The 57671-nt window shown below is 44.7% G+C and carries 51 protein-coding genes and 1 pseudogene (1 of these 52 running past the window's edge); 22 read left to right on the top strand and 30 right to left on the bottom strand.

All coding sequences use genetic code 11. The features are described 5' to 3' along the window. The 3 genes from EZE20_RS22395 to EZE20_RS22385 all read right to left on the bottom strand — a co-directional run. Positions 1–1766, bottom strand: partial view of a TonB-dependent receptor gene (locus EZE20_RS22395; RefSeq protein ID WP_165933548.1) — the 5' portion only. 604 nt of this gene lie to the left of the window's left edge; the window shows 1766 of its 2370 coding nt (coding positions 1–1766); its start codon is at positions 1764–1766; its stop codon lies beyond the left edge, outside the window. A gap of 24 nt (positions 1767–1790) precedes the next feature. Further along, complete coding sequence (locus EZE20_RS22390) at positions 1791–2420, bottom strand: hypothetical protein (RefSeq protein WP_132121967.1); 630 nt, start codon at positions 2418–2420, stop codon at positions 1791–1793. A gap of 298 nt (positions 2421–2718) precedes the next feature. Continuing rightward, positions 2719–3309, bottom strand: a complete 591-nt coding sequence (locus EZE20_RS22385; RefSeq protein WP_132121965.1) for a Crp/Fnr family transcriptional regulator — start codon at positions 3307–3309, stop codon at positions 2719–2721. 709 nt (positions 3310–4018) lie between these two features. On the opposite strand from EZE20_RS22385, the gene EZE20_RS22380 reads away from it, so the two are divergent. Next, positions 4019–4465 (top strand): MarR family winged helix-turn-helix transcriptional regulator, encoded by a 447-nt coding sequence (locus EZE20_RS22380; RefSeq protein WP_132121963.1) that lies wholly within the window; start codon positions 4019–4021, stop codon positions 4463–4465. Between the two features lie 33 nt (positions 4466–4498). After that, positions 4499–4915, top strand: a complete 417-nt coding sequence (gene arr / locus EZE20_RS22375) for an NAD(+)--rifampin ADP-ribosyltransferase (RefSeq protein ID WP_394345666.1) — start codon at positions 4499–4501, stop codon at positions 4913–4915. 334 nt (positions 4916–5249) lie between these two features. Here arr and EZE20_RS22370 read toward each other — a convergent pair whose 3' ends face one another. The 3 genes from EZE20_RS22370 to EZE20_RS22355 form a co-directional block, all read right to left on the bottom strand. Continuing rightward, positions 5250–5741, bottom strand: coding sequence for a hypothetical protein (locus tag EZE20_RS22370; RefSeq protein WP_132121959.1), 492 nt, complete (start codon positions 5739–5741; stop codon positions 5250–5252). Positions 5742–6426: 685 nt separating this feature from the next. Next, positions 6427–7143: a LytR/AlgR family response regulator transcription factor gene (locus tag EZE20_RS22360; RefSeq protein WP_132121957.1), complete on the bottom strand. Its 717-nt coding sequence runs from the start codon at positions 7141–7143 to the stop codon at positions 6427–6429. Continuing rightward, positions 7112–8152: a sensor histidine kinase gene (locus EZE20_RS22355; protein ID WP_132121955.1), complete on the bottom strand. Its 1041-nt coding sequence runs from the start codon at positions 8150–8152 to the stop codon at positions 7112–7114. Before EZE20_RS22355 ends, EZE20_RS22360 begins: the two co-directional genes overlap by 32 nt. 256 nt (positions 8153–8408) lie before the next feature. Here EZE20_RS22355 and EZE20_RS22350 point away from each other — a divergent pair, with 256 nt between their 5' ends. Both EZE20_RS22350 and EZE20_RS22345 read left to right on the top strand, forming a co-directional pair. Beyond that, entirely contained in the window at positions 8409–9326 is a 918-nt protein-coding gene (locus tag EZE20_RS22350; protein WP_228713963.1) for an ABC transporter ATP-binding protein, read from the top strand. After that, entirely contained in the window at positions 9323–12901 is a 3579-nt protein-coding gene (locus tag EZE20_RS22345; protein ID WP_132121953.1) for an ABC transporter permease/M1 family aminopeptidase, read from the top strand. The genes EZE20_RS22350 and EZE20_RS22345 overlap by 4 nt, the downstream gene beginning before the upstream one ends. 141 nt (positions 12902–13042) lie before the next feature. Here the strand turns inward: EZE20_RS22345 and EZE20_RS22340 are convergent, their stop codons facing one another. From EZE20_RS22340 to EZE20_RS22305, 8 genes are all read right to left on the bottom strand, one after another. Beyond that, positions 13043–14791 carry a hypothetical protein gene (locus EZE20_RS22340; protein ID WP_132121951.1) on the bottom strand — a complete coding sequence of 583 codons (1749 nt, stop codon included), beginning with the start codon at positions 14789–14791 and terminating at the stop codon, positions 13043–13045. 10 nt (positions 14792–14801) lie between these two features. After that, complete coding sequence (locus tag EZE20_RS22335; protein ID WP_132121949.1) at positions 14802–15812, bottom strand: substrate-binding domain-containing protein; 1011 nt, start codon at positions 15810–15812, stop codon at positions 14802–14804. A gap of 15 nt (positions 15813–15827) precedes the next feature. Beyond that, positions 15828–16790 carry an ABC transporter permease gene (locus EZE20_RS22330; protein WP_132121947.1) on the bottom strand — a complete coding sequence of 321 codons (963 nt, stop codon included), beginning with the start codon at positions 16788–16790 and terminating at the stop codon, positions 15828–15830. A 14-nt stretch (positions 16791–16804) separates the two neighbouring features. Next, positions 16805–18286 (bottom strand): sugar ABC transporter ATP-binding protein, encoded by a 1482-nt coding sequence (locus tag EZE20_RS22325; RefSeq protein ID WP_132121945.1) that lies wholly within the window; start codon positions 18284–18286, stop codon positions 16805–16807. Positions 18287–18307: 21 nt separating this feature from the next. Continuing rightward, a complete protein-coding gene (locus EZE20_RS22320; RefSeq protein ID WP_132121943.1) occupies positions 18308–19327 on the bottom strand; it encodes a Gfo/Idh/MocA family protein in 1020 nt (339 codons plus the stop codon). A gap of 210 nt (positions 19328–19537) precedes the next feature. Further along, the gene (locus EZE20_RS22315; RefSeq protein ID WP_228713961.1) at positions 19538–20944 is read right to left on the bottom strand and encodes a glycoside hydrolase family 140 protein; all 1407 of its coding nucleotides are present in this window, start codon (positions 20942–20944) and stop codon (positions 19538–19540) included. 44 nt (positions 20945–20988) lie between these two features. Next, a complete protein-coding gene (locus EZE20_RS22310; protein ID WP_132121941.1) occupies positions 20989–21822 on the bottom strand; it encodes a phosphogluconate dehydrogenase C-terminal domain-containing protein in 834 nt (277 codons plus the stop codon). Then, on the bottom strand, positions 21819–22646 hold the full coding sequence (locus EZE20_RS22305) for a sugar phosphate isomerase/epimerase family protein (RefSeq protein ID WP_132121939.1): 828 nt from the start codon (positions 22644–22646) through the stop codon (positions 21819–21821). The genes EZE20_RS22310 and EZE20_RS22305 overlap by 4 nt, the downstream gene beginning before the upstream one ends. Before the next feature lie 165 nt (positions 22647–22811). Here EZE20_RS22305 and EZE20_RS22300 point away from each other — a divergent pair, with 165 nt between their 5' ends. Further along, positions 22812–23690 (top strand): AraC family transcriptional regulator, encoded by an 879-nt coding sequence (locus EZE20_RS22300; protein WP_132121937.1) that lies wholly within the window; start codon positions 22812–22814, stop codon positions 23688–23690. A gap of 549 nt (positions 23691–24239) precedes the next feature. On the opposite strand, the gene EZE20_RS22295 is transcribed toward EZE20_RS22300, so the two are convergent. Both EZE20_RS22295 and EZE20_RS22285 read right to left on the bottom strand, forming a co-directional pair. Next, positions 24240–26384, bottom strand: coding sequence for an ABC transporter permease (locus tag EZE20_RS22295; protein WP_262709671.1), 2145 nt, complete (start codon positions 26382–26384; stop codon positions 24240–24242). Between the two features lie 349 nt (positions 26385–26733). Continuing rightward, the gene (locus EZE20_RS22285; RefSeq protein WP_132121935.1) at positions 26734–27423 is read right to left on the bottom strand and encodes a hypothetical protein; all 690 of its coding nucleotides are present in this window, start codon (positions 27421–27423) and stop codon (positions 26734–26736) included. A 607-nt stretch (positions 27424–28030) separates the two neighbouring features. On the opposite strand from EZE20_RS22285, the gene EZE20_RS22280 reads away from it, so the two are divergent. From EZE20_RS22280 to EZE20_RS24305, 4 genes are all read left to right on the top strand, one after another. Next, positions 28031–28603: a hypothetical protein gene (locus tag EZE20_RS22280; RefSeq protein WP_132121933.1), complete on the top strand. Its 573-nt coding sequence runs from the start codon at positions 28031–28033 to the stop codon at positions 28601–28603. A 328-nt stretch (positions 28604–28931) separates the two neighbouring features. After that, the gene (locus EZE20_RS22275) at positions 28932–29726 is read left to right on the top strand and encodes a hypothetical protein (RefSeq protein ID WP_132121931.1); all 795 of its coding nucleotides are present in this window, start codon (positions 28932–28934) and stop codon (positions 29724–29726) included. A 227-nt stretch (positions 29727–29953) separates the two neighbouring features. Continuing rightward, on the top strand, positions 29954–32506 hold the full coding sequence (locus EZE20_RS22270; RefSeq protein ID WP_132121929.1) for a hypothetical protein: 2553 nt from the start codon (positions 29954–29956) through the stop codon (positions 32504–32506). A 74-nt stretch (positions 32507–32580) separates the two neighbouring features. Further along, positions 32581–33519, top strand: a complete 939-nt coding sequence (locus tag EZE20_RS24305) for a hypothetical protein (RefSeq protein ID WP_199879942.1) — start codon at positions 32581–32583, stop codon at positions 33517–33519. 117 nt (positions 33520–33636) lie between these two features. On the opposite strand, the gene EZE20_RS22260 is transcribed toward EZE20_RS24305, so the two are convergent. After that, on the bottom strand, positions 33637–34017 hold the full coding sequence (locus tag EZE20_RS22260; RefSeq protein ID WP_228713965.1) for an outer membrane beta-barrel protein: 381 nt from the start codon (positions 34015–34017) through the stop codon (positions 33637–33639). A gap of 21 nt (positions 34018–34038) precedes the next feature. Continuing rightward, a complete protein-coding gene (locus tag EZE20_RS22255) occupies positions 34039–34449 on the bottom strand; it encodes a porin family protein (RefSeq protein ID WP_132121925.1) in 411 nt (136 codons plus the stop codon). Between the two features lie 368 nt (positions 34450–34817). On the opposite strand from EZE20_RS22255, the gene EZE20_RS22250 reads away from it, so the two are divergent. The 4 genes and pseudogenes from EZE20_RS22250 to EZE20_RS24685 form a co-directional block, all read left to right on the top strand. Beyond that, positions 34818–35039 (top strand): antibiotic biosynthesis monooxygenase family protein, encoded by a 222-nt coding sequence (locus EZE20_RS22250; protein ID WP_132121923.1) that lies wholly within the window; start codon positions 34818–34820, stop codon positions 35037–35039. Positions 35040–35056: 17 nt separating this feature from the next. Further along, on the top strand, positions 35057–36298 hold the full coding sequence (locus EZE20_RS22245) for a Tm-1-like ATP-binding domain-containing protein (RefSeq protein ID WP_132121921.1): 1242 nt from the start codon (positions 35057–35059) through the stop codon (positions 36296–36298). A gap of 19 nt (positions 36299–36317) precedes the next feature. Continuing rightward, the gene (locus EZE20_RS22240) at positions 36318–37184 is read left to right on the top strand and encodes a phosphoenolpyruvate hydrolase family protein (protein ID WP_132121919.1); all 867 of its coding nucleotides are present in this window, start codon (positions 36318–36320) and stop codon (positions 37182–37184) included. A 291-nt stretch (positions 37185–37475) separates the two neighbouring features. Beyond that, positions 37476–37793: pseudogene (locus tag EZE20_RS24685) on the top strand (DUF1016 N-terminal domain-containing protein); the annotation flags it as partial. 191 nt (positions 37794–37984) lie between these two features. Here the strand turns inward: EZE20_RS24685 and EZE20_RS22230 are convergent. Beyond that, complete coding sequence (locus EZE20_RS22230; protein ID WP_132121917.1) at positions 37985–39364, bottom strand: replication initiation protein; 1380 nt, start codon at positions 39362–39364, stop codon at positions 37985–37987. Positions 39365–40885: 1521 nt separating this feature from the next. Here EZE20_RS22230 and EZE20_RS22225 point away from each other — a divergent pair. Further along, positions 40886–41134 (top strand): AbrB/MazE/SpoVT family DNA-binding domain-containing protein, encoded by a 249-nt coding sequence (locus tag EZE20_RS22225; RefSeq protein ID WP_132121915.1) that lies wholly within the window; start codon positions 40886–40888, stop codon positions 41132–41134. Continuing rightward, complete coding sequence (locus EZE20_RS22220; RefSeq protein ID WP_317129194.1) at positions 41122–41448, top strand: type II toxin-antitoxin system PemK/MazF family toxin; 327 nt, start codon at positions 41122–41124, stop codon at positions 41446–41448. The genes EZE20_RS22225 and EZE20_RS22220 overlap by 13 nt, the downstream gene beginning before the upstream one ends. 444 nt (positions 41449–41892) lie before the next feature. Here EZE20_RS22220 and EZE20_RS22215 read toward each other — a convergent pair whose 3' ends face one another. Both EZE20_RS22215 and EZE20_RS22210 read right to left on the bottom strand, forming a co-directional pair. Then, on the bottom strand, positions 41893–42759 hold the full coding sequence (locus tag EZE20_RS22215) for a pirin family protein (protein WP_132121911.1): 867 nt from the start codon (positions 42757–42759) through the stop codon (positions 41893–41895). 4 nt (positions 42760–42763) lie between these two features. Continuing rightward, a complete protein-coding gene (locus tag EZE20_RS22210; RefSeq protein ID WP_132121909.1) occupies positions 42764–43138 on the bottom strand; it encodes a DoxX family protein in 375 nt (124 codons plus the stop codon). A gap of 95 nt (positions 43139–43233) precedes the next feature. Here EZE20_RS22210 and EZE20_RS22205 point away from each other — a divergent pair, with 95 nt between their 5' ends. Beyond that, positions 43234–43569: a winged helix-turn-helix transcriptional regulator gene (locus tag EZE20_RS22205; RefSeq protein ID WP_132121907.1), complete on the top strand. Its 336-nt coding sequence runs from the start codon at positions 43234–43236 to the stop codon at positions 43567–43569. 38 nt (positions 43570–43607) lie between these two features. Continuing rightward, on the top strand, positions 43608–43742 hold the full coding sequence (locus EZE20_RS24570; protein ID WP_262709669.1) for a hypothetical protein: 135 nt from the start codon (positions 43608–43610) through the stop codon (positions 43740–43742). Between the two features lie 963 nt (positions 43743–44705). On the opposite strand, the gene EZE20_RS22200 is transcribed toward EZE20_RS24570, so the two are convergent. Beyond that, complete coding sequence (locus EZE20_RS22200; protein ID WP_132121905.1) at positions 44706–45119, bottom strand: plasmid mobilization protein; 414 nt, start codon at positions 45117–45119, stop codon at positions 44706–44708. Between the two features lie 570 nt (positions 45120–45689). On the opposite strand from EZE20_RS22200, the gene EZE20_RS22195 reads away from it, so the two are divergent. From EZE20_RS22195 to EZE20_RS22180, 4 genes are all read left to right on the top strand, one after another. Next, on the top strand, positions 45690–46460 hold the full coding sequence (locus tag EZE20_RS22195) for a ParA family protein (protein ID WP_132121903.1): 771 nt from the start codon (positions 45690–45692) through the stop codon (positions 46458–46460). Next, positions 46441–46914 (top strand): hypothetical protein, encoded by a 474-nt coding sequence (locus tag EZE20_RS22190; protein WP_132121901.1) that lies wholly within the window; start codon positions 46441–46443, stop codon positions 46912–46914. The genes EZE20_RS22195 and EZE20_RS22190 overlap by 20 nt, the downstream gene beginning before the upstream one ends. A gap of 1006 nt (positions 46915–47920) precedes the next feature. Further along, entirely contained in the window at positions 47921–48877 is a 957-nt protein-coding gene (locus tag EZE20_RS22185) for a ParA family protein (RefSeq protein ID WP_132121899.1), read from the top strand. A 3-nt stretch (positions 48878–48880) separates the two neighbouring features. Next, positions 48881–49894, top strand: a complete 1014-nt coding sequence (locus EZE20_RS22180; protein WP_132121897.1) for a hypothetical protein — start codon at positions 48881–48883, stop codon at positions 49892–49894. A gap of 84 nt (positions 49895–49978) precedes the next feature. On the opposite strand, the gene EZE20_RS24175 is transcribed toward EZE20_RS22180, so the two are convergent. From EZE20_RS24175 to EZE20_RS22165, 4 genes are all read right to left on the bottom strand, one after another. Continuing rightward, the gene (locus EZE20_RS24175) at positions 49979–50134 is read right to left on the bottom strand and encodes a hypothetical protein (protein WP_165933546.1); all 156 of its coding nucleotides are present in this window, start codon (positions 50132–50134) and stop codon (positions 49979–49981) included. 321 nt (positions 50135–50455) lie between these two features. Then, positions 50456–51478 carry a nucleoside hydrolase-like domain-containing protein gene (locus EZE20_RS22175; protein WP_132121895.1) on the bottom strand — a complete coding sequence of 341 codons (1023 nt, stop codon included), beginning with the start codon at positions 51476–51478 and terminating at the stop codon, positions 50456–50458. A gap of 168 nt (positions 51479–51646) precedes the next feature. Beyond that, positions 51647–51904 (bottom strand): hypothetical protein, encoded by a 258-nt coding sequence (locus EZE20_RS22170; RefSeq protein ID WP_132121893.1) that lies wholly within the window; start codon positions 51902–51904, stop codon positions 51647–51649. A 169-nt stretch (positions 51905–52073) separates the two neighbouring features. After that, positions 52074–52628 carry a hypothetical protein gene (locus EZE20_RS22165; RefSeq protein WP_132121891.1) on the bottom strand — a complete coding sequence of 185 codons (555 nt, stop codon included), beginning with the start codon at positions 52626–52628 and terminating at the stop codon, positions 52074–52076. Positions 52629–52941: 313 nt separating this feature from the next. Here EZE20_RS22165 and EZE20_RS22160 point away from each other — a divergent pair, with 313 nt between their 5' ends. Then, entirely contained in the window at positions 52942–53364 is a 423-nt protein-coding gene (locus EZE20_RS22160) for a carboxypeptidase-like regulatory domain-containing protein (protein WP_132121889.1), read from the top strand. A 288-nt stretch (positions 53365–53652) separates the two neighbouring features. Here EZE20_RS22160 and EZE20_RS22155 read toward each other — a convergent pair whose 3' ends face one another. From EZE20_RS22155 to EZE20_RS22140, 4 genes are all read right to left on the bottom strand, one after another. After that, positions 53653–54117 carry a recombinase family protein gene (locus EZE20_RS22155; protein ID WP_228713956.1) on the bottom strand — a complete coding sequence of 155 codons (465 nt, stop codon included), beginning with the start codon at positions 54115–54117 and terminating at the stop codon, positions 53653–53655. A gap of 64 nt (positions 54118–54181) precedes the next feature. Continuing rightward, the gene (locus tag EZE20_RS22150; RefSeq protein ID WP_199879941.1) at positions 54182–54559 is read right to left on the bottom strand and encodes a hypothetical protein; all 378 of its coding nucleotides are present in this window, start codon (positions 54557–54559) and stop codon (positions 54182–54184) included. A 607-nt stretch (positions 54560–55166) separates the two neighbouring features. Then, positions 55167–57293 carry a DEAD/DEAH box helicase gene (locus EZE20_RS22145; RefSeq protein ID WP_132121887.1) on the bottom strand — a complete coding sequence of 709 codons (2127 nt, stop codon included), beginning with the start codon at positions 57291–57293 and terminating at the stop codon, positions 55167–55169. Between the two features lie 2 nt (positions 57294–57295). After that, positions 57296–57671, bottom strand: a 376-nt coding sequence (locus EZE20_RS22140; RefSeq protein ID WP_132121885.1) for a Hachiman antiphage defense system protein HamA, incomplete at its 5' end; no start/stop codon positions are given.

The following is a 57671-nucleotide window of genomic DNA, read 5'->3' as shown; positions in this document are numbered from 1 at the left end:
ACGCCGATGATGTACTGATACTGACTCAGGTTGTGCATTTGCTTGTAAAATATCCCCAGATTGTAGCGAAATCCCTTCAGGATCTGCGACCACCCAACTGCGTACTGCCAGGCAGACTGCGGCAGGATGCGGGCCGTGGAAGGTACCCACATGGTTTTGTCCACCAGCTCGCCCTCCTGCACCAGCGCGTGGTTGTACTGCATGGTGCGCGACGCGCTCAGTTGCAGGTGCGATTCCCCGTCCCGAAAACTCAATGAGGTGCGGGGCTCAAAGCCTGCGTAGCGAACCCCCGCCGACTGAAAGCCGGAGTAGCGCCCGCCCATCGTCCACTGCCAGCGGGGCGACAGGTCCAGGGAGAGACTACCGAAGTACGCACTTTCAAAAGCCATGCGGGTGGGCTCCTGCAAGATCAGCGAGTCGCCCAGAGTACCTTGCAGGCGGTAATTGATGGGCTGGTAGCGATGACGGATCAGCTCGACTCCGGCTTTGGCCCGGAGCCGGGCACTAACCAGCCACTCGGCCAGCAGGTTGGCCGAAAGGTCAGATATAGCCCCGCGGCTTCGGTTGAGCGCTTCATCCGTTTTAGTGTAGATCAGCTCGGGAATCAGCCAGGGTTGCGCCTGCTGCGACTCTACCTGAAACTGCGTGTTCCCCTCAATGTACCTAAACGAATAGTGCGTGGCGTGTAGACCCGTTTGCAGAAACAGCCTCGGCCCCAGCACGTGGTACGACCGGGCCGAGAGCAGTTGGTTGGTCAGTCGGCGGTAGTTCTGGTCACGGGATCGGCCCGTAGGGTTGTTTTGCAGGATGCGGTAGTCGTCAACACCCCGGTAGTAGCTCAGAAAAACCTTATGATTTTTATTGAAAGCATGGTTAAGCTTGACGTTCAGGTCGTAGAAGTTATAGCCGAAAAAGTTATCCGCCTTATGGTTGCGAACGGCTTTTTCCTTGCCCAGATTGAACAAATTGAGGTAGGCCGACCGGGCCGCCACCAGTACGGAGGTTTTGTTGGGTACCAGCGGCCCTTCTACGGTGATCTTCGAGCTGATCACCCCCAGCTCAGCCTGCCCTTCCCAGCAATTTTTATTGCCTTCCCGAAACGCCACATCGGTCACCGACGACAGGCGTCCGCCAAACTCTACCGGAAAATCTCCCTTGTAGAAATCAACTTTCTGTATGGCATCGGGGTTGAACAGCGAGAGAAAATTGAATAAGTGTCCGGTGCTGTAAATCGGTGCCCCGTCAAGGTAGAAGAGGTTTTGGTCATTGCCCCCGCCGCGCACCTGAAAGCCCGACGCCAGCTCGCTGCCTGGTACCACGCCCGAAAACAGCGAGATAGCTTTGATCAGGTCACGCTCCCCGCCAATGCTGGGTAGATTACTAAGCAGGCTGGGCGTGATGGTCAGATGATTGATATTGAGAAGCTGCTGATTGCTGCCCTTGATCTCTACGGTTTGTAAAGTTAGCGGGCTCAATGCCACCGAAAGCACGGTATCACCTGCCAACACTATCCGCCGGGGCTCGTAGCCGACAGCAGAAAAAACCACAGACCGGGCTGAACCATCCAGAATCAGGCTAAAATACCCGTAGCGGTTGGTGATGCCCAGGGCCCGCCGGCTGCTGTCCGAAATAGCCACAGAGGCCAGTGGCTCCCCGGAACCTACCTCAATAACAACCCCCTTGACGATTTTTTGGGGCTGCGCCCAGCCCTCCCCGGAGCTCCATGCCAGCAGGCAGGCCAGTATAGTTATTTGAATAATGCGCATCGAAAAAATCATCATCTCTACTACCTACCTACTGTCTTTTTTTCCGCCCAGCAACTGCCAGCCCAGAGAGAAACCTACTGTTTTTCCAAAAAACAGAATTTTACGACCAAGTTCTTTATTTTCCGTATTCACATCGTAATGGCTCAAGCCTTTGGTATAAAATACTTCAGCCCTGATTTGGCGATATTGATAGCCCATCCGGGCATTCAGCCCCCAGAAAACAGGCACAGGCTCTGATATAAAGGTATTCCTGTTCAGTTGAAGGTTTATTTGAGGCCCCAGGCTTACAAAAGCCCCCCGGTAGGTGGCTCCCAGGCGGGTACTTAGCCCCAGATAGTGGTAACGATTGCGACCGACTACTGTATCTGTACGGGGAATGTAGCGTTCCTGACCCAGATTTGAAAATTCCAGATCCGTATCCAGGAAGATCCACTTGCGTATGGGTAAACTTGCCCATACCCCTGCCTGATACCCATCCGAGCCACGCACTCCCGTCAGGTACAAAATTTGATTTTTCGGGCGTTGGGCCAGACGGGTATCCATGTAGTTTAGACCAGCTTTGATACCGAAAGCGAATTTGTCAGGGATTTGGGCGTGGGAGTATGTGTGGCATATTACCAGAATGACGAAGGTAGTGATACAGGCTTTTTTCATAAGTGGTGGTTTGAAAACTTCAAATTGTTGCATAATTCCTTCACCTCCATAAAAATACTTTTGACCCCTTACAGGTAAGGTAATTCCTTTCCATATAAGGAGTCAAAGCCTGCCTTGAAAGTTGGAATAGAACTATTTTTCCTATACGGGGCTTTCTTTATTGCAAAAGAGTGACATATTTTTGAGAAAACAAATTAACCCAGGTTAACTTCGTACCGGATAATGTTAATTTTTTAGTGATTTTATCCATTTTTCTATACTGAGTTTCTTAAAACCGACGCAAAAAGTAACTTTTCGGTCACTTCTTCTTAGCCCGGAGGCGGCTCAGGCTTTCAGGGGCAAGGCCCACGAAAGAGGCGAGGTGTTTGTTGGCAATGCGGTCCTTTAAACAAGGATACTCCCGCTGAAACCACATCAGTAGCTCCCCGCTGCTGTACAACCGGAAGGCCCGGAGCCACATTTCTTGGCGAACCAACTGCCGTTGGGCTACGAGGTAGGGCAATTGAGACAGGCCCGGATGCTGTCGGTACAGCTCTGCGAGATCTTCGGCTGTTAGGGTCATTACCGTTGTTTCTTCCAGAAATTCGAGGGTAAGCGCCCCACCGGTAGCATCAGGTGCCCCGGTAGTAAGTGGTAGAAACTGCGTTTCACAAACAAAGCAGGCCGTGGTCTTGCGGCCTTTGGCATCCTGGTAGTAGCACCGGGCCAAGCCCTCGTAGATTAGATGCAGGCCTTGTTGGAACGGGTCGAGGGTGGCAAAAATTTCTTTGCGGGAAAAAGTGCGGACGCGCAGCCGTTTTAGAATGGTCGTGTGGACAGCCGGTGAGCACTCCATCAGCGACTCTACCGCTTTCTGAAATGCCTTTTCAGGTTGAGTTGTGTGGTTCATGCAGTTGAAGGGTGGAAAATGCTGGCAATATAGAAAAATATAGTTACATCCATAAATTTTTCACCACTAACCACCCCACTCTCCTACTAAATCGGTCGAAGGTCTTGCTAATTAATAGCCTGAGCAGGGTAAACAATCGGTTTTGAAACAGCTAACAACATGAGGGGGAAACATCACGGCAGCTGATTCTTTGAAATATAGACGCCCCCTCTTCCTTCCCTGCTGTTACAAAAAGAAAAGGGTCTTTTCCCGGACTCCCCATAACCCCTCAATCACCTGGTCAATTGGTGACTTTATTGTATACCAGTTCTGGTTCTCGGGTTTTACCGTGTCTGTTTCTTTCCTATTGCAGGCTAATACTCCGAGCAGAATCAGAAGGGAAAGCACATTTTTTCATGGAGATAAAATTAAGTTAATTAAAGTTATAAAAGTCTATCTAAAATACAAAGGAAGGAGCCGAGGATACAATCTGGTCAGTCAGCCGGCTAAATACCAGACTTGGAGCCGGATAAATGTTTTTCTACTTGATGGTCAGGCCTTTGAAAGTAACGATCAACTTTTCAGGAAACGGTCTGTTCTGACTCGTGAAGGACAGCCGTCAGCTGCTGGCAGTTGTCAGCTTGGCTGGCTCGCAAAGAACTGACGGGATTGAAATTTTAAATTATTTATTTATCTTTGTGATCAAGATAATTGATAAACAAGATAATTTATGAGAAGTGAACAAGTCCAGGCGATCAGAAAACTTGGTCAGAAGTACGCCTACACTTCGGTTCAAATGCACGAGGCAATTGCCAGAAAAATGGGCTTTGCCAGCACGGACCACAAATATTTGGGCTTTTTTCTGAAAGGTAAGCTGACTGCCGGAGAGCTGGCAGTAGTAACCGGACTGACAACAGGGTCTGTAACCGCACTGATTGATAGATTTGAAAAAAAGGGTTTGTTGAAAAGGGAGCCCGATTCGGCTGATAGAAGGAAGGTGTATATCGTCCCAGAGAGCGAGAAAATAATCGCGCTTTTGAAACCTTTTTATGATGAATTTCAAAATGAAACGGAAAAGATTATCGCCTCATTTTCAGATAATGAAAGAGAGGTAATAGAATCTTATCTGAACAAATCTTTGCAATTGGCCAATCAAACCATTGAAAAACTTAATTAAGCATACAACATGTCTAACAAAAATGAACCCCAAATGGCCCACACAGCCCATACCCCTTTCATTCAGACGTACTTACATGGAACAAAGGCTGATTTGAAACTGGGGCAACTATTGGAGGCTGGATACAACTCGAACTTTGGGAAACAAAATAAAGCCAGATACATCTATTTCACGGCTACCTTAGATCCCGCCGTTTGGGGAGCTGAATTGGCCAAAGGCGATGGACGGGAGAGAATCTACCTGATTGAGCCGACGGGTCCCATCGAAGATGATCCAAATCTAACCAACCAAAAATTCAACGGGAATCCATCGATGTCCTATCGTTCGCAGCATCCTCTCAGAGTAGTTGGTGAAGTAACTGTCTGGCATAGCCATTCCCCTGACCAAATTGAAGCAATGAAACAAGCAATAGCACAACTTGAAGCTCAGGGAATTGGGGCAATCGAATAAGCCTGGACAAATTACCTCTACTCTTTACAAACCCGAAAGAACCAGGCTGATCATTAGAGACGGGATGAAATTCATGGTTCTAAATTGCACTTTCTGAGGTCAACAAATCTAATTTCCGAGTCCAACCACAACTGCCTGTTTGTTGATAGCAAAAAAATCCGGCCTGAACTTTCCATTTGGCCGGAGAAGTAATCTGGTGTGTGACACTTTTAATGAACTGGCTGCCTTTAATTTTGTGTGACTTTCAATTGATTCAATTCTGAAAATTGAAATGTATTTTTGGTGAAAGAAGCATCAGCAACCAAATGCCTGCATTCTTCGCTTCAACTAGCCATTATTTTTCCACGAGATCACAATCCGTAACCAGGCTGTCAGTGGTCAGATGGACGAGTATATAGGTGTCCGGCAGATTGGACTTCAATTGGTAGGTTACTATTTCGCTTACGTCGCTTTCATGGCCTTGAATTCCCCGGCCGGTGACGTTTTCGGAATGAATAAACGTTAATGAATTCAACAGTTGCGGCTCTGGTATTCCTCCGGCAAAATCACGCTTTGCTCCCAAGGTGAGGCCTGATGCTTCTTCCAGTTGTTTACCCCCCTGTATCATAGCCTGCAAAGCCAACAGGATTTTTGGTGTGCGTGATGGATCCGGGTCGGCATAGGTTTTAGTGGCATCAACAAGCGGCCCGATACGTGGTACAGCCCGCTCATAGCCCTGGTCTTTATCTTTAAGCGTGAAGCCAGTCACATGTCCATTAGCGTCAACAGTGAAGGTCACAGAAACATTGCGGTCATTGGATGTAAAGGTATTAGTAGCGACGGGCACAAATTCTTCATCAACAAATCCATCTTCCAGGGTAAAAAGGCGCTGATTGTCTGCTTCAAACGTGATAATTCGATTATTAAATAATTATATCGACCTTTAACAAGAAGATAAGTCGTTACAAGCAAACGAAATTAAGAAAAGGATTTTCAAGAAGAGCAGCCATTTAACCTGTAATTGGCCATTTGAAAGCCAATTACAGGTTATCAAGAAATTTTTATAAAGGGATAAAAGGAGATGTAATCAATGTCATGTTAGCAGCCGCACCGATGAACTTCAAAAGAATGATCAACATTTGGAAGGAGGTTTTTGTCGCAATTTTTCGAAGTATGGATCAATTTGCTTGCCGGGCAAGATATCAACAACACTTTTTAAGGCTTGACTAATTATATTAAAAAAAGTCAAGCTGAATGGATCAGTCAGCAGAAGTTTTCGAAGTGCTACGTGTGGGGCGCAAAAGCGGCGTAAGTATAAGAGAATTTGGATGGGGGCACTTTTTTACCTGTGATCCTTCATGGCCTTCGAGATCTTGGATCAATCGCAAATTAAGTACAAGCAGTTTTCAATTTAGCTCTAGGGCTCTCTAAAATTTCGCTTGCCAATGCCAGGGCCTAAATGCCATAATGAAAACTACTACCGACCTGGGTAAAAATTCCGAACTCTGTAAAAAGATTGGCGCATACTACACTCATCCCACCCCTTTTAATTTCTTAAAAAAACCATCGCCGTAGGTATCGCTGATGGGAATGGTGTGCCCCGCTATCTGTATTCTGTTTTTCTCTATATGATCAATCTTGTTGATGGCCACCAGAAAAGACCGGTGTACACGCGCAAAATCCTGCGCAGGCAAAAGTTCTTCCAGTTGGGCAAAGCTCAACAGAGTCATGATCTTTTCCTTGATGGTGTGAATCCTGAGGTAATCCTTCATCCCTTCAATAAACAAAATATCGACCGTTGAAATTCTTTGAATCCGGTGGCCTACTTTCAGGAAAATATACCTGGGCTCCGCCAAAGTCATCTGTATATGCGGTGGCTGTTTAAACCCTGTCTCCTGATAAAGGCGCAGGACTCCCTGGTAAAACCGCTCAAAAGAAAAAGGCTTCAGCAGATAATCCTTTACTTCCAGATCAAACGCTTTCAGCGCATATTGGTCGTAGGCAGTAGTAAGGATAATCATGGGCCGGGGTTTTAGCATCGGAATAAAGCTCAGACCATCCAGGTCGGGCATATTGATGTCCAGGAAAAGAAGCGCAGGTTTGTCCTGATCCAGTTGCGCGGCTGCGTCCAGGGGACTCACAAAGCTGCCCATCAGTTCCAAAAAGGGAACCTTGGCTATATATTCTTCCAGTATTTCCTGAGCCAAAGGCTCATCGTCAATGATGTAGCAGGTAAGTTTTCGTATCATGAGACTGCATTTTTAGACCCTGGATATGTAGAACAATCGTAAACAATTCGTCCGAATGACTGACTTCCAGACTATGCTGCTGAGGGTACAACAAAGCCAGCCTTTTTCGGACATTGGGAAGACCGATACCTCCGGGTTCTTCCAAGGAATTTCCTGGGTTTTTTGCTGACGGATTTTGGATGCTAAAAATAAGGGTATTGTCATTTACTTCCACCTTCACCTTTACCTGGCCGGCTTCCAGACGGGCCGGACTATGTTTGTAAGCGTTTTCCAACAGGTGAATGAAAAGCAGCGGAGCAATGTGGCAGGAAGCGAATTCTCCCTGCACTTTCAAATCCACGACCGGACTATTCTTGTACCGCAGCTGCTGAAGTCCGATATAGTCCCGCAGGTAGTCAATTTCCCGTACAAGTGGAACCAAAGCAGCGTTTGATTCATAGATCATATAACGCATCAGGGAGGAAAGGCGTTGCACAGCTTCGGGCGCAGCCGGAGCCTGTTTGTACACCAGCGTATGAATGTTGTTGAGGGTATTAAACAGAAAGTGTGGATTGATCTGAGATTTCAGGTAGTACAACTCTGCCTCGACTGCCTGTTTTTCAAGCTGTTCTTTCCGGATCGTATTCAATACCAGATTCTCTGTAATCCTGGCCAGCCAGCTAAGAAAGAGAAAGAGCGGCACAGCCGAGGCCAGGGTCATGGCGTAGTAATCCGAGAAATTACCCCACGATGCAAAAGCCCGCGGATGGAAGAGCACAAAGGGCAAAGGTCCAGTCAAAATCACGAAAAGCAGCCTGAAATAATAGCTTACTTTTCTTGCTTTCCCCTGGTAGTGGGTCAGAATATAGAAATGACTATAAAAAACATACAAACACGTCAAAAGGGTGCTCACCGTCAATGCCCGCCAGTTGGGATCACCCTCCGTCCACAGCTGTAGGCCTATTAACAACGCGAGCAGCTTCCAAACGACCAGGTGAATGAGTGTGAAAACTTTTTTTATTCTTTTCATAGATCAAAGGTAGTATTCCGGGCTCTTCCCTTATTAGTTACTCTGCCAGAAACCACTTCCAATCTACCAACCTGCCAATTGAACCTGTAAGTGTTTTGGCGGAAGAAAAGCCGCCACTGGTCGATCAATTGGCAACAGTAGCCTATCGGTTTTTGTATTCTGCTTTGGTTGCTGCTGCTTTGTTGATGAGTTAAAAGATTTCTGAGTACATCTTCTTACTGCCTTCACAATCCAGGATCAACCAAAAAGTAAAGCCATGAAAAATCTTCAAATCAGCCTTTCTATCCGCAATGTTACCAAAACCTACGCGAATGGTGCGGTGCGGGCACTCGACAATGTTTCCCTTCACATACCACCGGGCATGTACGGCTTGCTTGGCCCGAATGGTGCTGGCAAATCTACGCTCATGCGCACCCTGGCTACGTTGCAGGAGCCCGACGAAGGTAGCATATACCTGGGAGAATTAGATGTACTTGGCCACAAGGAGCAGGTGCGCCAGACACTGGGGTATTTGCCGCAGGAGTTTGGGCTCTATCCGAAGGCAAAGGCTGAGGACCTGCTTGATTACTTCGCCGTGCTCAAAGGTATTACCAATCGGGCTTCCCGCAAAGAAGTGGTAGAGGCCCTGCTGAAACAAACAAACCTTTGGCAGGTACGAAGGCAAAAACTGGGCGGATTCTCCGGGGGGATGAAACAGCGGTTCGGGGTGGCCGTGGCACTGTTGGGAAATCCGAAACTTATGATCGTCGATGAGCCGACGACGGGCCTGGACCCGGCCGAACGGGTACGCTTTCTCAACCTTTTGAGTGAGCTGGGTGAAAATAGTGTCGTCATTTTATCCACCCACATTGTAGAAGATGTGAGCGAGCTTTGCACCCAAATGGCCATCATCAACCGAGGTAAAATACTGTTGGAAGACGCGCCTTTAAAAGCCGTAAAGCAACTGCATGGAAGGGTGTGGTGCCGCGTGGTGGAGAAAAGTGGATTACCAGCCTTGGCGCGGGAGCAAAACGTAATCTCCACCAAACTTCTGGGAGGTCGAACGGTGGTCCATATTTACAGCGAAGTAGATCCCGGCAACGGATTTGAAATGCTGATGCCTGATTTGGAAGATGTATACTTCGCCACCATGGCAGGACATTTAGGAAACAATAAACCGCAAGCAGCCCAATGATTCTCTGGAAAATCTTCCGATACGAGCTGGTTTACCTGAAAGGGCGCATTTCTACCTGGCTCTACCTGGCAACCCTTCTGGCCTTCACAATTTTAATGAATGTCGTTACCACACCTGGCGACGGGGTATACCCTAACAATACTTTCCACATCACGGCCATTACGGTCATTGGCGGCTTGATCTGGCTAGTTATAGGCGCGGCCGTTGCCGGTCAGGCGGCAGCGCGGGACGTTCAGATGCGTATGCATCCGCTAATTTACTCTACTCCGGTTAGGAAACTTGACTATTTGGGCGGACGATTTCTGGCCGCCTTTGTACTGAATGCGGGACTGGTACTTGCTTTGCCGGCCGGACTGCTTCTTTCCTTCTACGTTCCGGGTATGAATCAGGAAGAATTACAGCCATTCAGGCCATTAGTCTATCTGAGTGTCTATTCCCTGATTTCCCTACCGACGGTTTTTGTTGCCACAGCGATCCAATTCTCTTTTGCGGCGCTGAGCCGGCAGGTACATTCTGGCTATCTGGCCAGCCTGCTATTGGCAGTTTTTCCTCAACTGATTGCTTTGGCGGTAGTAAAATTGCCTGGAAACTGGGACTTGCTGAAAGTACTGGATCCAATTGGAGTTGCCGGGATCGTAGGCAGCGAACTGCAAACCTGGACGCCCACCCAGAAAAATACGAGACTCATTTCACTGGAAGGAATATTTCTGTGGAACCGGCTTTTGTGGGTTGCGGTTGCTGTGGGATCGTTGTGGCTTACCTACCACCGTTTCAGCTTTGCACAGCCTGTATCCAGCCGCTGGGGGAGTGGCTTCAAAAAGTGTCCAAACGTACAGGACAAAATTGCAGCTCAAACTCCGCCATTTGCATCGAAAGTAAACTTTATTCCGCAAACACAGCGAAATTTTGGTACTGAAACCCATATCCATCAGACCCTGATGATTGCCAGGGCATCTTTTGCAACACTAGCCCGACACCCTCTTGGACTTACCCTGGTGGGGGCAATGGCCCTGGGATCAGCGCTATTTGGCAGTAAGATCATGAATGAATTAGGAATTCCGCTGCACCCTACCACCCAGCAGGTACTAGGTTACCTGACCGCCCCGGTCAGCAGTATCAATACCCCGTGGGTGGTCATTCCGCTTCTGATGATGTACCTGACTGGGTTACTTGTCTGGCAGGAACGGGATGCCGGCCTCAGTGATCTGGCTGATGCTGCACCGATACCCGAGTGGGCGCTGTTTACCGGTAAATTTCTGGGATTGGGACTCCTTCTCTTTTTCTGGATGGCCCTACTGATGACAGGAGGCATCGGGATGCAGCTGGGCCTGGGCTACCAGAAATTGGAGATTCCTCTGTACGTAAAAACGCTGTTTGGAATCCAGCTTGTTGATTATCTGCTTTTCACGATGCTGGTCTATGTGGTACAGCTCTTGGTGAATCAAAAAGAGATCGGGTACCTGGTGGGGGTATTGGCTTTTTGCTTTATGGCCTTCCCTTCCCATTTTGGCATCGAGCATCCAATGCTCATTTTTGGAGCCGATCCGGGATGGTGGTACACCGATATGCGAGGTTTTGGACAAACACCAGGGCCCTGGCTGTGGTTTAAGGTGTATTGGTTAGCCTGGGCTTTTCTGCTGGCAATAGTCGCGAGATTGCTTTGGCCTCGTGGAAGAGAACAGAGTCTGAAAAACCGCCTTCGATTCGCTAAGTACCGTTTCAGGGGCTCCACCGGGCGGCTTGCCATACTCGGTGGCGGGCTTCTGCTTACCGTAGGAAGCTTCATTTTTTATAACACCAACCTTTTGAACGAATACCTGTCTAGCTCTGATAACATGGAGCGGAAGGCTGAATACGAACGGCGTTACGGCAGGTACCTCCATAGGCCACAACCCCAATTAACGGCTACCCGGCTGCATGTTGAGCTCTACCCCGAATGGCAGCAAGCCCAGATACGGGCCACCTATACTCTGGTGAATAAGGGTTCGGTTTCAATTGACTCCATCCATATAGGCGGTGCTGTGGGAATAGCGTTCAGCGAGGTAAAATTTAATCGACCAGCTGTGGCTGTTCTGATTGACAAAAAACTAAACCACCACATATATGCACTGGAGCAACCCCTGAGGCCAGCAGATTCCTTACATGTAAACTTTGTAGTAAGGTATAAAGAGCAAGGTTTTCGGCCCAGGGGCATTGAAGCACTAGTGGTGGATAATGGCACCTACTTCACAAATTACGACCTGCTCCCCACGATTGGCTACCAGCGCTATCGGGAAATTAACGATGCGGTGCTGCGGAAAAAGTACCAGCTTACAAAGCGTCCTTCTTTGCCTTCCCTCGATGACCAGGATGCGCGCAAAAGGCCATTCATTACCGATCAGACGACCTTTGAGGCCATCATTGGTACCGCAAAAGATGAAGTAGCCATAGCACCTGGAAAGTTGCACCAAAGCTGGTCCAAAGGGAACCGGCGCTATTTCCACTACAAAACCGATGCATCCATTGGAAGCGAGTACTCCATCCTGTCAGGGAAATATCAGGTGCGGGAAAGCAAGTACAAGGGAGTCGCAATCAGGATCTACCATCACCCCAGCCATGCGCATCACATTGAGAAGATACTTCAAAGCGCAGTAGCATCGCTGGGGTATTATACCGAACAGTTTGGAGCTTACCCATACGAGTATTTAACCATCGCCGAACGCGCTGGATTGGGAGGTGGAGCAACGGCGGATGCAGGCATCATATACTACGGAGAACAGTATTCACTGATGAACCCCGACCAAAGGCCGGGTGGTTTTGATCTTCCCTACTACATTATGGTCCACGAAATGGCGCATCAGTGGTGGGGAATGGCCCGGTTAACACCCGCTTATCTCGAAGGTGCCGGTGTGCTGATTGAAGGTCTTGCTGTTTACTCGGGCATGCAGGTACTGGAAAAGAACTATGGGGATGGCCATTTGCGGCAATACGTGAACTTTCTGCATTCCTCCTACGAAATGCCCCGCTCACTCGCATCGGCTTCCCTGCTTCGGGCAAATGAAGATTTTCTATACTATAGAAAGGGTGGGATCGCCATGCATGCGCTGGCTAAGTACATGGGGAAACAAAAGGTCAATGGGGCACTGCGGCGTTTGCTCCATAAACGCACGTCAGGAGTACTTCCTTTGCCAAATACCCTGGATCTTTATCGGGAACTACAAAACGTTACCCCTGACTCTTTGAATTACCTGCTTGACGACCTGTTCAAAACCAACACCTACTGGCGGCTTAAAACGAATCATTTTTCATCCCAGCCAACCAAAACTGGTCAATGGCTGGTAACCATGCAGGTGCAGGCTCAAAAGGTGATCGTCGATGGTACGGGTCGCCAAAAGGAAGTACCCATGAATGACTGGCTGGAAATTGGCATGTACGAAGAAGGAAAAGGATTGAACCAACCAATCTACCTGCAAATGCACCGCATCCGGTCGGGTGAGCAGACCATACGAGTGACCCTGCCACGAAAGCCGGAACGCGGTGGAATCGACCCAAACCACCTGATGATTGATCTCAGGCCTGACGATAATATTCGGTAAGGAACAAGGAATTCAGAGGTATTGTAAAGGGTGATGAAACTTTCGAGGCAGTGCGTAATGTTCAGAATGTGGCTAACCAAGGCATGGGCCAGCCACATATATTACTAATTCATTCATTGGACGGTGAATTTAAATTCCACATTAACAGACACGATGCTCCTTTCCATCCCAAAGCGATATGCTTTCGGGCAAAAGTTGCAGGATTCTATCACTTTCGTTTAATCGAATTTTGCATTTTTGAGTAGAAAAATTAATGACATAATATCGCTTTTCGCCAGCTTCATTTTGAAGAAGAAGACAATCGCAACACCTGGGATTTGAAGAGTGGGTAAGACCCAGTAAAGTAGGTTTAAACAGTTTTATCTGTTTCAAATAGTCAAAGACTGGGAAGGTTTTTCTCCTTGATTCATCCCCTGCGGCAGGCATCAGACCATTCTCCCCATGGGTTTCAAATAGTGTCAGCTGACTGACTCCTGCCAAATAGCGGAGGCTAAGCAGCATATAGGCTGCGGCAAAGTCGGTATGCAACCGAGGATCGTGGGCGTAAGCCGAATCTCGCACCCGAAATGTAAGAGGCGAGCAATGAATCGATTTGGTCGAATCTACAAAAGATTGAGCCGTATGAATGGTGTATGCCTGCGCCTCACAATTCTCAATAATTGTCCGAAAATCAAAGGCATGGACCTGGGGATTGACCGAAAAACTTACAAAATCAAAGGCTTCATGCGTGGGCCGATTGCGGTTTAGTTCCGCAAAAAACTGCTGGGTCCCGTATCCCACAGGTATAGCCGGAAAGTATTTTTTCAGAACATCGTACACCATTTCAAACTGACCTGAATTTTTTCCATCCCACAACGGAACTACCAGAATACTACTAATTTGTGTGCTCTTTGCCGTTAATTCCGTGACTAGTTCCACCAGTTCCTGCCAGACGTTATGTCCAAACTCAACCACTAGTTCAAGCGAAGTGAAAAGTAAACGGGCATCGGCATACACCCTGCGAAAATCCTGGATCCAGTCAACCTCAGCAAGATTTATAGTGTAGCGATAGTGATCAAAAGGCACCTGATGGAGTCTGCTAATGTCCTGGGGAGTAAGAGTAAGAGCATTTCGCGCCAGTCCGAGTGCTGGAAATGGAACAGTTCCGTGTTCTGTAATGTCAATGCACTGGATTTTTACCTGGCTTACAAAAGGCAGATTAGATACTGGTTGGAAAACCACCTTTTGCCAGATCTGATCGCCTTTTTTGATCGCCACCGGTTTGACAAGACGCAAAGGGGTACTATACGTTTTGAAGGAATGGTCCGTCCAGTTGCGCTGATCTTCGGTTTCAAATTCGTCGCCTTCAAAACGGAGTTGGGCCTCGAACCCGGTGCGAGTGTGCCATCCCAGGGCAGCTATTTTAAGAAATGGCTGGTGGGGGCTGATTAAGTCGGGAAAAGTACCTGCATACGTTTTCCCATCCGGCTGCGTAATTTCGACAGGTTGCCCCACGCAGGAGTCTATTGGGTGCAACACGCAAAAGCCGATGCGATTGCGAAGAAAGTCACTCTCGGCTGTTCCCTGTAAACTACAACTAATTTCCCCATCCGAATTACCAATCAGTTCAACTTCTGCCCGGTAGCTTACCTCTTTCTGTTTAAAAAGTGCTGTATAGCGAATGGAAAAAGAATTCTGAGTATTAACTATGTTCTCCTTTTCAATCGAATAGGGTATGGTATTCCACTCCTGATCCCGAACCGCCACGTAAACCATACGTAAAAGCTCTTCATCCTGGTGGTAAATATACCGTAGTTTACCCAGCTCGTAAGTACACACCACCGGGCCTGCCCGCAGGGAAATCAGGGGTGGTAATTTATCTTTGGTTCCAAAATATCCTGATGAATTCATAGCGTAGGTGTTAAAACCCAAATACATTGGTACTGTCAATTTCGATCGAACCCGTTGTGACCGAACGCGGGATCGGAATGATCCCGGTGGCGGCATCGTTGCTCGACAATGGAAGGGTTTTATGGCGCATGTCAAACAAAAACTGGGCTCCTAAATAGGTGAACAACTTTCTTTTTTGTCCAACAAGATACTGCACCACGCCATCCCTGATGAGTTGAATATGTTCAGGTTCGGCATCAACGGTGGTTAGTTTAACCTTTCCGACCTTTCGGGCTTCTTTGACGGCAAGGGCCATACCGGGTCCGGAATTGGAATCAAATCCCGCCATCCCTGCCAAATCCGGATGGGCGGACAGCAGATCCGAGGCCACGCGGGCGGCGACTTCTACGTTGGCTTTGTCATCATATTTGCCAATGAATACAATGCCTGGAAATTTTTTAATGGCATCCTGGAAGCCAGAGAAACCAGCTTCCATATTTTCCATACCCAAAATACCCATGACGGCAACCTTCCCCTTCCCACCGATGAGTTTGGCCATGCGCTCGCCCTGCAAACGGCCCATTTCGTACCAATCACTTCCAATAAAGCTGTGACGATTAGAATTTGGAATTTCAGAATCGTAAACCACCGTTGGTATTCCGGCCTCAACGGCTTTTCGAATTGCCTGGGCAATCCCAGGGTCAGTACCGTTGATCAGCAGGCCGGCAGGTTTGGATGGAATTACCTGTTCAATAGTAGCAATCTGGGCTGGCACGTCCCATTCGGAAGGCCCAAGGATGGTCGTTTTTACCCCCATTTTTTCTCCCCATGATTTAAAGGCAGCCTGATCGTGATTGACATATAAGGGCAAATTCACGGCGGTGGTCACCATCACATACTCTTCGTTTGGATCAACGGTTTCGGAAGTGATAAATGTCTCTTTACCTGCTGTTTGTGTAGCAGACACTTGGCCTGAGCGCGGAGGGGGTTCACAGGCCAAGAAAATAAACAGACTAACCCAGTATAGTTTTTGATAGTTCATACAATTCATAGCTGCTTATGATTTGAGTTTTACCCGCTGACTTCGGCGAATGAGCCATTGATCCAGACCGACGGCAGTAATCAGGATACTTCCCAGAATAACCTCCTGCCAGTAGCCCGATATTCGGCCAATAATAAGCGCGTTGTTCACAATGGCCATAAAAAGAGCTCCCAGGAAGGCTCCGCCAATTTTGCCATAGCCTCCCGAAAGACTGGCCCCTCCCAAAATTACCGCGGTAATCACCCGTAGTTCCAGACCTCGACCAGAGGTGGATAGGGCGGCTCCGAGGCGGGAAGAAAGCAGGATTCCGGCAATACCTGCCAGCAAAGCAGAAATAACAAAGGCCCATATCTTCATTTTTTCAACTTCAATGCCCGATAGCCGGGCCGCTTTTTCATTGCCACCAATAAAATAATAGCGCCGAAAAAACACGGTTTTATTGACCAGCCATGCCATGACCAGCACAGTGCCAATCATATACCAGACTGGTGCCTGTAATTTTAGAAGCCGCGACTGACCGATGTAAATAAACTCGTAGGGGAAATTCTGGATTCCTGCACCGCTCAGCATGAGGGCAAAGCCCCTGACGATGCCCATCATGGCCAGGGTTTGGATCATCGGATTAATTCCCCCTTTGGCAATAAACCATCCGTTTACAAACCCAATCACCAGCGAGCCGAGTAGTCCGGCAAGAATTGCCAGAAAAACGGGGGTTTGGTGATAGTACATCAGATAGCCCGCCATACCTCCCGAAAAAGCAACCGTGGATCCCACCGAGAGGTCAAACATTCCGGCAATCATCAGGATCATCATTCCAACCGCGACGATGGTGTCAATGGAGAGATTCAGCAAAATTTGAGAAAAATTATCAACCGTCGCAAATTGCGTAGGAAAGACAATTGTCATAAGTACACAAAGCAGCAGCGTAGTAAAACCGAGGGTCAGAACGCGGTCCTGTAAGTGTTTGGTCAGGTTCATGGGCATCAAGTTTTTTAGGGTGAGGAAATGGAATCGGTACGGCCCGAAGCATAGTGCAGAAGGTTTTCTTCGGTAGCCTGCTCTCGTGTTATTTCTTTTACAATTTGCCCCTGATACATCACCAGCACCCGATCCGACAGGGCGAGCAATTCGGGTAATTCGCTGGAAATCAGCATAACACTTTTTCCGGCCTTGGTTTGTTCTTTCAGCAATTCGTAAATTTCAGCTTTCGCCCCAACGTCAACCCCATGCGTTGGCTCATCGACTATAAGCAATTCGGGCCTGGTATTCAGCCATTTGGCAAGGACCACCTTTTGTTGATTTCCCCCGCTTAATTTCCGAACCTGCTGCCAGACAGAAGGGGTACGGATGGCCCGATTCCGGCAAAGCTCCTGCGCGTTCTTTTCATGAATATGTTTTCGATACCAGCCTTTTTCAAGCTGAGAGGAAGCAATATTCTCAACAATTGATTTTTCCATAAAAAGTCCTAGCCACTTGCGTTCCTGGGGTACATAGGCAATTCCTTTCTGAATAGCCTCTCGGGGCGATTGAGGTAGAAAAGGTTGACCCTCGAGCTCAATTGTTCCGCTTAGGGCGGGAGTTTCCCCGAAAATTGCCAGAGCTAATTCGGTACGTCCGGCGCCAACAAGCCCGGCAAAGCCTACAATTTCTCCTTTTTTTATCTCAAAACTCACATTCTGGAACCCTTTACCCGATAGGTTTTGCACATGAAGCACTACCTCTGAGGTGGCGTGGGACTTTGCCTGAAAGGTGGTAAGGGCCCGGCCAACCATCTTTTGAATGAGCTGATCAACCGTGATTTCGTTTGTAGGAAACGTACCCTGATAGCTTCCATCTTTGAGAACCGTAATACGGTCAGAAATCTGCATAATTTCCGGCATTCGGTGAGAAATATACACCACCGCCGTGCCCTGCTGGCTTATCTCCCGAATTATTGAAAAAAGAACCTTGCTTTCTTTGTCAGTCAGCGAGGCGGTTGGTTCATCCAGTATAAGCAGCCGGGGCCGAACGATCAATGCTTTTCCAAGCTCAATCATCTGCCGGGCGGCTACCGAAAGAAGTCCGGTTTTTTGCCCGGGATCAAGAGCTGCCATTCCAAGGCGCACAAGCATTTTTCTTACCTGATGATTTTGTTCGGCAAAATCGATCATCCCAAAGCGTGTAAGGGGTGGATGTCCGGCAAAAATATTTTCGCCCACGCTTAGACTATCGATTATACTAAGTTCCTGATAAACAATTGAAATGCCCAATCGAGCCGCCTGCTGAAACGAACGAATGCTCACCGGTTCATTTTCCCAATACAATTGTCCTTCGTCCGGTTGAACAGCACCCACCAGACAATTCATCAGGGTACTTTTGCCGGCTCCGTTTTCCCCACAAATGGCGTGTACCTGGCCGGCATGCACTTCCAGAGATACCTTGTTAAGGGCTTTTACACCAGGAAATGTTTTGGAAACATGTTCAATTCGGAGCATAGACAGGCCTTGCTTTGGTATTCAGGATAAATAAATAACTCTTCCCTCTGCTGCTGATGCATAGCTGGCCCACACCAGCGCCACAGTTTTGAGATTGTCCGAACCCGTGGTTTCGGCATTTCCACCGTTTAGTCCGAGCAGGATATTTCGGTTACATTCTACTATACTTGCGTGCACTACCGCATAGTCGGGATCGAGCCAGGGGTACATCACGGGACGACTTATTTCGCAGGTCGTACCTTGCCTGGTAGTCATTTTCAGTTCAAAGTCATGACCTAATGCGACCGAGCCTTTATCGCCTTCCACCAGTACGAGTGTCTGAGGAAAGCTTTCTTTTTCAAGTATAGATGCATAGGACATTTCTACGAAGCAATGTAGACCACCTTGCATTTCCAGAAAGACATTGGCTACATCTTCACCCCGAATGTTGGGATTTACCCGCCGGGTTTGGCAGTAAACCGAACGAGCTTCCCCAAACAAAAACCGACTGACATCCAGTACGTGCGAGCCGACGTCAGTCAATATAAAATGCTCTAATTCGGCCAAAAATGGCTGATTTTCAAATACCGGAAAGCCCGAGCAAAAAGAAATCCGGGCTTTGAAGGGCGTTCCGATGCGGCCAGAATCCAGGATTTTTTTGAGTGCCCGAATCGGCGCCTGCCAACGAAAGTTCTCGTGAATAAATAGCTTAACCTGCTGCTGCTCACAAAATTGCAACATTTCGCTGGCCTGGTGATACGAAGGTGCCATCGGTTTTTGGCAAATGACATCCGCCCGGTGCGTCGCAGCCAGTTTTGTAAACGCGGCATGCGTGTCCACGTCGGTAATAATGTCCACAAAGTCAGGTTTGTGCTCCTGCAGCATACGGGCTGCGTCATCGTAAGCAGGTCCGATGCCGAATTTTTTGGCTACCTGCTGCCCTCGCGAAAGCGTGCGATTATACACCGCCACGATTTCAACCCCGTCCAGTTCCTGCCAGGCGGGAATCTGATAGTTGGCCCAAAAGCCGGTTCCGATGATCGCACAGGTTCGTTTTTTCATTGGTTCGGATTATTCAGCTAATGCCTCCCTGGAAATTCATTTGAGTAAATAATACCTGGCCCGGAATGAGGCATGCCGCAGGGATTGATGTCATGAGCATCATTACACAGGGTTTTTTCTATGGCGTTTTACATCATTCCAGGCTCTTGACTAAAAAGCAAAAGGCCGCCACGCCCTAATGCCTGCTTTTCGTTCCAACCTGGCTTTCGCTTAGGGATTTGGATAATTTTTGGCCGAATCGTCCAGCATCAACACCCAATCCTGTCCGTAACCGCGCGTTGGAGGGACAAACGTCTTTTGTCCCGTATTTTCCACCGGACTCTGGGTTTTTATTTCTCCATTTTTAGGATTGTACCAGCGGACCTGCAGATTTTTGCCAGCTATTTTTCCCAGATTTACCGTAATGTCATTCCCCTGCGCGCTGTACACAAAAATGTAGTCCTTTCCGCGCGTCGCCTGAATCCGGTTGTGCGTTTGGCCAGCATCCGTTATCAGACTCTGATCGGGCACACGATCAAAAATGGGTCGGGATTCGATCAATTTCCGGACAAATTTCAGTTGATTTGCCCCCGGCAAATCCAGGGCATCGTACCAAAAATGGTGCGGCCCATTGACAGCTTCCCGACCGGGAGCATACATTTGCCACACGCCGTGGCACCCGTAGGTGTGTCCAAAGGCGCCTGCAAAAAAATCCAGATATGCATGCTTGCGGATGTCATATGCGCTGGATGTTCCTAAATCTTTGGCATTGAAACAAACCGGATGATCCTCATAAATCGGTTCCCCGTCCAACACGGGCTTTATTGGGGTTTTGTTGTAAGCCACCTGAATTCGGTCCCACACATTGATTTCACGACAATGCCCGGTCTGAAACATATTGAAATCCAGCCATTTGTCCGCATGAAACCATTTCGAAGACCCCGCATCTTCCAGACTATTGGGTTGAGGATGGTAGGTCATCAGGGCATTTTCCAAACCACCGCAGCCTTCGGCAACACCCCGGGCCATGGCCCGCCAAACGGCTACGTCTGCTTCATTCCGGGGATTACGGTCACCACCCAAAACCCAAATAATATTTTTTCTGGTTTTGTAACGTCTTCCCAAATACGCACCGTAGACTTGTGCGTTTGACTCGTTAAATATCTCCGGTCCTTTGCCCCAGTTGTCCTTAAAAAGTTTATCACCCCAGGTGGGCAGAAGGGCTATATAAATCCCCAGAGAAGCCGCTTTGTCGATAATATAATCAACATGCTTAAAATACGCTTCGCGCGGTTTGGTTGGGTCATTATTTTCCAGCGGAACCTCCCCGTAAGGATTGGGCGTATGCAGCCCGTCAAGTTCTGCCAGTACCACTGCCTGCACCACTGTGAAACCTTGCTGGGCACGTTTGGTCAGATAGCGATCCGCTTCCTCACGGTTAAGCCGGTGGAAAAGTTCCCAGGCCGTATCGCCCAGCCACACAAAGGGCTGGCCATCGGCCGTTTGCAGATACCGCTGATTGGCACTAACCTTTAATGGGCCCTTTTCTGCCAGATTTTGCGCCAGCAGAGGGCAAACTGCCAGACAATAGGATAAAAACCAAAGGGCACTACGTTTCATGGAAAGGGTTCTGTTCATAGGAAGTATAATTTATAATACGAGGCAGCGGAAAGACATCCGGTTCACTTTTGGGTGATGTCCCGGACCTGTTGACGAATGTCGTCCATTTCAAAAATTCGCTCCCAGCCTTCTTTGAATAAAATAGGCCTGGCACGTTTGGAGATTTTGTAGGCAGCGTCAGAAAAAGTACCATTGACCTCCTTAAAAAGTACCGCAATCTGAATCCGTAAATGTCCCAGGACAAAATCCCGGGCGGCAGCCTCGGGAACGCCAAGATCTACGATACGGTCGAATCCTTCCTTAACAACTTCCATACAGGTTTGGGCAAGTGTCTCGACCATGGCAGGTTCAAGAATCGCCATTTGTTCGAGGGTAATCCGGTGCGTTTCCAAAATCGGTGCATACATATCCTGTGCCACTTTTTCGCCCAGACTATAATGTTCTTCTGTGCCGTGCATGAGCGCCACCACGATGGATTGCCGGGCCGAAATTCCCCCGTAAAAGTCGCGGAAAGCCTCCTGGGTTGGCTCCCAGTTGAACACAGACGGGTGACAAGGGTGAGCGATGACATAGCCCAGATCATCGCGGTGGGCAATAACTCCATCCAATGGCGCCGCAGGATCCAGCGTCAGCACGAGTGCACCAGGCTTCATTTGCGGGATAATTGACTCCGATAAAGCCCCGATAGCGACATCCGGCAAGGCAAGAATTACCACATCGGCCTGGTGAATGCTGCTTTCGGGTGAACTAACCGTTACGCCCCGCTGGGCCAGTAGCTGCATTCCATTTTCACTGATTTCCAGATATTTTACTTCATAATCAGTTGATTTAAGAAAATTATCCGTCAGGCGGCAGCCCATTTTCCCGCCGGCACCTACCAAAGCTACATTTGTCATATGTGTTGTGAATAAAAGTTTAACGTATGTCTCAAAAAATGGACTCCTTTCAAGGCCCAGTCTCTTTCCTGCTGAATTGTATGATCAAGGTTTTCCACAAAGGGCGGCCACTGTTCCAGCGTTACGGATTGACAGCGGTCTGATTTGCCAAGGGTTTGAATCAGACTATCCAGGGAGATGATTCCGGTGCCCGGCTCGCACCCCTGAACCATAAAGCCCATTTTGTGGCCGACACGCTCTATTTGAATGTCTTTGTAGTGCAGGTTTAGGATGAATGGCAGCAGCGTGTGAAGGACCTGTTCCACTCCTTCTCCCGCCCGCAGAGAATTGCTCGTATCCAGGCATATACCTACCCACTCAGGATCAGTTTCCAAAATTATATTCAATAAGGAACTGGATGAAAAACGGTCATGGTTTTCCAGACTGAGCATGACATTTTCCGACCTGAAATGCGGCAGGACTTCCCCTATAATTTCAATTACAGATTCTTCATCGGGTTCATAGTCCGTGTCATCTATAACAACCCGCAAAAATGGTGAACGGGCCTGACGGGCAATTGACAGATAGTTTAACAGGTGTACTTTTTCAAGTCGCCGGGTACCTACTTCGAGCTGGATTGTCCGATCTTCTGCCTGACGAATATACTCCGTCAAAACGGAGGATGACAGGGCATGGAGCGGAAAATTATCGCCAATCTGAAAGCGCTGAACCTGATTTTGGGTACAGAATGTCATTAGATCCGACCAGCTCTTCGGCGTATCCGGCAGATATCCGGGTACTCCCACTGCCCAGGGAAACGTATAGGTGCTAATTCCTAAGTCCAAGTTTATCTTATTTTCTTTATGCAAAATTGATCACTTGTAGGCTCATACTTTTTCACAGTCTTTGCTAATTTTTGAACTATTTTACCTTGTTTCAAAAAAATTCATTCAGAAACGTTAGAATACTACCTATTCCGGTTTATGAGAATAGGCAATTAATTGATCAGCATGAGTACACCGAGTTACCGACTTATAAACCCGCAGGCCAATCGGTCTTTTGTTTTTAAATGGGAACCCTTTGATCTGACCACCCGGTGGCACTACCACCCCGAGTTGGAGTTAATCTATTTTATCGAAGGAAAAACCAATGGTGTCATAGGTGACGGATTTTGTGAATTCAATGCCGGCGATTTGGTGCTGCTGGGCTCAAATTTCCCGCACGTTCTGCAGCCAAATCCTGAATTTGAAAAGTACAACCAACAGGCAAAACCACTGGGGTTGATTATCCAGTTTACCGAAGATTTTCTCGGAAAGGATTTTTTGACAAAACCAGAATTCAAAGGAATTTCGGGGTTATTTGCCAGGGCAAGGCGAGGCCTGCAGTTTGGCGGAAAAACCAACGCTATGGTTTGCCAGGAATTAAGAAAAATGCCTCAGCAGTCTGACCCCATGAAGCTGCTGAGCCTGCTGCTGTCCTTGCTCCGGCTGTCGGAAAGTAGTGAGTTCAGGTATTTGACCAATCAAAACTATTACTTTGATTACAGCCGGGATGAGGAACGGATGTGGAAAATCAATCAGTACGTCTACACGCATTTTACCGAAAAAATCTCCATTGCTGATGTCGCTATGGTAGCCAATATGAGTGAAACTGCCTTTTGCCGATATTTCAAAACCAGAACCCTGAAAAATTTTACCAGATTCCTGAATGAAATTCGCGTAGCCTACGCCTGCAAACTACTTCAAAAAGCGGATTACAGTGTAACGAGCGCCTGCTTCGAATCAGGTTTTAATAGTCTGTCCTATTTTAACCGTCAGTTTAAACAGATAATGAACATCCCCCCGCATAAATACAGGCATTGGTCCCTAGCGGGAACTAAAGAAATATGAAATAAGGTAGTTGGTTTTTCAAAATTTTTCTCACCATTTGCACAAATCAACATTTGAAAGCTGGCAGCCCAAAGTAGATTCCGAAAACATGACTTGTACCCAGGATTCATTCCTCGTTCAGTATAAGCTGAGTTTGCAATTCTTTGAAGTTCAATTTATTTAACTACTGGTACCAGAAGATAACCTGCTTGACTGATGCACATTTACAAAGAAATCCAATGAATAGCCCACCACTAAGCTTCAATTGCTGGAAATGAGAGATTTAATACTCTTAATGCATGACGCCGTTTGTAGCGGGACACTGCAAAGCTTTCCAACAACAATTCCCATCTCACTCTTACTCAGTAGATTTACGTGAGCAAAAGTAGTTGTCTCACTCTCCCTTAAGGACTTTCACAGGATTGCTCTTTGCTGCTTTCAGGGTTTGTATGCCAATTAGGGGGAAAGCGATCAGAAAAACCACCAATACACCACCTAACAGCTCCATGAATTGTACCGGGGTATGATACGGGTAATTGGTAAGCACGACGTTAGTAAAGAACAGGTACGTTACAGGAATTGCGACCAATGCGGAGATGGACAGCAGATTAGAAAATTTCTGCTCAGTAATATAATCAGGTTTCCTGAGCTGGCTCCCATCACTTTACAAATACATATTTCTTTGAGTCTTGTTTCGGTTGTAAATACCACCATTCCCAATAAACCCATGGATGCGATTGAAATTGTTAGGAATGAGAGAAATGCTATAATTTGGATCATCGTGGAGAATTCACTGTAAGCCTCTTTTATTGCATCTTCATAAAATTCGGCTTTTAGAGGGTGCACCGGATCAATTTTTTTCCAGGTGGACTCAATTTTGTTCATCGTGGAGGCAAGGTCCGAGTTTTTTATTTTTGCATTAATTATGGCCTGATCCTGTGGTGTCCAGGACATGAATGCCACAGGCTCAATGATGTTTTCAAGCTTTCCATAGTGAAAGTCTTTTATAACCCCGATAATGGTCATCTTCTGGCTACGTACTTTATAATTACTGAAGGTTATTTCTTCTCCGATTGCCTGGCCTGGATCGGTGGCGCTGATGTTGAATCGTTTTAAAAACTGCTGGTTAACTATAATTTCCCGAACCCCTTCGGGGGTATTGGGTCTGGCAATAAAGTTTTCTCCGGCAACTAGTTTGTATTGGTGCAATGGCAGGTAGTTTTCATCCACGTGATTGGTCATCACCAAAGCTGAGTCACGTGAATCTTTGTACTTTATATAGCCACCCCAGGCATTCCCAACGCTGGTGATAATCATTGATTTGGACAATGCCGTAACTTCCGGCATCTCATTCAGTTCTTTCAAAAGCACATCGGGCTGGTTTCCCTGCATGGATATGTTCAATACGTTTTCCGTGTTAAAACCCAGATCGAAGGCAAGCATATTTTTGTACTGCACATAGCTTAGAAAAGTTGTAGTAATAAAAATCAGAGTTACGGTATACTGTATAATTACCAACGAGCGTCTAAGCGCCCGGTAGGAGAACATTTTTACAGACCTGCCATTTTTTAGCGCCTGAAGGGCACTGATTTTTGAAAAAAACAGGGCAGGTAACAATCCGGCCATTCCGCCCACAAGTACCGAAAAAACAAGAAAGGCTGCGACCACTGACGGCGTAAGTTCGAGTTTTACTGTTTGCTGCATTTGGGGAGCCAGGTTGATGAACTTTGGCCTCAGGAAAAGAAAAAAAAGAAATGAAAAAAGTAGTGCGGACAGAGAGATCAAGATGGCTTCGGACATAAATTGTTGCCAGACCTGACCGCTGCCGGCACCAATGGCTTTCCGCAGACCCACTTCTTTAAACCGTCGCATAGCCCGGGCAATCGATAAATTGGTATAATTGAAACAGGCTGACAAAATAACGATGAAAGCCAGCCCCCCAAGGATCCATAGGAGAGATCCAGAAATGTGAGGTCCTTCTGAACCACTCATTGAGCCCGAATGAAGCTTTTCACCCACTACGATTTTATGCAATGGAAGTAATTCAAGTTGAATCTCCATTCTTTCTTCGGCCCGATTTTCCTCCATTGCAATTTCATTGAGCTTGGACTGAATATCATCCACATTTGCATGTTCAGCCAGTAGAAGGTAAACCGAATTCCCATACATGTTCGACCATTTTTCAAAATTCATGTCGTTTTTGTGGAGCTGTTGGGCCGTGGAAAGCGAGACCAGCGCTTCAAAATTGATATGCGAAAAGAAAGGAACATCCTTCATGATCCCGGTTACCTGATAATCGATTGAATCAAACCTGATGATCTGGCCCATGGCCTGGCTGCTGCCGAAGATTTTTCGGGCAGTAGACTCGGTCAGCACAACTGTGTAAGGATCTTTCAGGGCTGTGTCAGGATTTCCTTCCAGCATCGGAAATGTAAAGATTCTAAACAAAGACGGTTCGGCCCACATTCCCCTGATGGGTAGTACTTTGTCACCAACGCTTGCGTCCTGCACGAAGTCCCTGCGGACGATTGTTACCTGCTGAACATCGGCAATTTTCTGACGGATAAGCTTTGAGGTGGATGAGTACTTGCCGTCCTGTTCTGCTTTAAATTTGGCAATGCTGGTAATGCGATAAATCCGTTTACCATTTTCATTAAATCGATCATAAGTTAGCAAATCATGCACAAACGCAATTAGTAACAGCCCGACAGACATACTGATGGAAAGACCAAGAATATTTATGCCTGAAAAAAATTTGTTGCGCCTCAGGCTGCGTGCTGAGGTCTTGAAAAATTGGTGCACAAAGATGGGTGACCCAGCGGGAAAAGAACAGCACGGGTGTGGTGGTAGCCAGGTCGGTCGGGCTTTGGGTTAAGGAGGAAATATGGAGTAAATCCCGGACATGGTCCAGGGCCTTCAGAATCATCACGATCCCCCGGACTACATCAATTGAAACGATTCGATTGTTAACAACCGCATGGGTGCGTGGTGGAACTTGATTCATCATTCTACATCGAATTGTTACGGTGATTTCAGGCGTTTACCCGTCAGCCCCTGGTAGATCTCACTGTTTGGTAATTTTAAGATCGGCGAAATAGCCTTCGGTACCCACATCAACCCACAAACCAATGCCTGTTGACGGCTCTGATGTTGATGTTCCTGGGCCATGTTTCAGGTCTTTAACCAGCAGTGCCGGTTGTTTAGCATCGTTCAGGAAAAGTTTGGCTTCTGAGCCGTTCACTACGATTCTCATCGTAATCCATTCGTTCAGGGCCATGTCGGCATACGATTCATAACGCTCCGGTGATTCCTTCCGCAAACGATCAAATTTGTAATCGGGGTAGGAGAAGTACTGAATGGAATGATTGCGACGTACCTGATCTGGTGCACGACCGTTGGTGGGACGGATATAGATATTCTCGAAGCTGGAATTGGCCTGGTTGATCCGAAACGCAATTCCGATAAAGCCACGGGCCATTTCCGGTGCATTTTTCAGGAGTCGGCTCAGTACTTTCACCTCAATGGTACCATTGGTAAAATCGACACCGTTGAGCCGCACAAAGGTGGGCTCGTCAAACTTTTGTACCGCACTGTCTTTGACAACCCGGATAGCTTCTTTACCCAGTATTCGCTCAATTGACATCGACACCTGAATGGGCGACAGTCTGTCCTTGGAGGGCAAAATGCGTTGCGCTTGAGTCTGGATAGAAATACATAGCAGACTAAAGGTCAGAATACACAGGATTTTTGTCATTTGGATTATATAATTACTCATAAACATTCAACCAGGATAAGCCAGCAATTTTACCAGCACCCAGATTGTTTTCCAGATACTAGTCGGCCTGGTTCTGATCTAAACCAAAGACCTGGCCGATGGTAAGATTCACTTCACCCTTTTCCAGGTGTTCTAGCAGACCTTCAGATCTAAATTAAATCAAAAAAAATATTAATTAGAAATAGTCTTACATAACCTGTGTCAGACAATCAGAATATAATAGCAAACGGGAGATGGCCTATTGATTACACTTGAACATTTTTTCTGACTAATGCATTGTGCTTGTCTTTTTCAGTCAGGCAAAAAATCCAATTCCATCCAAAAATAAAGCTGGATTAACGGATGCCTAAGATTTTCTGGCTTAGGATACCGAAGAAATCTTTAAGGATGGCGCTGAATTTGAATACAGCTGAACTGTACCAGGCCAGATTTTTCCGACCCGTGACCTATTGCTCAGACCACAGCCGTCCGAACTCTAATTCTGCCCCACTTTTTAGTGAAGCCATTTGTAACAAATAAATACAAAAAATGATTTTGATTTATATAACAATCCGTAACTTTACCTGCGTATAACCATCATCTATTTATGAAAAAATTTACCCTCTTTGCTTTAGCTTTGTCATTTGCATGTGTGGCAGTCAATTCCTATGCACAGGATGGAATAACTGCCAATCACAACGTGGACATCTCCATTCCTGAGGTGGCACTTTTGGATATCGAGTCATCCGGTACCACTGCCATCACCTTCGCCTTTACGGCACCTACCGAAGCCGGTCTGCCGATTCAGGCACCTAGCCCCAACACTCAGCTTTGGCTGAACTATTCTACTATTAGTCAACCCTATACTATGGACGGACCAGCTACACGTAAAATTTCCGTAAAGCTGAATGGTACTACCTATGGTGTTGATCTTCTCCTGGCTGCTGCTACCTACACGGGGTCAGGTGCAGGAGACTTTGGAACACCTGAGGCCAACCCCATAACGCTGACTGAGAACGACCAGGATCTTATCACCGAAATAGGAAGTTCGTATACAGGAGATGGCACCAGCAACGGGCATCAGCTTACTTACTCGCTTAGTTTCCGTGGATCTAACTATAGCCAGTTGGAACAAGGAACATTTGGTACAAACGTTGTCTATACTATTTCAGACAACTAAGCATTTTTTTTCTCAGTCGAGCTGGTCAATCGGTTTTTAAGCATAACACGAGGTAAAATCCCCCCGAGAAAGGGGATTTTACCTCGTGCCCAATTCAGTTACATCATTGGACTGAGAATAGCTGCATTACACCTTCAATACTTTAAAGAATCTAACTTTCTGCGGATTTGTAACTTTCTTGCTTGAATAGCCTGGCTGCGTTTTGAGACAGCAGAAAGACTAACTGATTGGTGGTTACGGGTTACTTCTGACTAATGCTTTTCGATGGGCGTGTGGTCCAGCAAACATGCAAATTTGTAGCTGAATAATATAATTTAGATAAATAACTATGTCAAAGAGAATCCTATTTCTTTTCTTTTTAGCCGTGCCGGTTCTGTCTGCAAAGGCAGGCATTTTTGTGCTCAACGGGCTTACCCATTTGTACAAAGTAGAAAATGGACAGGTACTAAAAGGGAAGGTACAAATACAAAATACAGCTGACCATCCGCAGGACGTAAAAATTTATTTGCAGGACCTTAGCTATTTTGCCGATGGCCGCACTTTATACATCGATCCGCAAACCAACGAAAAAAGCAACGCTGGCTGGGTGAAATTGAATACTAACCTTATTACCCTGAAAGGCAAAGAGAAACTCGACATTTTCTACGAAATTACCGTTCCGCAGAATGTGACCGATATAGGTACCTATTGGAGTGTGCTAATAATTGAGCCAACGCAAATAATAGAGTCTGCCAAACAAACGGGGGTGACCATTACCAATACCATGCGGTATGCTATTCAGCTGATTACGAATGTTCAGCCCGAAAAAGCAAAAACAGATCTGAATTTTGAACGGGTAGACATAGAAATAAACGGCACAAATCGGGAAGTGAAACTGGCAGTTGCCAACAAGGGGACACTCTACACCAGACCGGTTGCTGGCATCGAAATCTTTGACCGCATAACCGGCAGTAAAGTCGGGTCCTTTCAAAGCGGGCCAATGGGATTGCTGCCCAGTACCTCCAAAATGTTTACGATTGACATCAGCGCCGTGAACCCCGGCAACTACTCTGCCGTACTGCTGCTTTCCGACCAAAACGATAATGCCTTTGCGATGAATATAGATCTGGAATTAAAGGAGTAAGGTATCTCTTTCACCAAGGTGTAATTGTCAAAGGAATAAACTAAGTATAAAAATTTATAACCAAAAGCTACAAGTGCTTCACTAACTAGGTGTTTAAAATCTGGGTATTCTGTTTTTTCTTTTTATGCTCGCGGTTTCTTTTTGCGCAAACCAGTCAAAACGAAATCGTACAACCGGGTACGGTCACGTCGGTTTCGTTTAAGCTGGAGAACGCCTTGGCAATTGATATGACTTACCTGCTTACTGTGGAAAGCTCCGCTGACGGCATCACTGCGTTGCGTAGTAGCAGTACCATTGTGGTGGAAGCACACACGGAAAAACTGTATATTGTACCGATCCGTATTGCGCAGCAGGTACCCCAGGGCAATTATACCGTTTGGCTAAAAAGGACCAATAAAGATGGAGTCCAATCCATCCAATCGAAGGAATTAGCCGTTGCGGGGGTACGTAAACTTACGCTTACTCCTACCCACTCGTCCGATTATGTGAAAGCCGGCGCCCGGATAACGGCAAGTTTTCTGGCAAAAAATAGCGGCAATATGCCCGAAAAACTCACCCTGACGGCAGATCACGCAAGTATAGACAGTGGCGCGGAGATGACGCTGCTGCCGGGAGAATCAAAAACTATTATGGTTTCCAAAAGTACCGATGCCGCTATTGAGGCCACAATGTATCAGGTTCTGCACCTTTCTGCCAAGGTCGATGCCAAAACGCATTACGATGCATATAGTACTGTGCGAATCATACCGATTGCCGCAAAAGAAAATGACGTATTTTTCCGTCTGCCGGTATCACTTTCCCTCAGCTACATTGGAAGCCGGAATCGGGGGAGTTATCAGGGAGGGTACCAGGTAGAAATGTACGGAAATGGCAGCCTTTCGAAAGAAAACAAAGATATGCTATCCTTTCACATGGTAACTCCTGGTCCGGTGCCCTTCAACGCATTTACTCCCTACGAACAATATTTTGTAACCTACCAAAAAGGCGGGTTGTATGCGTACCTTGGTGACAAAAGCTATACAGCCTCCTACCTAACCGAAAATGCGCGGTATGGACGGGGAGCAGAACTTAGCTACACGTTTGGGAAAGTTATTCTGGGTGGTTTCTACAATCGTCCCCGCTTTTTCAGGGATATTAAAAACGAAGCGTCGGTATACGCCAAATATCAGCTCAACAGGCAGACCGAAATGACGATAAGTTATCTTTACAAAATGCCTGTAACCGGCGTAGTGGGAGCACATCTGCCTTCCATTTCCGCCACAACCAAATTACTAAAAAATACAGAATTGCAGGGAGAGCTTGCCTATAGCAAAAATGGCAAAGCCGAAGGGGTAGCTTTTAGAACGCAAGTTCAAAGGTCGATTGAAAAACTTCTCTTTGGCCTTACGTTTATGAAGGCCTCAACGAACTTCGCCGGCTATTTCTCAAATTCCCATTCCGGAATGGCCAATGTGGCGTTTAGAGCCTCCAAGAAGGTAAATATGTATGCAAATTACCGACAAGATGCCAGAAACTATAAAAAAGATACTTTGTATGGCGTGGCTCCTTACCGAAACCATTTTCAAACGGGCCTGCAGTACAATTACCTAAAAAACAGCTCACTTAAATTTTTTGGCGGTTTTCAAAAATACGAAGACCAAATGCCAGTAAAACAGTACAATTACGACGAAGTATTTCTAAAAATAAACCTCGACCAGCGAATTAATATGTTTAGGCTGGATATGGGCGGACAAGTTGGTAAAACCAACAATTACCTCTCGGAATTTTCCGGTCTGTCCAAACAGTATTTCACAAACATTGGCTTTGCGAAATTAACGACCAGCGTCAACTTTTATGCTAGTTATGCACAGACTGCCCGCTACCAGATCAAAGACCAGAAAAACATCAATTATGGAGCCAGGCTGACAAACCGTTTTGGGAGAAATGCTAACCTGAGTATTTTCTACCAAAACAACTATATGCCCGAAGAATCGTACAGAGACCGTAATCTTTTTGAAATGAGGTACCATCAGCAAATCCTAAAAAACCACGAACTGGATGTAACAGCCAGGTACACCCTGCAACCTAATCAACCTAACAACAAGGATTTTATTCTTTCACTCCGGTATCTATGGCGCATAAATGTTCCCATAAAAAAAATTGCCAAATACGCAACGCTTTCAGGGACCATTGCCAATTTGGGTACAGCCAAAACGGATGGCATCAAATTATGGCTTGGCAATCAAAGTGCCGTTACCGACTCCAATGGACATTATCGCTTCAAAAACATTCCGCCCGGCCAGTATTATCTGGAAATTGATCGAATAACGACAGGCCTGACCGACATTGCCGATACCTTGTTGCCTTTGGCAATACATCTGACCAATAAAGAAACCATTCTTAACTTTGGACTTTCCAAAGCTGCCAAAATTGCAGGAACCGTGCAGGTGGACCAAGCCGGCAACGAAGGACAATCTATCTATGATCCGTTTCTGGCTAAGAATGATCCAAAGAGAGCCGAGAGCCTTATAGTTGAGGCATCCAATGGTACACAGCTCTACCGAAAAATAGTAACTATTGGCCAGGAGTTCGATTTTACTTATCTGCGCCCGGGCAACTGGAAAGTGAAAGTTTACAGAAACGGACTCGACAAACGCTACAAAATTGCCAGCGAGCTGTTTGATGTGGACTTGCAGCCGGACGAAACCAGGGCTCTTACTATCAGAATCATCAGACAGCAGCGAGAGATAAAATATCAGCAGGAATCCTTAAAGGTGGGGTATAACCAAGGCGATAAATGAAAAGCATTGTCTTCATACTCACTCTGCTCTTAATTGGTGTATATGCCAATGTTTTTTCACAAACAAACATGCAAATGGTTAGTGTAAGCTTACCCGAGGTTGCTATGCTGGATGTAGAAGGATCAGACGTTACCCTGGAATTTGGAAGACCAACCAATGCCGGAGCTCCCATTGTAACCCCAACAAACAACGCAAAGTGGCTCAATTATACGTCTGCCGTGGCAGCTGGCAGTACGCGCAGCGTAGCTGTTTCGATAAGCCAAACGATTCCCGGGCTTGATATAAAATTGCAACCGGTTGCTGCGCTGGGGGGCAACGGAACTCTCGGAACGCCCGCATTGCCGGTTACTCTTTCCACTAATCCGCAAACAATTATCAGTGGTATTGGGGGAGGTTATACAGGAAACGGTACCGGTAATGGGCATCAACTTCTGTTCTCGGCTGTGCCCAACAACTACGCCGATATTACGGCTTCCGTCCATACCCTTTCCGTTATCTACACCATTAGTGACGATGGAGCCTTTCCCTCAGAAATAGTCCCTGTAACGGTCAACAATGTCCCAAACTCCGTAACCATCCCAACGATTACAGAAGCAGGAAACGATTATGGAATGCCAACGCCTAACGGTAACCCAATAATCCTGAATTATACTTTTGACAATGATATGCTTTCATCGCCCGGCGCTGACCTGTTTGAAAGTGGCAGCATTAAGGTAAAGATGCAGTACGATCCAACAACCACATGGGATCCCTCTCTTCACCTTTACGCACAACGAAATGGAGGAAGTGCTTCGCTGGCGGCTGCAAGTTACTCTGGCGGCTTTCCTTATGTTGAAATCCCCGGAGCGACAAGTGTACCCTTTTTCGATTTAATCTGGAATGACCAATCAACGGAGCCTGGCACAACTGTGACTTATTCGGATATTCCTGTATCCATACAGCTAAGTGGAGTTTCGGTACTTATTCCTGCGGCTACCTATTCGGCGCAAATACTATTTGTTGCGGAGAAATAGACGAGGTTTATCTGCCACATGGGAGAAATGCGGCGTTAGTGGACCAATTTAGTATTGGTTTCCTCATAGGGCATAAATCAGTTACTTCAAGATGGTGCCTGAAAATTAGCGGAATCCCTATTCCCCAAACCAATAGCCTACCGTCAGGGCGAGCGTCCGGTTGTAAGCTTTACCTATATCCGGGTTGTTTCCCTCGGGGAGAATGCGCATCAATCCGTAGCTGTAGTTAACTCCAACCTGTATGTTATCCTTCTCTACGCCTAAGACGGCGTTCAGCCCGTAGTCCATGCGCTTGAAGGCCTTGAGTATGTATGAATCTTGGTTTTCGGAAGTAAACTGAATTTTTCGGTCTTCCCAATCATCTGAATCTGATTTTGTATTTGCGGTGATGCCGATTCCGGCGTAGGGACCTGCGCCACCATACCACCGCCAGGATTTACCGATATTCGCTTTGTATAGCAACACGACGGGTATTTCGGTGTAGACAAGCCTGAAAATTAGTATAGTATTCCCCGTTCTTTACCCAGCCTGATCCCGAGTATCAAGATCCACGCTGAAACCTTTGGCATTGATCAACAGGGCGGGTTGGATTGAAAAATGGGGACTTAAACCAAAATCTGCAAGCAGCCCGAGTTCGTATCCTGGTATAGGATCAGTGTCAAACAGAGCAAATCGAATTTTAGATGCATTGACGCCTCCCTTTACGCCAAGACGTACCTGCGCAAAGGCTTGACTACTGATGGTGAGGCTGACTACAAGGAGTAATAAGGCGAAGCTTCGATTCATGCTCATGATGGCAGGAGTTTCGTTGTTAAAGCTAAACGTGGCAATGCCAAATTGTATTTTACTGACTTGCTTGTTTCCAGGCTGATAAAATAGAAAAACAAGAGAAAATCCAGCCATACATTTTCGGCCTTCGTTCTTGGACACGCCTGGCTTTTAGAGGTTCTCGTTACAAGTGAACCTCCGCCGCGGAGGGCCGCTTATAAAACCTCTGCAAGTAATGGGTTGATAAATTTATTGAAACAAGTAAGAGTAACGTGTATGATTGATTGTCATACACTAACCTATTTATTCCGGTCAAACCGAATTAGTGAAGTCCTGAACGGTATATTTAAAAGAGAATACGTTTTAGATTTTTATCTGTATGAAGCAAGGCCTATTCTGAGTCAAATTCAAGGATTGGTACTACATTTACAAAACCATAGAATGAATAATCCAGGTGCAAAATACCTACTGATTTATGGCATGCGGACAGGCCGGTTTTGTAAGAGGAAATCCTATTTTGTTTTAATACTATGAAGGAAATGGTAGGGCATAAATACGGCCTGCAGGAGAGGGAATTTGGCCTTTCCAACAGCCCGGAAGGTCTCAAGGATGGATTTACCTGTGGTTCTTTGATGACTTTCGATCGTCTGACATCCAGTAACAACTACCTCCCCCATCCCGTAGATGAGCACGCAAAAACGATTGTAGTTCCCTCTTCCGGAACGGGTGGTTTTTGTAACATAATTGTTTAAAAAACCGGATTAAAGTTATGTTTTCAAATGAAAAATACGTGCTTGTTCTGGGATGTTTTGATTCAAAAGGTGACATTTTTAGCCTATTGATCGAAAAAATCCTTTCGTATCAGGAGCGGGTCATTACCATCAATACCGGAGTTTACGGGACAAATGATGCATTTAGGGTTGATTATGAAGCGGATACTGTTGCCCGGGAAGGCGGGTACGAGCTGGCTCACCTTCAATCCGAAGGGGATCGTGGAAAAGCCATTGAAGTGATGGGCCGCGGTGCTACTGTGATTGTTGCCCGGTTAGTTGCCGAAGGAAAAGTAAAGGCCGCCGTGGGAATGGGAGGAGGTGGAGGTACTTATATTGTCCTGGCTGCCATGCAGCCGATTCCCCTGGGCATTCCCAAAGTGTGCCTGAGCACGGTAGCCTCCAAAGACCTCTCACGTCAGGTTGGACATAAAGATGTTACCTTAATTTCCTCGGTTGTGGATGTGGCAGGCACTAATCACATCCTCAATGCCCTGGTGGTACAAACGGCTGCTGCGGTTTGCGCCATGGCGAACGTGCCACCTAATAAGGATCCTGGATCAATCGGCTCAATTGCCATCAGCATGTTTGGTAATACAACGGCCTGCGTGGATAAATGCACGGTATTATTGAAACAGGCCGGGTATGAAGTCATGGCCTTTCACGCTACGGGGGCAGGTGGAAGAACCATGGAGGCACTCATCCGTGAAGGTAGTTTTGATGCGGTTCTGGATGTTACCACCACCGAGTTAGCCGATGATCTGTGTGGAGGTATATGCAGCGCCGGGCCCACAAGGCTCACAGCGGCAAGTGAAATGGGCCTGCCGCAGGTAGTCGTACCCGGTTGTTTGGACATGGTTAACTTTGCGCAGCTTGATACGGTTCCCGCGCACTACCAGAACCGGCATTTGTATAGCTGGGCACCGGACGTCACCCTGATGCGGACAAGCGTGGAAGAGAACCTGATTTTGGGACAAAAGCTCGCTGTACGCGTCAGCGAATCAAAGGCTCCGGCGTCGATCGTCATCCCGCTACGTGGCCTCTCACAGGTCGATTCACATGGGGGTATTTTCTATAAGCCCGAGGCAAATGCGGCACTTTTTCGCTCGATCAGGGAACACGTGGCAGAACATGTCAGCCTGTATGAATTAGACATGCACATCAATGACACGGCATTTGCCAAAAAGCTTGTGGACATTCTGCTTGAACTTTTAGTTAAAAAGAATACATTTAACCAGTAAAAACATATCATCATTTATTATGCCTAATCCATGGACTGGTAAGGGAAATCCCTACACCAAGCAGGAAGTACGGGATCGTTTACGTCAAACCCTTGATCAGGGTAAAGCGCTCATTGCGGCAGGTGCCGGAACGGGTATCAGCGCCAAATTTATTGAAAAAGGTGGCGCCGACCTGATCATCATCTACAATTCAGGCCGCTTCAGAATGGCTGGCCACGGTTCTACGGCAGGACTGATGGCTTATGGAGATGCAAATGCCGTAGCAATGGAAATTGGAGAGTTTGAAGTACTCCCCGTGGTTGACGAAATCCCCGTGATTTGCGGGGTGCACGGTTCAGATCCCCGCCGCCGGATGTGGCATCATCTCTTGAAAGTAAAAGAAATGGGCTTTTCGGGGGTCAATAACTTCCCTACTCACTGTATTGTAGACGGACAGTTTCGCCAGGTCCTGGAAGAAACCGGAATGGGGTTTAGCAAAGAAGTGGAAATGATTCGTTTGGCAACGATGATGGATCTGTTTTCCATTGTCTACGTCGCCACGCCCGATGAAGCCCGCAGAATGGCGGAAGTAGGCGCAGACGCCATTGTAGCTCACGTCGGCACCACCATCGGCGGCTCCATCGGTGTAACGGGTGCTTCCTGTTCAATGGAATACGCCATTGAGCGGACACAGGAAATCGCCGATGCTGGCCGGGAAGTGAATAAGGACATCTTTTTCTTTGCCCACGGCGGTCCGGTCAATACACCACAGGACGTGCGAGATATCCTGAGTAAAACCGATATTCATGGTTTTGTGGGTGCATCCTCACTCGAACGCATGGGCGTAGAGCAATCCCTTTTGGACCTTACAAGAGAATTTAAGGGAATCCAATACGGCGGTAGCTGACGCGTGATAATAGATAAATCCAGTGTCCTTTGGTATCAGTGGGAAGGGCGTTTTAACTGGCCTACTGTGTATTCCTGTCAATTTATTGGGCCGGAATCTGGTTCCTGATGCCGGCTTTGAGGAAATCCGGGAAAAACCCTGTGGGTTATAACAACACAGGGGCGAGGGATTGAACAATACGTTAAAAATTGGTATGTTTTTACGGGTGGTACAGAGTGGTTGTATGCTAGCTTAGCGGCAAATTTTAATTTTGGATAGTTCTCTAAGTTGTGAGAGTTACAGGTCGCCAAGTCGCTGGCCGGGCAGCTTACCGAAGCGTATGGCAAAGGGTGCGGCGAGAAACAACTGCGGAAATGCATGCAGTTTGCGGCTTTTTTTTCCGATGAGTCAATTGTATACGCAGTGTGTATACAATTGAGCTGGACACACCTACGGCTGATCAGCTACAAGGATATTTCCTCAAAACGTGTTTTCTACATGGAAATTTGTATTCATGAAGTGTGGAGGGTGCGAACCTTCGGGGAGCGTATTCAATTGGACTTTAACTTCGTTGGATTCAGACCTGGTAGAGCAATTCCGTCTGAGGAAGTTTCCATTGTCCTTCCATGACCAGTCACTAGGTATATGTAAATAATCGCGAGCTGAATTAATTTAGACGTACTAACTATCCAAATACTGTATGCAGATAAGCTGCGAAATAATAGAAACTGCCAAATCTTTAAGGAAATAGTAACGAAATAATAACGATATAAAGTTATTATATAGTAATCTCGCTCGCTCCCTCCTCACTTCAAATGAAACTAATCTTCTATATGAGGCAAATTTTCGAAAAATTTCGGAAACAGCGATGCAGCAATATCGACCAAAATACCAGATAAAGCGGGATCTGCCATATTTTCCGTCAATGAAAGATGATCCTTATAGTAGGAACCAAATAAACCGCGCTTCAAATGTTCAAGAATAACAACCGTGGCCTGCTGATTCTCTTCGATCAACTCCTCAAATCGGGAAACTTTTTGCCGGTGAGCTTCGGCACGAGATAGGTCCGGTTCTTGTGTTGCAGCATTTGGACCCGAAACGGAACGGGATTTTGCACTTTGCTTATGACTGGGTTTAGTACTTTCGGCTTTTGTTTCCACCAAATCCGGTATGGCAACCATTTTTTGCAGGTATGCTCCTACGTTTTTTACCTTCCCCCGTTCCACCTGTTGAAGTGCGTATGCTACCCCACGTCGAATTTGCTCAACCGAATAGTGTTCAATCCAATGACTGACCGTTGTCTCTGAAACATACTGACGGATCGGCTGATGTATTTCCTGCAACAGGTTGTCATGCTTTTCCTGCTGCTGCACAACCTCAAATTCCTGAAAATCTTCCTCCTTTTCCTCCCCGGAGCTGGAATCCAATTCGGACTTTTTACTAGTCCGGGTTTTTGAAATCTTGGTACTTTCCTTGCCCTCAATGTGAAAGACAACAGATTCTACCGCACGTCCGTTTTTTAATTCTTCCAGGCGCACAATTTTCAGGTCCGTGTTCTTTTCCAGGTCAAGCATCCCCTTTTTAAGAATCTTCTGTTTGAAATTTCCATACATCGGATATTCATGCTTTTCAATGGCCAGAATCTCCCGAAGTCGCTCCACGGTATAGCTTTTCTTACGGTTTCCCAAATTATACTGATGCTTAAGGATGAAATAGAGTTTCATCGAATAGGGACTTTGCACATTCTTTACATTGCGAATGTCGATAGTCAGGTATTCCCGCTGAAGCTGAATCAAATACGGTTTTAACTTTGGATTGAACTTGACAATTATACGATTTTGCTCACTCTCTTTGACTGGCTCACTTGTCTCGTCAATCAGGTGGATCGTGGTTTTGTAAACCTGACCATCTGCTTTGGTTTCCAAAATGACAAATTTCTTATTGAACAACCGATCAGCTGCTTCCCGCACCGCTTCATAATACCGGCCGTCATCGCCCAGTGAAAAAAGCTTGATAACATCCTGCGTTCTGATTTCGTATTCCTCAAAGTCCTTATCCTCAGGCAGAACCATTGTCAGCATGGTCATAAACACACGGAATTCATGAATATCCATTCGGGAAGTGGCTTCCACCAATCCCCGATTCCCTCCCTGCATTCTTACCAGGTAGCGATCCTGTAAGTTACTTTTCTTTCTAGCCATGTACCTGCTGTGGTCAAAATTGTCCAACGCTTTACAAAAATAGCGATCTTTTTATTATAACAAATATTGTACTCTGTTATAGTTAAGATTGTCCCGTGAAATTGGTTATAGCTCTCCGTGAAATCGGTTATAGCTCTCCGTGAAAATAGTTATAGTTCTCCGTGAAATCGGTTATAGTTACCGTGAAATTGGTTATAGTTAGCCTTGTATATATCTCATTATCAATAAGATATAGCGCCTCTAAAGACAAAAAGAACAAAATGTAAAAAAAACAAAACAGCGTTGTTGGTTTACTAAAAAGATTAGGAAGAAAAAATTTCAGATCGTGTAGCAATTTTTAAATTTTTAGCCCGAAAAAATCCTAATTAATCTAAAAGTATCTTTATTTTCATAAACGAAGGGAAAAATAACACGTAGTTTCTCCGTGAAATCGGTTATAGTTCGTGAAATTTAATTTTCTCATCCTCCGTGAAATTGGTTATAGTTGGGGCAGAATTAACCTGAAAGTCCTCCGTGAAATCGGTTATAGTTCGTGTAAATCCAACCCGATCATCTTCCGTGAAATTGGTTATAGTTCACGAAAATCTATCCTGCCTGCCTTCCGTGAAATTGGTTATAGTTCGAAAAGATATATCCTGCCAGTTTCCGTGAAATTGGTTATAGTTCGTAAAAATGTATCCTGCCGTTCTCCGTGAAATCGGTTATAGTTCGTGCATACCTCCCCTACTGCTTTCCGTGAAATTGATTATAAATCGGGTAAATTCAGCCCCACTCATTCTCCGTGAAATTGGTTATAGTTGATGCAGCGGTATTTTCTGTAAATCGGCAAATTGCACGGTAAGCACCTTTCTGATTTTCGGTATTGTTTATCGTCATTATTCAGATATTTCCCTGACTGCTCTCAAAAGACATATGGTAAGTATCACATATATAACCTGTTGATCTCGACAACCCATTCATAAATATCCATCGATCCAGGCTTCACCGGCATGGAAAACCCAGCCGAAGTGGTCAAATTCTGACTTCATATACTTGCGCTAGTGAGCATTGAATGTAGATATCTTGTGAAAAATCGAATACCCAATTTTCTGTAAAAGATGTCACACCCCACCCTACTTTCAATGAAATCCAGATGCATAGTTCTTCCGTTTGCGCTTTTCCACTTCGAAGCGGCGCTGACGCTTTGGATCTTCAAAAACCGTCCTGCCGTGGTGTCTGTCCGTTTCCAGTTTATCTGCCAGGCTCTATATTCCTATAATTTCCTCCATAAATTCGTAAATTTAAATCTTAGTATACGTTCATTAATTGCAGGTCCATTAGGGAAATGGGAAGATACTATGCTGATGGTAATGAAAAACCTTATACAAAAGTTGTGTAGATTTTGTGTTCAGCCGCCCCTGTCCTTTCTTTAAATTCAACTTACGATAAAGATCTGTTGTTGAAAAGGATAGTCTCCTGGAATCAAATGTTATAACTATTTTTTATAAATTTGAGCTATTATTAAGTTAATGTTATAACATTATGAAAACAAATATCATAAATATTGGAAATAGCCAGGGTATAATTATTCCCTCAGTGCTACTAAGAAAGCTCAATCTGTCATTTAAATCGAGTGTTGAGGTGGAAGTTGAAAACGGTTCAATTATTATTAAACCAGTTCCAAGGCAAGGTTGGGCAGAAGCAGCAATTCAAATGAACGTAGCCGAAGATGACAAGCCTTTATTAGAAGATAGTATGACTGACTTTAATAAAGAGGAATGGACATGGTAAAACAGTATGAAGTATACTGGATTTCATTGGATCCTACACAGGGTAGTGAAATTGCCAAAACTCGGCCATGTGTTATCATCAGTCCTGATGAACTGAATCATTCTTTACGGACTGTCATCATAATACCCATTATATCTACCATAAAAAAATATCCGTGGCGTGTGGATTGTATCATTCAAAATAAGGATGGATCCATTGCAACAGATCTGATCCAGGTAGTAGACAAGACCAGGTTGGGTGCTAAAATCTGCACTTTATCTGCAATAGAGATGAAAGAATTGAAGCAGGTATTACAGGAAATGTTTGTTGATTAGGAAATTCTTTCGGCCATTCTTAATTTTTGATAAAATTAAAGGTACAGGCCTTTGTCCATTTTGTTTCCAAATCCGCCGGTATCCCAGGGAAAATTGGGAAATGACCTGAGGAGGCTTTGAAATTTGTCTTTCTTTTTTGAACCTAAGTCGAAGCAAATTCTGCAAGCCTTACCACCTAAAGGTTGCGATTTGGTGAGTGTGTGATAAATGAAAAATTATGACACCAGGCAGATTGCCCGAAAGTCGGTGGTTTTGTTAAGTTATTCGGCCAACTATGCCGAATAAGATGTTGTTTGTAGTACCCAATTTTGCTCAACAGATTTGAAGTAAAGTAAGCGGAGTTTTGCAGAAGGCTGTAGCATTTGCGAAGATCAGGCTAACAGCAAGTCTGAGGGCATAATTTTCCTGCAAAGGTCCGCTTACTTATATGGCGTGATTATATATTCAAACTTTCTGAGCATAGACGATTTTTTGCCTGGTGGGCAGGTTGTTCAAATGGGGCATTTCACCATTTCTGTATTCTTTGTACAAACGTGCAATATCTTCCATCTGGTCGCCAATAAAAGGCCCGTAAGAGACAATAGGGACTTGGTGTGCCCTGGCAGCGTACACGATAAAATGCGTTTGGTCTGAGGTGGAAGTAAACGTAATTTCACTCTCCAACGCTCCCACTGGTTTGTCCAGCCATCCTGCCTGACCTGCTTCAATGGTTTTGTATCCTACACATACGACACCGCTTAATACATAAATCAAACCAATATAACCTGGCGGCAATATCTGTGAAACGCTTTGATTGGCCTTTATTTTAAAATCCACCAACGTTAGCGGTGTATGGTTTTGTAGGGGTGAAACCAATCCGTTACTTGCTCCGCTATACACCAGGATTTGGTAATCATCGGTTTGGATAGTAGGTACATCTTCCAATTCTATTTTTTGCCAGAACGGCTCCGTCCACCGTTTCTGGGGTGGTAAAGCCAACCACACTTGCAGAATGTGCAGGTTTTGTTCAGAAGTAATTTCTTCGGTATGGACAATCCCTTTTCCTGCAGTCATCAATTCAAAGCTTCCCGTCTTCCAATCTTTTTCATTTCCTTTCAAAACCAGCGTAAGTGTTTCAAATCCTGCGTGCGGATGAGCACCGCCAACAGCTTCACCCCCTGAAAGATTGAGTAAATCATCCATGAATAAGATAAATGGATCGGATTCGGAATACGGCATTCCGTTCAATACCGCCGAAGCCCTGTGACCAGTGCCCAAAAACCCCTGATGCCAGGGACTTTGGGTGATTCTTGATATGGTTCTTTGTAACATTACCTTAATTTTTTGGTGTAAGTAATCTCTGTTTTAGTTCAGGAAAGCGGATAAATGCCGTTACCCACAAAACAATTTGAATAATGACAGCCATAGCTATTGATTCCTGATGTTGCAGGTGTGTGACAATAGCGCCCCCCATATATGCAACTAGCAGGAGCGTTCCTAAAATTGCAGTTCGTGGGATTAGAAACAGGATCAACGAAATAATTTCGATAATTCCGATGAACAAATACGTACCTGCATCAATTCCAATGGATGATGCCTGGGTAATGGCCGCCTGGTTTTGGGTGAGCTTCATGAAGGCGCTCATCGTAAACAGAAGTGCCAAAAGGATGGTCAATGCCCAGCCCGTGATTTTGATTGTTTTTTGTGACATGAATTTAATTTTTGATTGTGATGCAAATTTCAGGATTAATACTATAGCTTTGTTATTTGTTACAAAAAGGATAGTACTTACAAAAAGGATAGTATATGGAAAAACATACAAAAGAAACCTGCGCTAAATCAAAGCTTGCCATAAGGGATACGCTCGATGTGGTGGGTGGAAAATGGAAATTGGTTTTGGTTTCGGTATTGCGAAGCGGTAAAAAAGGGTTCAATGAACTTTCAAGAGAAGCGGGAATATCTCCGCGTATTTTGTCCAAAGAATTGCAGGAGCTGGAAATGAACGGATTGGTAAGCCGGCAAGTATGTAATACCAAACCGGTTACAGTTCAGTACGAATTAACGGATTACAGCCAAACGTTGAATGATGTATTGAAAGCCATGGAAAAGTGGGGCAATCAGCACAGGCAAAAATTATATTAGGAGAATAAATTTTTACCTGATTTACAGATCCGGCAGCTGTGTTTCCAGCGCCTTCAATGCCCGAAACGCCTGGCATTCGCCTGGTGACTATCCGGCAAGCCCGACTGCGCATCCGGCGTAAGTTGGGTTTAACTAATGTCACAGAGATTGAGCAGCTTGTGGCGGTGACTTAAAAGGCTTCAAATCTAAAAATTTACTGCTACTCCCCTCTCCTTATCTGGTTTTCCTGAGGGCGCTTGTAAGTGGATTGGCTTAAACTATGCTGTAGTTTTTCCTTTTTTTGAAAATCCAGAGCCTGAACGTGTTCCAACGAAATTGTTGATTTTGTTCAGATCAGTACCCCACATTTTAGTCAGCAGTAATTCAGTATTAATCCGCCATAGTTCTATTGTGTTGGTTTACTCATCTACACCCGGACAGGCAAGAACCCTTTCCCCTTTTACAGCAAATAGGAAATGTCTAAGAATTTACCTTTCCTGGATTAATTCCTGTTTTTCCCATTTGGAAAGTCTACTACCATGGACATCGATCAATACACTCAATTGCTGTTGAAAGGATGTTATTAAAATCCTGGGACCATTTTCTGTTTAGTCCTATTTGCAAACGCCTCTAATTAAAAATTGTCCCCTCCCCTACTTTCGAAATTTAATTCTCGCAGGACTTTTCGCTACGCTTCCGTAGCCAAACCTTTGCCCAGCTTCTGACCCGGGTAAATTATACTCTTTTTAGATCAAGGTACGAAATGTCGAGCGTCCTGTTATCCTTTCCCGGCCCGGAATGATTTCTATTTCCAGCTCCATGAGTCCTTTCTTAAATTCATTCCATCCAGTGCTTTGTGCCAGCTACTTTCCAATGGTAGCACGTGGTCTGCCTAGCTGATTACCTTTGATTTTCGCTCCGGTTTTTATTCTTCTCTCAACCGTTTCACCTATGGGGCTATAAGGTAAACTGTTTGCTTTGACGGCAGCGCTCAGTTGATTTCCATGCTGTTCTGTCACGTAGCAGGACAAACCCCAGGACTGTTCGTTTTTTCTTACCGAGACTACGTGAATATGACAACGTTCCATATCAAAAAGTTGGTAAGAAATTTAGGATTGCCCTGAGTATTCCCGTTTAGTTTCCTGTTTTTATCTTCCTCAATTTGCATTAACCCATTCCAGCTGCCTGCTGCTACCTTCGATTTCATTGACCATTGAATGAAAAGGCGTGTACCGGTATGTTAGCTCATCCCCTCTTTCCAGACCTTGTGTAATCAGTTTTTGGGTTACCCCCATTCGCAGGATTTCCTCCCTCATTTCACGAATTAGTGATAGCATCCTTACCTGAAAGTCATCCCTTTTGGGCCTAGCCAACAGGGGTTTATCCAGGCAAATTGCCCGGATAAATTTGTTTACATCCATGGACATTGTCGTGTTTTTTCGTTTTTGCAGTTGTTCGTACTCATCCTTTGTAAAGCGTACTTTGATAATCTTTTCGCTTCTCTGTTCTTTGGGTAATGCTGGCCTCCCACCCTTGTAGAATGTATGATTGGTTGTCATTTCTTTCTTCATTGTTTCTTAATTTAAACCTGTCTCAGTCTAACCCCGCCTATACTTGTGTCTACAAAAACACATCTTACTATGCCGATTCTTTGCTTACAGTGCTACGCTACCTTACACTACCAGAATAGGTAGCTCGTGTTGTTTTCCTTGCAGTTCATTTTCGCAGCGTATCCTTTCTGGGTTCTATGTGATGAGTCATTTTTTTCTGTATAAGCCACTTTGTTGATTAATCATTTATGTGACTTGTCATGAAGTCATTATGTCAACAAGTCATTTAGTGGAGGAATTAACTTGTAAATTGATTATGAGATTAACTAGTTATTAGGTTTTGAAGTTGATCAAACGGTTCATCAACCCCTTGATCAATAAGTCTCTTAATCTATTAGTTGATTTAATAATTTGTTGACAAGTTGACAAAATGATTAGTGGATCAAATGATTACATAACAAATTGATGAGTTGATTAATTATTTTGTCAATTAAATGATTTGTTAATCAATTGGTTAAATGATCAATCAATAAGTTATGTTGTCATTAAGTAAATTAATCCTTTAATTTGACCATCAAAATAAATAACCCTATGAAAACTCAATCCCTGGAATCATCACATGAGGCTAGTGCCGGTCAGCCAACTGCACCGGTCGTTCTGGCATTTGCCACGCAAAAAGGTGGAATGGGTAAAACGACACTATCCGTTTTGGTCGCATCCTGGTTACATTATAAATGTGGAGTCAAGGTGGCCATACTTGATGTGGACGGATCCCAACTTTCGGTTTATAATCAACGCTTGAGCGAGCACGAGCATATGGATGAGGAAACAGCGCTTCGGTTAGATAAGCAGGACATTGAACCTTATGCCATTCACGCCGGAAACCCGGCGGACGTACCGGCGCTGCTTGCGAACCTGGCGCCTGATGTACAATTGGTGTTGATTGACATGCCGGGGAGTATTGATGTAGATGGTTACGAAACGGCAATTGCCACCCTGGACCACCTCATTGTTCCCATGGAAACCTCGCGATACGCTGTAAGTACGGGATTTAGCTATCTGAACGCCATTCGCCAAATTGAGCTTTTGCCCATTGACCGCTGCAAAGTGGTTTGGAACAAGTACCGGCCGTCGCGCGATGGTGAGATTGCCGACCAACTGGAAGAGCGTTTCGCGCAGTATGGAATCAAATGTCTCAAAAGCCGGATTCCCCAGCGGGATTCCTACCAGGATGCCAGTAATCTTTCGACGCTGTTCCCAATGCCCGCTACCTACCTGCGAAACAGCGGTCTAAAAGACCTTTTTAATGAAATATTAGAACTGATACCAACTATTGAAACACATGAGTCAAAAGAAGAGTAGTCCCAAATTGTCGGACGTTACCCGTCAGGCCAATTCTGCCAGAGCTAGTAAATTCAGCGCTGTAATGATCCCTACGCCTCCGATCAACCGAACTGAACCGCCAGTTGTGGCCCGTCCTCCCGAACCGGTGGAGGAGCCCGTGATCCAGCAGCCAGTGGTGAAACAGGAACAGAAAAAAGAAGCTGAAAAAACCCAGCTAACACCCGTGCACCCGGAATCAACCGCTGCAAAAGCTGCACGGACACGAAAGAGTGGGGGATTGTCTATCGAGGATGTGGTTGGACCACAACCGCCCAGTGACCCGTATCCCCGGCAGGTTCGAATTTCTGAAAGTCACCACAAATTGCTTAGGAGAATCGCCTTTAACCACGAAAAGACCATGAACCACGTACTGTATAACCTGCTGGAATTGCTTGATCAGGCCTATCAGCGCGAACAATCAAAAGGCGAATAAGTTGCTTAGTCATTATACATGGCGGGACTTCACCCGGTAGGATTGGTGCTGCCTTTCAGTTATGTATAAAACCAATACATAGGCATGGATCATGTGCAAATGGTTTTACGGGAAATTGAGCAAACATCCAGAAATCTGAATTCGCTGGCAGAATTATTCTTTGAGACCAAGAGTAACAAACAGGACCTTACGAAATATTCATAAGCCATGAAGTGGCGTCGGCCTGAGAAGCTGGAATTTGTTGCAAGACAAAATGCCATTGATATAGAACCGGTTATAAAGGTCAGTAATTCAGATTCTTAATGATACCAATTACGTCATTAAGGACTGTTACTGCTTCTTGCAAGGGTGCTTTACCGCGTCCAAGGCATAAATTCCTGATCCGGTATTTACTGAGTTTGCCGGCTGTTTCATTGGCGGCCCAATTCAGTAGGGGATGGCGGTCCTGCTGCGACAGAAATTCCTTCAATTTCTGGACGTCATAGTGGGTATTCAAGGTTTATTTTTGAAATTCAGTCAAGGCGATTACAGGTAGTTATGTCATTTTAGATAAAAGCGCAGTTGAATTGTATTTTTGGCCCATGCGTAACATTGCTAGATTGGGTAAAATGTGACATACCTGGTCAGGCAGTTGATACGAATACCCTCGGAAAGAATAAGATGTCTATGAAATAAACAATCAAAAGGGCTAGTCAATGCAGAGCCCACGGATTTGGCGGTTAGTACTTTGATTAGTTTGTTATACCAAAAAGCTATTTCTTACATCATCACAGCTAAACCTGTAGGAGTGGGTGGTTGAGTAATTCATTTCGGTGCGTAATTTGGCACGCCGCGGTGAAAAAGGAAAACGAGTGGTGGACAGATATCGGAAAAACAACTTCCGTTGGTCCTTCTTACAAAAGTGACACCGTGTCACTTTTGTAAAACTTTTTTACTGGTAGGTTTGGATATAAATAACTCCTAACTACCTTTATATGGTAAAAAATAAGAGTTATTTATATCCTATATGATTACTCAGGAAAAGATCGTTGATTTTATTAGGTCCAGGCCCGGACTAAAAATTCCTCCGCTCGAAAAGGAAGCAGGTATTCCCCCGCAAACCCTTTCCAAGGCCCTGTTGGCGAATGCCAGCAAAATTCCCGCCAAGCATCTTCCTGCAATTGAAAAGGTACTCAGACAGTACGGCTACACGGATAATTTCAGCGAAGGGCATCGGCCTGCACAGGTTATTTCAATCGTTAACCATAAGGGTGGGGTAGGGAAAACCACGACCGTCATTAACCTGGCCAAGGCGCTAAGCCTGTATGGCCTTAAGGTACTTATGATTGATATGGACTCACAGGGTAACCTATCCCAGTGCTACAATGTCCACGAACCAAAGCAGCAGGTCATTGACAGTCTGTTATCGGATGCGAACATTCCCATCGTTTCTATCGATGACAACCTTGACCTGGCTCCTTCCGATATCCGGATGGCTGCCCGGGAGAGCGACCTTACTAATTCCATTGGCTCTGAGCGCAGGCTGACCATCAAGATCAACCAGATCAGGGATCAGTACGACTACATACTCATCGATTGTCCGCCCAGCCTGGGTATTTGTACCACCTGCTCGCTGGTGGCCTCGGATGGATGTATCGTACCGATTCAGGCCGAAGCCTCTGCCTATCACGGAGTAGCCAACCTTTTGAACCATATCTCCGACATCCGGACGTACGCCAATCCAATCCTGAACATTAAGGGGTTCGTCTTTACTATGATTGACAAGCGTTTGAATCTGCACGCTGACATGATGGAGCACATCAAAAACTCTTTTAAAGGCGTTCATATATTTGATACGGTTATCAGCCAGTCCAAAGCCGTCAAGGAATCCCAGGTTGCCAAAGAGGATCTATTCACCAGTGATCCTACTTCCGTACCCTGGACTCAATACAAGACATTAGCTACCGAACTCTTAAACCTTTAACACATGGCAAAGACAAGAGCCCTGGATAAACTAAAAGAAAAAACCGCTGACTTAAAGCCTACCGTATTCACCCAGCAGGTTTATATCAAGGAAAACCTGATTGTATTGCCAGAACTGCGAAACCTGATTCCTGCTTTGCAGCAGGAAGAATTCCAGCAGTTGGAAAGTAATCTGCTGGCTCACGGGATTAAGGACCCGCTTACTATCTGGGAGACTACCTCCTCCACAGTTGCCGCCGGTCTTTCTGCCGACAGTCCTTCCCATGAGCTGCTATCCGGCCTGAATACTGCCAATAAGGTCTACGTGCTTATTGATGGCCACAACCGTTACGACCTGGCAAGTGCTCACCAGCTTGATTACCGGATTAATATCGTTGACTTTGAGGATCTGGAAAAGGTTCGGGATTACATGATTGATTTCCAGCTCGGACGCCGAAACCTTACGCCCGAACAGGCCTCCTATCTGCGAGGACTACGGTACAACAAGTTGAAGGAAGGCAACCGGTCGGACCGTATCAATGTAGCCCAACAGCTTGCGGAGGAATACAACGTCAGTACCCGAACCATTAAGCGAGATGCGGATTACGCCAAAGGGGTAGACAGCCTTTCTCCCGGATTGAAGAACGAGGTACTGGCGGGTAAGGCAAAATTGCCCAAAACAGCCGCCAAAGTACTTTCCCGCGATAAACCCGGAAAACCGATTGAGTCGCTGGAAGAGTTGAACAATTTCCTGGAAAAACAACCCAGGTCTCTGCCAGGCCTGGATGATTTGCACGAGCAGTCAGAAAATTCAAAGGATGAAGAATCCCGGCATATGGATGTTTTGATTAAGGATGCTGTACAGGAAGAGCTTTCAAAGGGTAAGGATCCGGTAGGAGGGAAGGCACCTTCCATGGTGGAGGCTACTCAGGCCCTGCGTATAGATTTAAAAGCTCTGGTGGAGAAGGATCTCTCTCAGAAAGAAGTGCTTTACGAAATCATAAACAAGGCAAAATCCCTTTTGGAGCGGATGGATTAACACGGGACAAAAGTGACACGCTGTCACTTTTGTTTTTTAAATTTTTGCTTTGTTGAATTTCAAATGATGAGATTCATACTTTTATCATTCGAGTCGTTCATCGTGCGTATAGGTAAAAGAAGTAGGGGATTGAATCGGTTTTGGAAATTCCATTGACCCCGGCCCCAGGTTGACCGGGTGTTCAAAAGAATTTAAGTAGCATTGCTGCAATGGAAAGAATAGCCAATTAGACTCTCCCATGTACTAGTTACTTATTTTTACTGAATGAAGCCAATTGTTTAAATTTCAGTTTTTAAAGTTCTGCTATGTCCAGGTAACTGTGATACCTGGACTTTTTAATGGGACCTATTCATTACTGCTACGAAGATTAGTCTATAATTTTTTATTTATTGAATGATCAATTTGTATAAAAAATAATTATAGAAGTACGGCAAAACTAATCAGGAGACTAGCGAAGGTGGCCCGGAAAGAAAAAGGCTCGTAGAAAATCATACCGGACCTTGCCCAAAGCGATTTAACCTCCTTGGTCTTACGCTCCTAGGGATATTTCCACCAATGGCACTAATTCTTTCCGTAAATCTTTACAAGTTTTTTTATTAGCGCCTTATACATTCCGGGTCTTTCATTTTCCAAGGTCTGCTTATTATAGACATACATAGCTTTTACCTGGTTCCAACTGGCGCAAGGGTCAGTATAATTCCAGGGAATGGTACCATTGTCATCGGTATAGTAGTTGGGCCTTTCCTGTTCAAACGGTTTTTTGAATTTTCCTGCCCAACTGCTTAGGGTTGGATCGTCAGGATTATGGGAAGGGTCCAAAAGGTACAACACGGATGGGGTATCACCAACTCTGAAATACTGAGCCCAGGGGTGGTCCCGGGTAACAAATTCGATGTGCTCGCCCATTGCTCCAAATTTGGATAACTGCTTAAACATTTCTTTGGGACCTTCTCCCGAAAACATGCCATTGTAGGTCCAATTTATTTCCAGCCACCACATTTTATTAAACCGGGGATCATTATAAATCTCATTTCTACCATCACCATTCCAATTGGGGACATTGCATTCTTCTCCTGCTACTTCATCCTTAGGCCCATATTTAAGACCGGTACCAATTGTAATCAATCTAATTTTCTCACTGATTTCAGGATATTGTTTAAGCGCTTTACCAAAATTGGCCATATTGCCCCAAACCAAAACATACAAGGGTTGTTCGTTGCTTTCAACGGCTGCCTTCCTTAATCGTTCAATGGCATCAGCTGTATTTTTCGCCAGGAGTTCTTCCAGCTTTTTGGCATCCGGAAATCCAAATGACACAAATTTATATTTATCATAGTCTTTCCTGAATGCATCAATAGCCATCTGACAAGCATCCATTCCCTGTTTGTTCCATCGGTCCGGAACGATACCCACAATTTCTAATTCATCGGCATACCAAAACAAATGAACCAATGACTGCCTGTCATCGGGATCACCGCCTCCTATATTAATGTCGGTAAAGACAAACACGCGGTGTTTTGTTGTCTGCGCAGGGCATTGAAAGTGCCATACTATCAGCATTACCAGTAGGAAGAGCCTTTTCATGGTATCTCTTTAAATTTTAGGAATGTTTTGTTTAAGCAAAATTATGCCTTGTACCGATGTATGCAAGCATAAACTGCTGATTTAACCATTGTTGGAATTAAGAAGAGGATTGACTGATTCTTGCTTAGAAAAATTTCCCGAATGAACTATATACCAGGTGTGTTACGCTCAACACATGCTGGAATGTTCACGCCAGGTGGCATCATTGATGTCAAGGGCTTTGGTGAGGTCTTTTATTTCATCCTTTACATCCGCCTGAACCTTTTTGAATTCTTTCCAAGCATCGAAGCCCTTCTGCCCATTGAGTTCCATAAGACGGAGCTCGGAGTTGACATCTTTAAGACCTGATTCCAGGCTCTGAACGGTCTTTGGGGCTTCATCACCCAGGGTTACGAGCCTCAGCCGGGCTACTTCCTCTAAATTCATGGCTGTCGTACACTAGGTTACGATAGCAATTTTAAAGGTAAAAAACTGTCTGGATAGGACTGGAAAAAGGCCCTCGGTCGGAGAGCCTTTAAAAAAGAAAGTCAATTATTTTTACATTAAATTATTTTTTATAATGTAATCTTCCAACAATTTATTATAAAATCAATAGTTACATTTTTACTAATCCACCACCAAAGCCCATTGAATTCATCATTTTTACATTAAGATTTTCGTTTAAAGTATGCATATTATTCATACCATAATAAAAACTTTCCATGTACCTCTGCAATGTACTATCGCACTCGTTACAGTTAGGAAATCCTAGGCAGGGAATCTCCCCAAAATTAAAAATGGGAACGACAAACCATTGATATTCAGTTTGATGAGTTTTTTCAGGGATGATCCAATGACCACTTGTTTTTTTGATGTTATACTTCATTCTATCTGCAATTTGCTCATTAATAGTTCCTCGATGAAACAAACTATCAACCCCCCCGGAAGCATTTACTTTAAAGTAAAAGAAAGCCCAAGTCGGTTGACTTGATTTAGGTTGGCTAGAATAAACACTATCCATTAACCAATTTTCCAAGGTGCATTCATACCCACAATCAAATTTAAACTCTTTGACCTTTGTTTCTAAGGTACCTTCTTTCGTTGATTGTGAGCATCCAAAAAAAAATGTTACCGAAATCAGGAAAATGCTACTGAGGGCATTGCGTGCCATATTTTTGTGTATTAAAGTTTTCATAATTCTTCACATTGCCTCTTAAATGGCGTATTTAGTTTAGAGCTCTGATACATGCAGCCTACCTTGTGTCGTGAAGCTGTACTTCGAATGTTGGTCAACTGAAAGCCTACTTCAAATTCACCAGCTAAATTAATACTATATATATAGTGTTGAGTAAGATGGTGACATAGGAGGCGCTATATTTCTATTATTGCATCAAATGAAGTAAAAGTTTCAATAATGTTACTCTTTGTAACTTGCCTAAGTTCCCAATTTTTTACATTTACAAAGTTTATAAAATCCACCTAGTATGAAATTAAAACTGCCTCTGGGCTTATTGCTTACTTTCTTTGTTTTAACGATTATTTTATGTCTTATTGGGTGCCAACTCGGTGGCCCCGGCAAGCGCGTTACAACTGTTACGGGTCGTGTTATTGATGAGGCGCAACAGCCTGTGGAAAACGTAAGGATTTTTATGACATCTATCGGGTTTCTTAATGGCGGAATTCCAATAGGTGATGGTACTTTTACAGACGCCGAAGGCAATTTTACCCTTGTTGTTGATGTACCAAAAGAGCATAAGCGTGTCACAATCGGTATTTCGTGGGATCTTGATCTAAGCAGAAAATATAAGGACTTTGATTATACGCATGATGGTCTTTCCAGTGGCGTTTGTTGCCCGGCTCAAATTGGCAAAAAGACAAATTATATCTTCACTCTATTTTCTAAGTAGATCCTAATTATCCCAAAAGAAGGAATTTCTAATAAAATACAATAGAGATACGTCTCAGTATTTTTCTTCAAGATCTTATGGATAACGAAGCTCAAATGATAATGTAATATGCAGCTGCAAAGCCTGCTCCGTCATAACTCTGTACAGATTACAGATATTTATCTGAAATCGTAGCATCTGGAAAGTTCCTTTCGGTACCGTTTTACACTGGAAATGCTGATGACAGTCAACTGTACAATTTCGGATACGGACAAATCTTTGTCGATGGCTTTGTTCACTTTGATGGAGTTATCCTGACTTGCTCCGGACGGCCGGCCAATGTGCTTGCCTTTTGCCTTGGCCAATAGTTGGCCGGTGCGGGTCTTTTCCAGGATCATTTCCCGCCGGGCGGTTGGTGCCGTCATTTTCAGCTAAGGGGGCAAAGATGCCGATGACCAATTTGCCTGCTGCCGTGCTGGAATCTATGCCCAAATCTAGGGCTTTGAAAATTATGCCTCGCTGGGCAAATTCTACAATTAGATTTATGAGGTGATCCCGGTTTCTCCCGAGGCGGGAAAAACGGGAGACTACAACGGTATCACCTTCGCGGAGTAAGGAAAGCATTTCGTCCAGGGCGGGGCGCTGCGTGGCAAGTCCGGAAATTTTCTCCTGAAAGATGCGATGGCAGCCGAAATTTTGGAGGGCTTCAATTTGGGTGTCTATGTTTTGGTCTGCGGTGGATACGCGACGGTTGGCCGCTGCCAGCGTATCCAAAGATTTGGTTCATGGGTAGTGTCATTTAGTAGGGTTCATAAAGGTATGGCTTTATGGACTGAAATTATTCCTTCTTTTTCTTCATCAGATAATGATATACGTTTTGATTATTTACGGTAATCGCAAATGCCTGTACAAACTCATACCCGTTAGTGCTCATAAAATTAAGTGCATCAATCATTGAGTTAAATTCGACCAACTTATTATCAGAGTCTCTAACCTGGGTATCCTTAAGAACTAATGCCTTATTGCGCTGCCCAAAATCAATTTCAATTGTAGCTTTGTTGCTAAATAGTCTGGATGTGCCCACAATCTGAATGTACTCGACGTTAATTTCAGAAATAGGAACATCATTGACTGTTTGAGCCGTTGTGCCTGAAATTGAGCATCCAATAAGGAGAAAGCAGAAAATTGTAAGCTTTTTGAACTGAATAAGGGTCATTTTGAATTTGAGTTAAGTTGAAATTAATTGAATGTACATTATTGCTTTTCTTACAATCCCTCCATCAGCTCCTTAAACCTATCCTAGGTGTAGGCTCCGTCGATGCTGTTTTTTTTGAAGACCATGTAGTATTAAACTTTTGACCGGCACGAGCGGCCCAGGTATTACCGAGCCGTATCTCGGTAGGGAACGTCCAGATGATGGTTAACCACCTTATCTTTTCCGATCCAATGAAGGGTAGGCATATCGTGGAATTAGTTAAAAATCTTGTAGGGGTCACAAGATACTTGACCACGGTCAATTTTTCAGCTTCAAAGGAGAAATTTCTGTTTTGTGGGGGGGATGTCTGGCTGTTTTGGATGAGCGTCTGGTTTTCGCTAAGATGGTGTAGATCGGGCTTGGGGTAACGAATAGGTAATACTACAAGTGTGGAATTCATTTCTGGTACTGCCCTGAACTGCTGCTCAATAAAGATTTAAAAGTGCATGATAGAACCTAAAAGCCAAACAGGATTCTGTCCGTCGAAACCACTGCTGATAGAGAACTACAGCCGAAGGTTACAACGTTGAGCCACACTTGTAGCAATACCAATAAGATTGGCGCTTGATTAATTTTGATTAATCGTTATGCCATCATAAAAATAGTCAACAATGTATTTGTCAAATTTGTCGAAAAATTGAAATGAATTTATTTGTTCTTTCCCAATTCGATGAAATATTTCAATTGTATTATGAATGTTTAAATTTTCATCATAGAAGTTAATTATGCCATTTTGATGAAGCTTCCATGATATCATTCGTGGTAAACCATATTCTTCAAGTTGATAAACTACCGAGGGAAGAAATGCATGGGCTACTCTTGAAATAAATGGAGACACATCAGTACCATTATTCAATATTTCTCGTTGCAAAATATTTATGTCACTTATGAGAGAAGACAAGTTGAATGCTGCTATTCTTTCAAGCTTGAAAAATTGCTCGATATCAATATCAAATTCATCAATCTCATCTAATAATTCAGGAATTGTACTTCCCCAATTTTGAGCCAAAATCTTGACAAATTCGACAAATTTTTTGTGCTGGATACCATAAGGTCCGTCTCCCCATTCACCTGGTTGCAGGCTTATTATTTTCCGCAGAAGTCTATCCCATGATTCTGGTTCGTTTGAGTTAAGATATGAAAGACCGTTCCATTCTTCTGGATTGGCCTTCATTTGTTTAGCTGTTTCTTTGACAAAATCAGAATCGTTTGATTGAAATATATTTTCCTTCAATAGCCTATCATAGGTTTCTTTTCCTAGTATATCATACATTTCACTTTTGAACGTAATTATTTTTGAAATCTGTTCATGATTTAAACTTGATCTATAGACCTTTTCATCTAGGTCACCTAAGATTGTATCAGGAAATAGAATATCCAATTGGGTTTGTCCTTCTGGTGGCGGTGGTTCAAGTAAGTATATTTTCCCTATAAAATATTTAAACATTCTTCCACCTCTGCCAATTATATTTTTGTAGGTAAAACTGTCTAAAATGCTATTTCCACCACTTTTTCGATTCCTCCAAATAATGACATTTTCTGCAGAGGTATTAACACCCTCAATAATCGATGAAGTAGAAATGATGTTATTCAATCCATCCAGTTCTTCAAATAATTTTACTTGTATTTGGCTAATAGAACGATGTAGTTGACCATTATGTATTCCTACTCCTCGTTTTACAAGGTTTGTCAACTTCCAATTCGCACCGTAATTTATTGTCAGCCAGTTAGCAAAATCTACCAAAAGTGGTTTGTCAGATATTGGAAGACTTTCATTCAGCAGATTTGATACTTTGTCGATTTGGGGGTATGAAGCTGCGTAAATCAAAGATTTTGTTTTTGTCTGTTCCAAAATCTTTAACAAAATTTCTCCTTTTTGAATTTCTTTTTCAATTTTGTCTCCTGATATATCTTTATACAAATCAAATTTTTCAAGATAAACAGTATTGAAATTTAATTTATCCTCAAAAGACATATCCTTTGTAAAAATATTGTCGCCAATTGAGGTGATGTTTGGGGCTAAAAAATATTTCTGCTTAGCCTTTTGACCTAACTTGATAATGGCTTTTAATAACGAAGGTGACCTCGATTTATCATAGACTGAACTTGCTTTATAAAATTCATCAATTATCAGTATATCAATTTTGTCTAATTTACTAACATAATTCATAGCTCGCTCTTGTGGAAAAATAAAAATATTTTTTTCTCCAAGTTCCGCTTCTGTTGTTGTTATGATTTTATACTGGTGAGCAAATTTTTTATAAATACGCCTTCTTGTTTCATCTGTCAAGGCAATAGTAGGTACAATAATTATTACATTAATAGGTTCGTTTATAGCAATAAAAGCGTCAATTACAAAACTCTTTCCAAAACTAGTCGGAGCACTTACAACAATATTTTCGCCAGAAACTAACCGTTTGAGTAGCGATGATTGTTCCCTATGTAAAGTTGATTGAATGCCACCAATGTCAACTTTAAATACCTCATAAACAAACCTGTCGCTCCAGTTCGCAGTTTCTGGCTTTATGTATGGATACAGACCTGTTTCACGAATTAAATGGTTGACTAATGGTGAATATTCGATTTTATTTATATCGTGAAAATCAAGAAGTCTTATTAATTCGTTTCGAGCCTGAACCTCTTTTTCAGAATTTAAGTATTCATTAATTGTTTGGCAGGTTTCAAATATTTCCATAATTAATTTTTTTTGTAGAAATCCGCTATTGAAACAAATTTATCAATAATTACTTTTTTCAATGGTACTGGAAAGAGTATTAAATGAAATTTCACTTTTGAATACATTGGTAAACCGCCAATTTTTGTTATTTGTTTTTTAAAATATGATTCGGCTCTTTTCTTGTGAAAGGCAATTATTTCGTTTCGATAGTTATCGGAAATTACTTTTTGCTTTTGAGTAATTTCACATTCGTGCAAAAGGAGTATTGGAATAGACTTGATGCAATGCTGATTTTCAAGTAGATAAGTAAAAATTCCATAATCCAGCACATGCTTCCATGGCTGAATCGTGGTTGTCAAGATTATGTGCTCTAATACGGTCAGATATGATACGATA

It is taken from the genome of Arundinibacter roseus, assembly GCF_004348825.1.
Classification (GTDB): domain Bacteria; phylum Bacteroidota; class Bacteroidia; order Cytophagales; family Spirosomataceae; genus Arundinibacter; species Arundinibacter roseus.
The sequence above is the reverse complement of the archived record's forward strand: the minus strand, read 5'-3'. Positions and strand labels throughout refer to the sequence as shown.

Excerpts from the sequence above, each read along its gene's own strand:
- EZE20_RS22390 (WP_132121967.1), bottom strand. The coding sequence starts at position 2,420 with ATGAAAAAAGCCTGTATCACTACCTTCGTCATTCTGGTAATATGCCAC.
- EZE20_RS22385 (WP_132121965.1), bottom strand. The coding sequence starts at position 3,309 with ATGAACCACACAACTCAACCTGAAAAGGCATTTCAGAAAGCGGTAGAG.
- EZE20_RS22380 (WP_132121963.1), top strand. The coding sequence starts at position 4,019 with ATGAGAAGTGAACAAGTCCAGGCGATCAGAAAACTTGGTCAGAAGTAC.
- arr (WP_394345666.1), top strand. The coding sequence starts at position 4,499 with ATGGCCCACACAGCCCATACCCCTTTCATTCAGACGTACTTACATGGA.
- EZE20_RS22360 (WP_132121957.1), bottom strand. The coding sequence starts at position 7,143 with ATGATACGAAAACTTACCTGCTACATCATTGACGATGAGCCTTTGGCT.
- EZE20_RS22355 (WP_132121955.1), bottom strand. The coding sequence starts at position 8,152 with ATGAAAAGAATAAAAAAAGTTTTCACACTCATTCACCTGGTCGTTTGG.
- EZE20_RS22350 (WP_228713963.1), top strand. The coding sequence starts at position 8,409 with ATGAAAAATCTTCAAATCAGCCTTTCTATCCGCAATGTTACCAAAACC.
- EZE20_RS22345 (WP_132121953.1), top strand. The coding sequence starts at position 9,323 with ATGATTCTCTGGAAAATCTTCCGATACGAGCTGGTTTACCTGAAAGGG.
- EZE20_RS22340 (WP_132121951.1), bottom strand. The coding sequence starts at position 14,791 with ATGAATTCATCAGGATATTTTGGAACCAAAGATAAATTACCACCCCTG.
- EZE20_RS22335 (WP_132121949.1), bottom strand. The coding sequence starts at position 15,812 with ATGAACTATCAAAAACTATACTGGGTTAGTCTGTTTATTTTCTTGGCC.
- EZE20_RS22330 (WP_132121947.1), bottom strand. The coding sequence starts at position 16,790 with ATGAACCTGACCAAACACTTACAGGACCGCGTTCTGACCCTCGGTTTT.
- EZE20_RS22325 (WP_132121945.1), bottom strand. The coding sequence starts at position 18,286 with ATGCTCCGAATTGAACATGTTTCCAAAACATTTCCTGGTGTAAAAGCC.
- EZE20_RS22320 (WP_132121943.1), bottom strand. The coding sequence starts at position 19,327 with ATGAAAAAACGAACCTGTGCGATCATCGGAACCGGCTTTTGGGCCAAC.
- EZE20_RS22315 (WP_228713961.1), bottom strand. The coding sequence starts at position 20,944 with ATGAACAGAACCCTTTCCATGAAACGTAGTGCCCTTTGGTTTTTATCC.
- EZE20_RS22310 (WP_132121941.1), bottom strand. The coding sequence starts at position 21,822 with ATGACAAATGTAGCTTTGGTAGGTGCCGGCGGGAAAATGGGCTGCCGC.
- EZE20_RS22300 (WP_132121937.1), top strand. The coding sequence starts at position 22,812 with ATGAGTACACCGAGTTACCGACTTATAAACCCGCAGGCCAATCGGTCT.
- EZE20_RS22295 (WP_262709671.1), bottom strand. The coding sequence starts at position 26,384 with ATGTCTGTCGGGCTGTTACTAATTGCGTTTGTGCATGATTTGCTAACT.
- EZE20_RS22285 (WP_132121935.1), bottom strand. The coding sequence starts at position 27,423 with ATGACAAAAATCCTGTGTATTCTGACCTTTAGTCTGCTATGTATTTCT.
- EZE20_RS22280 (WP_132121933.1), top strand. The coding sequence starts at position 28,031 with ATGAAAAAATTTACCCTCTTTGCTTTAGCTTTGTCATTTGCATGTGTG.
- EZE20_RS22275 (WP_132121931.1), top strand. The coding sequence starts at position 28,932 with ATGTCAAAGAGAATCCTATTTCTTTTCTTTTTAGCCGTGCCGGTTCTG.
- EZE20_RS22270 (WP_132121929.1), top strand. The coding sequence starts at position 29,954 with ATGACTTACCTGCTTACTGTGGAAAGCTCCGCTGACGGCATCACTGCG.
- EZE20_RS24305 (WP_199879942.1), top strand. The coding sequence starts at position 32,581 with ATGGTTAGTGTAAGCTTACCCGAGGTTGCTATGCTGGATGTAGAAGGA.
- EZE20_RS22250 (WP_132121923.1), top strand. The coding sequence starts at position 34,818 with ATGAAGGAAATGGTAGGGCATAAATACGGCCTGCAGGAGAGGGAATTT.
- EZE20_RS22245 (WP_132121921.1), top strand. The coding sequence starts at position 35,057 with ATGTTTTCAAATGAAAAATACGTGCTTGTTCTGGGATGTTTTGATTCA.
- EZE20_RS22240 (WP_132121919.1), top strand. The coding sequence starts at position 36,318 with ATGCCTAATCCATGGACTGGTAAGGGAAATCCCTACACCAAGCAGGAA.
- EZE20_RS22230 (WP_132121917.1), bottom strand. The coding sequence starts at position 39,364 with ATGGCTAGAAAGAAAAGTAACTTACAGGATCGCTACCTGGTAAGAATG.
- EZE20_RS22225 (WP_132121915.1), top strand. The coding sequence starts at position 40,886 with ATGAAAACAAATATCATAAATATTGGAAATAGCCAGGGTATAATTATT.
- EZE20_RS22220 (WP_317129194.1), top strand. The coding sequence starts at position 41,122 with ATGGACATGGTAAAACAGTATGAAGTATACTGGATTTCATTGGATCCT.
- EZE20_RS22215 (WP_132121911.1), bottom strand. The coding sequence starts at position 42,759 with ATGTTACAAAGAACCATATCAAGAATCACCCAAAGTCCCTGGCATCAG.
- EZE20_RS22210 (WP_132121909.1), bottom strand. The coding sequence starts at position 43,138 with ATGTCACAAAAAACAATCAAAATCACGGGCTGGGCATTGACCATCCTT.
- EZE20_RS22205 (WP_132121907.1), top strand. The coding sequence starts at position 43,234 with ATGGAAAAACATACAAAAGAAACCTGCGCTAAATCAAAGCTTGCCATA.
- EZE20_RS22200 (WP_132121905.1), bottom strand. The coding sequence starts at position 45,119 with ATGAAGAAAGAAATGACAACCAATCATACATTCTACAAGGGTGGGAGG.
- EZE20_RS22195 (WP_132121903.1), top strand. The coding sequence starts at position 45,690 with ATGAAAACTCAATCCCTGGAATCATCACATGAGGCTAGTGCCGGTCAG.
- EZE20_RS22190 (WP_132121901.1), top strand. The coding sequence starts at position 46,441 with ATGAGTCAAAAGAAGAGTAGTCCCAAATTGTCGGACGTTACCCGTCAG.
- EZE20_RS22185 (WP_132121899.1), top strand. The coding sequence starts at position 47,921 with ATGATTACTCAGGAAAAGATCGTTGATTTTATTAGGTCCAGGCCCGGA.
- EZE20_RS22180 (WP_132121897.1), top strand. The coding sequence starts at position 48,881 with ATGGCAAAGACAAGAGCCCTGGATAAACTAAAAGAAAAAACCGCTGAC.
- EZE20_RS24175 (WP_165933546.1), bottom strand. The coding sequence starts at position 50,134 with ATGGGAGAGTCTAATTGGCTATTCTTTCCATTGCAGCAATGCTACTTA.
- EZE20_RS22175 (WP_132121895.1), bottom strand. The coding sequence starts at position 51,478 with ATGAAAAGGCTCTTCCTACTGGTAATGCTGATAGTATGGCACTTTCAA.
- EZE20_RS22170 (WP_132121893.1), bottom strand. The coding sequence starts at position 51,904 with ATGAATTTAGAGGAAGTAGCCCGGCTGAGGCTCGTAACCCTGGGTGAT.
- EZE20_RS22165 (WP_132121891.1), bottom strand. The coding sequence starts at position 52,628 with ATGGCACGCAATGCCCTCAGTAGCATTTTCCTGATTTCGGTAACATTT.
- EZE20_RS22160 (WP_132121889.1), top strand. The coding sequence starts at position 52,942 with ATGAAATTAAAACTGCCTCTGGGCTTATTGCTTACTTTCTTTGTTTTA.
- EZE20_RS22150 (WP_199879941.1), bottom strand. The coding sequence starts at position 54,559 with ATGACCCTTATTCAGTTCAAAAAGCTTACAATTTTCTGCTTTCTCCTT.
- EZE20_RS22145 (WP_132121887.1), bottom strand. The coding sequence starts at position 57,293 with ATGGAAATATTTGAAACCTGCCAAACAATTAATGAATACTTAAATTCT.